Genomic DNA, 54530 nt, shown 5'->3' on the forward strand with positions numbered 1-54530 from the left:
GTAGCGGGTCGCCGCCTTCAGATCGACCTGAGCGAAGCCGAGCTGGCTCTTGCCCGTCCCGACAACGTCCTTGTACGCGATGCAGCTGTGCGACAGGTGCGTCGCCGCCAGCTCGTCCATGCCGTGCCCGTGCAGCCCAGCATCGAGGTCGAAGCTCATCACGATCGTGTCGTCGTAGGGCGCGACCGAAACGCCGAGCCGCGACAGGACGATCATGTCGTACTTCAGGTTGTGACCGATCTTGAGGACCGCCGGGTCCTCGAGCAGCGGCTTGAGCCTGGCCAACACGGTCTCGCGCGCGATCTGGAGCGGCTTCTCGGCGAACATGTCGGTGCCGCCGTGCGCGATCGGAATATAGCAGGCCTTGTTCGGCGCCAGCGCGATACTGACCCCGACCAGTTCGGCTCGGGTCGCATCGACGCCGGTGGTCTCGGTATCGATCGCCAGCCAGCCCTGGTGCCGCGCCTCGGCAATCCACCGATCGAGCCCGGCTTCGTCGACGACCGTCTCGTAGCCGTCGTGATTGCATGGCGGATCGTCCTGCAGCGGTACCGGCTCGGGGCTGTCGACCGGCGCTTCCGCCACCGACGACAGTCGCGCGAGCAGCGTGCGAAAGCCGTGATGCTCGAGGAAGGCGCGCAGCGGCGCGTCCGGGATGCCCTTGAGCTCCAGCTCGTCGAGCGGATCGGGCAACGGGACGTCGCAGGCGAGTTCGACCAGCTTGCGCGACAGCCGCGCCTTGTCGGCATGCTCGATCAGGTTGTCGCGCATCTTGGACGGCTTCATCGACGGCGCCGCCTCGAGCACCGCGTCGACCGTGCCATATTCCAGGATCAGCTTGGCCGCGGTCTTGGGCCCGATTCCCGGCACGCCGGGCACATTGTCGACGCTGTCGCCCATCAGCGCCAGCACCTCGCCCAGCTTGTCCGGGCCGACGCCGAATTTCTCGACCGTCGCCTCCGGCCCCAGCCGGCGATTGTTCATCGTATCGAGCATGTCGACGCTGGGATCGGTCATCAGCTGCATCAGGTCCTTGTCGGAACTGACGATGGTGACCTGCCATCCCTGGGCGAGCGCCGCCTTGGTATAGCTGGCGATCAGGTCGTCGGCTTCCCAGCCCAGCTCCTCGATGCAGGGCAGCGAGAAGGCGCGCGTCGCGTCGCGGATTACCGGGAACTGGGGCACCAGATCCTCGGGCGCGGGCGGACGATGCGCCTTGTACTGGTCGTACATCTCGTTGCGGAACGTATGCTCCGACTTGTCGAGGATGACCGCCATGTGCGTCGGCCCGTCGGCCTTGTTCAGCTCGTCGACCAGCTTCCACAACATGGTGGTATAGCCATAGACCGCCCCCACCGGCTCGCCATGCTTGTTGGTGAGCGGGGGCAGCCGGTGATAGGCGCGGAAGATATAGCCGGAGCCGTCGACAAGGTAGAGGTGAGGCATCGCCGCGGGATAGCCGAGCGGCGGGGCGGCACCAAGCCCCAACCGCGCAACGCCCGCGCTCAGGTCGCATCGTGGAAGATGATCCCCAGAACATGGCGACGGCCCGACCGTACGGTGCCGACGCCGTGGCGCATCGTCACGCGATAGTCGCCGCGCGTGCCTGACACCGGCCGGCGGTTCACCGCGAAGATCACCGCGTCGCCGCGCTCCAGCGGAACGACCTCCGCCCGCGACTGCATCCGCGGGCGCTGCTCGGTCAGGATGAAGTCGCCGCCGGTGAAGTCGCCGCCCGGCCGGGAGAGCAGCACGGCCATCTGCAACGGAAAGACATGCTCGCCATACAGGTCCTGGTGCAGGCAATTATGGTCGCCCGTCGCATAGCGAAGCAGCAGCGGCGTGGGGCGCGACTGGCCGGCCGCATGGCACTGGTCGAGAAACGCCGGGAGGCGATCGGGGAAGCGGCGGGCGATTCCCATGCGCTCGTGCCAGCGATTGGCGATCGGGACGAGCGCGGCATAGGCCTGCTCGCGCAACTCGGCCACGATACCGGGCAGCGGATAGGCGAAATAGCGATACTCGCCGCGACCGAAGCCATGTCGCGCCATCACCACCGTGCTGCGAAACCGATCGGGCGACTCGTACGCCGCCGCGATCTGCGCGCAGGTGTCCGGACCGAGCAGGCCGGGGAGCATCGCCCAGCCCTGGCGATCCAGGACGGGCGCGATCGCCGTTGGGTCAAAGGGTTCGAAGGTCATCGAACGCCCCTGCCCGCCGGCAAGGCGCCGGGCATCCCGGCGCTTGCGCTCGAACTAGCGGTGGTTGGCGACCAGCGCGGTGACGACCGCCTGCATCAGGCCCTGGCGTTCCGGAATCGGGCGCCGCGTATCGCCGATCATGACCGCGACCGAATAGGTACGGCCATCGGGTGCGACCAGCAGGCCGACATCATTATAGCCCGCCGTGCGTCCGCGCAGGTCTTGGCCGGTCCCGGTCTTGTGCCCGAACTGCCAGCCCGGCGGCACCGCGCCGCGCAGCCGCTGGCGGCCGGTGTGCGAGGACTGCATCACCGACATCAGCCACGCGGTCGACGATGGCGACAGCAGCTCGCCCTTCTGCAGCCGGGCAAGCGCAACCGCGATCGCACTCGGCGCCGCGCCGTCGACCGGATCGGCGACATAGGATTCGAAGGCGGCGAGGCGAACATTGGGCGACAGCTGCGACCGAGCGAGCGCGAAGGCGTTGCCGCGCGAATATTCGGGTTTCCACTCGAGGCCGGCGGTGCCTGCCTGCAACAGCCGTTCGCCGGGGCCGAAGCGGATCGCGCCCAACTGCTTGCGCTGGATGAACGACCGCACGGCCTGGGGCCCGCCGACCAGCCGCAAAAGCTTGTCGTTGCACGTATTGTCGCTCATCGTCATCGCGCGGCGGATGATCTCGCGCACGGTGGAGCGATAGCCGACATCCTTCTTCACCAGCGCGGCGATCGGCTGGTGGAAGACGGTGAAATCTGCCTCGGTGATGGTCAGCGGATCGTCGAGCCCGATATGCCCCTGGTCGACTGCGTCGAGCACGGTCATCGTCACCCACAGCTTGCTGACGCTCTGCTGCGGCATGCGGGTATTGCCGTTGGCCGATACCATCCAGCCGTCGTCGACGCCGACGACCGAGACGCCGGCCTTGCCCCCGAAATTGCGGACGAGCCGCTCCACCGTCTCGGAGAGCGCCTGCGGCGCCGGCGCATCGAAGCGGCTGACCTTGGCCGGGGCCGTCGCGGCGGCGCTGCCATGGGCGGGGATCACCAGGACGCCGTGGGCGCTCCCGGCCACCGCGCAGCCCATCAGCAATGCGGGGCCAAGCCCGCCGAGCGTCATCGCACGCTGGAGATCGGTGAAGCCGGGTTGATCGGCCCACCAGCGAAGCGCACGCCGGTGCAGGGGCAGCCCCCCGGTGCCCGGGTTCCGTCGCGAGGTCGCAAGTTGCGAAAAATTCGTCACGTTTACCGCCCTTTGCCCGTTTCGAGCATGCGAGCAACCTGCGGCATGAAAAAGGCACCTTGCGGGGATCGTGCGACGAACGATTCCATAGCTGCGACGAACCGTGTTATCTCATATCATCCGGAGCGCTCGCACCTGCCGGACACGGGCTAGCCGAGCCGGCGGAGCATCTCCTGCGCCGCCGCGGGCGCCCGGACCTTGCCGCCATGAATGAAGAAAATGAAGGTTTCGCGCGGTCGTTCCGCGGGCGTTTCGTCGATGGCATAGGGAAGGCGCGGCCCCTCGGGCTTTCCGCCCGATGCCCAAAGCCGCGCCGCGTCGGCCCATCGAGCGAGGTCGGGTTCGGGATAGCAGAGCGGATTGTCGTCCTCCCCGCTTTCGAGCCGGGCGTAAACGAAGTCGCCGGTGATGTCGGCGATCGCCGGATAGTTGGGCGAATCGGCGAACACGATCGCGACGCCGGCGGCGCGGCACATCGCGACGAAGGCGGGGTCGCGAAAACTGTCGTGGCGCACCTGAACCGCGTGGCGCAGCGCAACGCCGTCATGCTTTGCCGGCAGCAGCTTCAGAAACGCGCCGAAATCCTCGGCATCGAACTTCTTCGTCGCCATGAACTGCCACAGGATCGGGCCAAGCTTGTCGCCCAGCTCGACGAGTCCCTGCCCCACGAACCGTGCGACCGAGTCACCGGCCTCCGCCAGCACCTTTCGGTTGGTGCAGAAGCGCGATGCCTTCACGGTGAAGACGAACCCGTCGGGCGCGGTCTTCGCCCAGCCCTCGAACGTCGCCGGCTTGAAGGTCGAATAATAGGTGCCGTTGACCTCGATCGCGGTCAGCGCGCGCGACGCGAACTCCAGCTCCTTCTTCTGCGCCAGCCCCTCCGGATAGAAGGTTCCCCGCCAGGGTTCGAAGGTCCAGCCGCCGATGCCGACTCGTATGGGTGCGTTCATGGCGCCATGCTAATCCAGTTCGATATGGCGACGAAGCCCCTCGACAGCGTCAATGGTTCGCGATAGCCTGGATTAACTCGTACAAATAGACGGGGCAGGGAGAGGGCAGATGCGCTTCGGACGCAGGGACATGCTCGTCGCCGCAGTGGCAGGCGTCATCGGCGCGTCGGCCGCGACCGCGTCGCAGGGCGCGCCCGGACGATTGGGCCCGACGATCTGGGACTGGCAGGCGATGACCGCGCGGCAGACCGATGTCGGCGCGGTCCGCGACCTGGTGCGGCAGCCTACCGCGACGCTCGACGAGCTCGAGATGCACGTCACCACGCTGAACGCCGGCACCAGCTCGCATCCCCCGCATTCCCATCCCAACGAAGAGCTGGTGATCGTCCGCGAAGGCACGGTCGAGGTGCTGAACGGCGGCGCGTGGAAACGGCTGGGCCCGGGATCGGTCGTCTTCAACGCGTCGAACGCACCGCATGCGCTGCGAAACGTCGGATCCAGACCGGCGACCTATCATGTCATCAACTGGAAGACGCCGGCCACGCCGCGCAGCGCCGGCAAGGAGCCTTCATGACCGAGATCGATCGCCGCACGATCCTGGCCGGCGCAGGCCTCGCCGGGCTTGCCGCAAGCTTCGCGCACGACACGCTCGCGCAGTCTGCGAGCCAGGGCAATGCGGTGGGCGCGCAGGCGGCACCGACCGGACCGGCGCCGGAAGCAAGGCACCGCATCCGCTTCGCGGTGATCGGGCTGGACCATGCCCACATCTATTCGATGACCGACGCGATGATCCGCGGCGGCGGGACACTGGTGTCGTTCCATGCGACCGATCCCGGGCAGATCGAAACCTTCCGCCGCCGCTATCCCCAAGCAGCGCTGGCGCGCAGCGAGGCGGAGATCGTCGAGGACCGGTCGATCCAGATGGTTGCCGCGGCCCCGATCCCCGACCTTCGCGCGCCGCTGGGCATCCGGGTGATGCGCGCGGGCAAGGACTATCTGTCCGACAAGCCCGCGATCACCACGCTGAAGCAGCTGGCGGACGTCCGCCGCGCGGTGAAGGAAACCGGCCGCAAGTTCGCGATCATGTATTCCGAACGGCTGGAGGTGCGATCGGCGGTGATGGCCGGGCAGTTGGTCCAGCAGGGTGCGATCGGCAAGGTCGTCCAGACCGTGAACCTGGCGCCGCACCGTGTCAGCGCGCCGAGCCGGCCCGACTGGTTCTGGGACAAGGCGCGCTATGGCGGCATCCTGACCGACATCGGCAGTCACCAGGCCGATCAGTTCCTGTTCTACACCGGCAGCCGCCGCGCGAAGGTGATCGCGTCGCAGACCGGCAATCTCGCCTGGCCCGACCGGCCGAAGTTCGAGGATTTCGGTGACATGACGATCACCGGCGACGGCGGCACCGGCTATGTCCGCGTCGACTGGTACACACCCGACGGACTCGCCACCTGGGGCGACGGCCGCCTGTTCATCCTGGGGACCGAGGGGTTCATCGAGCTGCGCAAATATATCGACGTGGCTGGGCGCAGCGGCGGCAACCATCTGTTCATCACCGATCGAAAGGGCAGCCGATATATGGACTGTTCGCAGGTTCCCCTGCCCTTCGGCCCGCAATTCGTGACCGACATCGTCGAGCGCAGTTCGATCGCGCAGGACCAGGACCAGGCGCTGCTCGCGGCGGAACTGGTCCTGATCGCGCAGAAGAACGCCACGCGCCCGATCCTCGCCTGACATCGAAAGGGGCCCGATCATGCAGCTGACCCGACGCGGAGCGATGAAGACAGGCGTGGCGCTGGCCGCGCCGATGATCGTGCCCGCCAGCGTGTTCGGACGCAACGCGCCGTCGAACCGCATCACCGTCGGCGCGATCGGGGTGGGACGGATCAGCCGGATCCACGATATCAAGGAGACGATGAGGCATGACGATGCCCAGATCGTCGCGGTGTGCGATGTCGATGTCCGCCGGCTGGGCGCAGGGCAGCAGCTGGTCGACGATCGCTACGCGGCCAAGCTGGGCAAGGACTATTCGGGCACCCGCGGCTATACCGACTATCGCGAGCTGATCGCCGCGCCGGACATCGACGCGGTGCTGATCTCGACCCCCGACCACCAGCATGCGCCGCTGGCGATCCATGCGGTGCGCGCAGGCAAGCATGTCTATCTGCAGAAGCCCGCATCGCTGACCATCGCCGAGGGTCGGGCGATGGCCGATGCCGTCAAGGCGTCGGGCCGAATGCTGCAGATCGGATCGCAGCAGCGCGGATCGACGCCCTGGCCGCAATTCCGTCGGGCCTGCGAGCTCGTCCGCAACGGCCGGATCGGCGCGCTGAAGCATGTCGAGATCGGCCTGCCCGGCGATCCGTCGGGCCCGGACGCGCCGGCCATGCCGATCCCGCCGGGCCTGAACTATGATGCGTGGCTGGGGACGACGCCCGAGACCTATTATACCGAGATGCGGGTTCATCCCCAGTCCTCGTTCGAGGACCGTCCGGGCTGGCTGCGCGTCGAGCAGTTCGGATCGGGCATGATCACCGGCTGGGGGGCGCACCATATCGACACGGCCCATTGGGGCATGGACATGGAGCATTCCGGTCCGGTCGAGATCTGGGGAAAGGCCGAATTTCCCAAAAGCGGCCTGTGGAACGTGCACGGCCGGTTCGAGACCCACGCCCTCTACGCCAACGGCGTCACCATGACCGTCTCGGGCGCGCTGCCCAACGGCGTGAAGTTCATAGGCGACAAGGGATGGATCTTCGTGACGCGCAGCGGGGCCGTCACCGCCAGCGATCCCTCCGGTCCGCAGATCGACCCGCTCCAGGCGAGCGATCCGAAGATCCTGTCCAGCGTGATCGGAGCGAACGAGGTCCGGCTGCTCGACGCCCCCGAACAGCATCGCAACTGGCTGGATGCGGTCCGCACCGGCGCGCCGCTCAGCGCGCCGGCGGAGATTGGCCACCGCGCCTGCTCGACCTGCCTGCTCCACTGGATCGCGATGAAGACCGGGCGCCGGCTGCGCTGGGACCCGAAGGCCGAGCGATTCATCGGCGACGAGGAGGCCAACCGGATGCTGAGCCGCCCGCAACGCGCGAAATACGCGGTCTGACCCCCGACCGCACATCCTGGGACCCGTTCCGCGGCGTGGGCGGGTCCCGATTTTTATCCTCAGCTGCCGCCCTGCCCGTCCCGCCAGCAACGCACCGCCTCGTTCACCGCATCGCCCAGCGACGCGGTCAGGTTGCGTCCCTTCCAGGGCGACTTGCTCTCGCGCACGATCGGCGCGCTATAATGGATGTCGTAGCTGAGCCGGTCGAGATAGCTGCGTCCCTCGGTCTGGAATTGCGCACGCTCCGCGCCGTCGAGCGCGATCAGGACCGAATAGTTGATGAAGCTGTGGCTGCAATGCGCGTCGAGATAGAGCGTCTCGCCCTCCTCAAGCAGAAACCAGCGATTGGGTTCGTGATCGAGGGCCTTCATCAGTGCCACCTCCGGTGTCCGTGCATATCATCTGCGCCGGTAAGATCGACTGCGGCATCGACAAAAGAAAAGGGCGCCCGGATGCCGGACGCCCTTCCCTGTTCGATGCGATCGACGTCGATCAGAAGCGAACGCCGATGCCGCCCGCGACGTGGCGACGCTGCAGGTTGATGCCATAGCCCAGCTCGCCGAAGTCGGCGTAGTTGCCCTCGAAAAACGCATAGACGTTCTTGCTGACGCCGAATTCGACGCCGAGCGCCCCGCCGACGCCGCCCTTCGACTCTTCGCCCGAGAAGGAACCGCTCTGGGCCTTCATCGTGATCGAGTTGTAGCCGCCCTTGATGTAGACGACGGTGCGCGGCGAGACGATGAAGCCCAGGCGAGCGCCGGCGCTGAAGTTGCCCTTCACCCCGATGCAGTCGCCGCCTTCGCAGATTTCCACGTTCGAAACGTCGTAGTTCGCATAGGCGCCCAGCGTGATCGAGTTGCCGACCTGCGCGTCGAAGCCGACTTCGCCGCCGAACGACACGGCCTGGCCGATCTTGTAGATATCGCCGCTGCCGTCGGTGACGGTCGGCGTTTCCCAGCCGAGGCGGGCTTCGACGCGAACGCCATCGACGCCCTTGTCGATCGTTTCGGGTGCGTCCTGAGCGGCAGCCATGACGGGCACGCAGACAAGGGCCGCAACTGCGGCCATAAAGGTCTTCATTCTGATATTCCCCCTGTTGTCTCTTCGAAAAGAGGCCGATGACTCGGCGCGGCTGCCGCTAGCGCCAAGACCGGCGGCCGTCCATCAGCTTTTTTGATCCGTTATCGATACGCTGTTAGGCAGCGCGGATGACGCCATCGCTGATCATCATCGACGACTTCCTGTCGGACCCGCATGGCTTTCGCCGAAAGGCGCTGGCGCTCGATTACGATCCCTTGTTCAAGGGCGGCAATTATCCCGGTCTTGTCTCGACGGCGCCGCTTCCGGTGACTGGGCTCGACGATGAAGCGAGCAAGCGCGCGGGCTTCGCGCTGCAGGCCGCGCCCGGGACGACGCACCAGCATTGCCGCCTGACGCTGAAGGGCGACAAGGGTGCCAGCGGTGTCCATGTCGATCCGTGTGCCTATTCGGGCATACTCTACCTCAGTCTTCCCCAGCATTGCCGCGGCGGGACCGACTTCTTCCGCCACCGCCCGACCGGACTGGAACGGATCCCGCAGACCCCGGTCGAACTCGCGGCCAGCGGCTATTCCGACGTCAATCGGCTGATCGACGAGGTCGTCAACGGCGACACGCTGAAGCCGGCGCGTTGGGAAAAGACGATGACGGTCCCGATGCGGTTCAACCGGCTGATCCTGTTCAGCCCCTGGATGTTCCACAATTCCGCCGCCGGCTTCGGCGACCGGCCGGAGAACGGACGGCTGGTCCATCTGATGTTCTTTGCCGCCGCCCCGAGATAGGTTCGGCCGAGCGAGCGATTCAGACCTTCAGGCCCTGGAGCAGCTTCGGCACGTCGCCGCTCTCGCCTCGTGCCTCGGCCATGAAGGCGCGCTTGAGCGGCGGCAGGCGATCGACCGCCGACAGGCCGAGGCGGCGGACCTTCGACACGGTCCGCCCGGGAATTCCGAACAATCGGGTCAGGCCATCGGTCGCCGCCGCGACCATGAAGGTGTCGAGTCCGCGCCAGCGCTGATAGCGGGCCAGCAGTTGCGGGTCGCCCAGGTCCATGCCCAGCCGCTTGCCCTCCACCAGCACCTCGACCAGCGTCGCGACGTCGCGGAAACCGACATTGACCCCCTGGCCGGCGATCGGATGGATGCCATGGGCCGCGTCACCGACCAGCGCCAGCCGGTCGGAGGTGATCCAGGCGGCATGATGAAAGCCGAGCGGATGGCTGAAGCGCGAGCCCAGCCGGCTGAGCGGTCCGAGGAACCCGCCCATCCGCTTCTCCGCCTCGTGCAGATAGGCGCGGTCGGATAGCGCCAGCATGCCCGGCGCGTGCGACGCGTTGACCGTCCAGACGATCGCCGAGCGATGGCCATGCTCGTCGTCGAGCAGCGGCAGGATCGCGAACGGGCCGTCGGGATAGAAGATCTCGTAGGCGATATTCTCGTGGCTGCGCTCGTGATGGAGCGAGATCACCATCGCGGCGTGATCATAGCTCCAGCGCGCGACCTTGAGCCCCGCGGCCTCGCGGGTCGGGGAGTTGCGCCCCTCCGCAGCGATCAGCAGCGGCGCCGTCACCGTGGCGCCCGAATCGAGCAGCGCAGTGACGCCGTGCGGACCGCGATCGACCGACACGGCGCGCGTCTTCATCCGGACATCCGCCAGCGGGGCGGCCTGCGCCGCCTCGAGCAGCGCCCGGCGCAGCGCGCGGTTCTCGAACATGTGCCCCAGCGCGCCGTCGTCGGCGTCGGGTTCGAAATCGAGCTTGCCGGGCGCCAGCCCGTCGGACACGCGAATCCCCTTGATCGGGCACCCCAGCCCCGTCAGCCGGTCGGCGACTCCGATGGCCTCGAACATGCGATAGGGCGCGCTGGCGATCGCGGAAGCGCGGCCGTCGAACGACGCCGCCAGGATCGTTTCCGGATCCGCCGGATCGACGACGATCGATGAAAGGCCGTGCGCGTCGAGCGCGGTGGCAAGCGCGCTGCCGACCAGCCCGCCGCCGAGGATAAGGACGTCTGCCCGATCGGTTGCGCGTTCCATGACCTCAGCCCGTAGCGCGCGATGCCCGGCGTGCCAATGCACGGCTTGACGTCGGACTCCCGCCAAGCGATGATTTCCGCGCACCCCCTGAAATTTTTGCCGGAGGCTGGACGATGGCGTCCCGCGCACCTGCGCCGCACTGGCGCGACACGATGAAGGCTGGCGTTCGCCGCAGCGGCGCGCTGATCGGCGGTATCGCCCTGTTCCTGGGGGTGATGGCGCTGATTCTCGCGCTGATCAGCTATCATGCCCAGGATCCATCCCTGAACACCGCGGCGGCCGGTCCGGCGCGCAACCTGCTGGGCGGCGTCGGCGCCTGGGCAGCCGACATCCTCTTTTCGCTGTTCGGGGCGCCGGTCTGGCTGTTGATGCCGATCGGCCTGGTCGCGGTGAACCGGCTGCTGCAGGACCGGCCGCTGACCGGCATCGGCGCGATGCTGCGCCGGGGTGCGCTGGGCGCGCTGTTGTTCGCGATCAGCCTGGCATTCGTGCCGATCGACTCGACGCTGCCGGCCGGTCGGGCCGGACTGATCGGCCTGATGGTGGCCAAGGGGCTGCGCGCGCTTCTGTCCCTGACCGGCGACGCGATGATCGCAACCTGGGCCGGACGCGTGATCGCGGCGATCCTGGGCATATCCGGGCTGTGGATCTGGTGGCGTGCGCTCGATTTCCGCCTGCCCGATCCGCGCGGCTGGGCGATCCCGCAACTGCCCTTCAAGACACCGCGCCCGGCGCGCGAGATCGAGGACGAGGCGGACGAGGACGGCTTTGCCGCCCCGCTGCGCGGCAGTGACGACGAGCCGCGCCCTGCTCCGCGCAAGGTGGCAATGCCGGAGACGAGGCCCGGCCCGGTCATCGCCGATCGCGCGATCGCACCCAGACCCGCCAGTGCCAAGCCGCCGACCCAGACCAGCCTGGATTTCAAGGACAGCTATGCGCTGCCCCCGCTCGACCTGTTGAAGGCGGCGGCGCCGGGGAGCGGAAATGTCGTCGACAAGGCCGCACTCGAGCGCAACGCGCGCCTGCTCGAAAGCGTGCTCGACGATTTCAACGTGAAGGGGCAGATCGTCGAGGTTCGGCCCGGCCCGGTCGTCACCATGTACGAACTGGAACCGGCGAGCGGCATCAAGGCCAGCCGCGTCATCCAGCTGGCCGACGACATCGCGCGCAACATGTCCGCCATTTCCGCGCGCGTCGCGACGATTCCCGGCCGCACCGTCATCGGCATCGAACTGCCCAACGCAAAGCGCGAACCGGTCAACCTTCACGAACTGATCGGCAGCCAGAGCTTCGAGGACCAGGGCGCGACGCTGCCGCTGGTGCTGGGCAAGAACATCTCGGGCGATCCGATCATCGCCGACCTGGCACCGATGCCGCACCTGCTCGTCGCCGGCACGACCGGATCGGGCAAGTCGGTCGGGCTGAACTGCATGATCCTGTCGCTGCTCTACCGGCTGACGCCGGATCAGTGCCGGATGATCATGATCGACCCGAAGATGCTCGAACTCAGCATGTACAAGGGCATCCCGCACCTGCTGGCGGAGGTGGTGACCGATCCGCCCAAGGCGGTGCGCGCGCTGAAATGGGCGGTCGAGCAGATGGAGGACCGCTACCGGATGATGGCGTCGGTCAATGTCCGCAGCCTCGCCAGCTTCAACGACAAGGTCCGCCAGGCCAAGGCCAAGGGCCAGAAGCTGGGCCGCAAGGTCCAGGTCGGCTATGACGAGAATGGCCGCCCGATCCACGAGGAAGAGACGCTCGACCTGCAGCCGCTGCCGCAGATCGTCATCATCGTCGACGAGCTTGCCGACCTGATGATGACCGCGGGCAAGGAAGTCGAATTCCTGATCCAGCGGCTGGCGCAGAAGGCCCGTGCCGCGGGCATCCACCTGATCATGGCGACGCAGCGTCCGTCGGTCGACGTCATCACCGGCGTGATCAAGGCCAACCTGCCGACGCGGATCAGCTTCCACGTCACGTCGAAGATCGATTCGCGCACGATCCTGGGCGAACAGGGCGCCGAACAGCTGCTGGGCAAGGGCGACATGCTCTATATGCCCGGCGGCAAGCAGCTCGCCCGCGTCCACGGCCCGTTCGTCAGCGACGAGGAAGTCCAGGCGGTCTCCGACTTCTGGCGCAGCCAGGGCGAGCCCGATTACATCACCGCCGTTACCGAGGAACCCGAGGATGGCGGTTTCGCGCTGGAGGGCGGCCCGGACGGCGAGGATACGCCCGAGGAGCAATCCTATCGCCGCGCGGTCCAACTGGTCGCCGAGAGCCAGAAGGCATCGACCTCGTGGCTGCAGCGCCAGCTGCGCGTCGGCTACAACACCGCCGCCCGACTGATCGAGCGGATGGAGCGCGAAGGCCATGTGTCCAAGCCCGACCATGTCGGTCGGCGCGAGGTGCTGATGGATACCGACGGACGACCGCTCTAGGGATCGAATCGCGCGTCACAGGGGTTCACGGCGCATTCAAGCCGCGCCTGCCATGCGCGATCCTCACGCAATTCGGAGAAGACCGTGTACCGACTGCCGACGCTCCTGACTCTCGCGCTCGCGACGCCCGCCTTGGTGGCGGCAGCGCCGCAGCAGAATGATCTGGCGCAGGTCCAGACCCATCTTCAGGCGGTCTCCAGCATGACCGCCAGCTTCAGCCAGACCGATCGCGCCGGCAAGACGCTGAACGGAACGATGACGCTGAAGCGGCCGGGCAAGATCCGCTTTCAGTATGAAAAGGGCGTGCCTCAGCTGATCGTCGCCGATGGCAGCTCGCTCTATTTCATCGACTATCAGGTTCGCCAGGTCGAGCGCTGGCCGATCGGCAATTCGCCGCTGGCGGTCCTGCTCAACCCGAAGCGGGACATCACCCAGTTCGCCAAGCTGGTCCCGACCGGTGATTCGCGCGTGATCTCGGTCGAGGTGCGCGATCCCAAGCATCCCGAATATGGGCGGATCACGATGATCTTCCAGCGCAGCGCCGGATCGCCTGGCGGCTTGATGCTGCAGGGCTGGGTCGCCCTGGATTCGCAGAACAACCGCACCACGATCCGCCTGTCGGATCAGCGCTTCAATGCCGCGATTGCCGACGGAACGTTCCGCTGGAACGACCCGCGGAGGTCGAGCGGTCCGCGTCGCTGAATCCGTTCATCTAGCGTGCAGGTTGCCGCGCCTAGAAGCGGTGTTGCGGATGTGGGGCGTACCCGGGATTTTCCCCCCTGTTGCCCGGGATACCCACCTCCCGCCTGCGTGACGAACGCCAGGTCGGCCCTCGCTCCAATGCCCCCGGAGCGGGGGCCTTTCCGTTTTCGGGCCCTTGTCGATCGCGATGGCAAGGCGCGGGCTGGAATCGCCCGGTGAACGCGCTACATGCGACGCAATGACGACGACGATCGCTTCGTGGAACATCAATTCGGTGCGGTTCCGCATCGATATCGTCCAGCAATTCCTGCGCGAGGAATCGCCCGACATCCTGTGCCTGCAGGAAACCAAGGTGATCGACGGCGATTTTCCCGCCGCACCGTTCCGGGCGCTCGGCTACGACCATGTCATCATCCACGGCCAGCGGATGCATCACGGGGTCGCGATCATCAGCCGCGTGCCGATCGTGGAGGACGACCGGCTCGACTGGCAGGCCAATGGCGAAGCCCGCCATGTCGGCGTGCGGTTGCCCAATGGCGTCCGGCTCGAGAATGTCTATGTCCCCGCCGGCGGCGATGTCCCCGATCGCGAGGTGAACCCGAAATTCGGCCAGAAGCTCGATTTCATCCAGCGGATGACCGATTGGTCCGCCGCGCTCGACATGCCGACGATCCTGACCGGCGACTTCAACATCGCGCCGCTGGAATGCGACGTGTGGAGCCACAAGCAGCTGATCGACGTGGTCAGCCACACCCCGATCGAGATCGAGGCGCTGGCCCGGATGCAGGCGGCACATGGCTGGGTCGATCTCGGGCGCCGTTTCATTCCCGCGCCGGGACGCTGCTTCACGTGGTGGAGCTACCGGGCGAAGGATTGGGAAGCATCCGATCGCGGTCGCCGGCTGGATCACATGTGGGCGAGCCCGGCGATCGCCGACACCGCCCGCGCCCACCGCGTGTGCGAGCCGTGCCGCAGTTGGCTCAAGCCGTCCGATCACGTTCCGATCGTCACCGAGTTCGACTTTTGAGCGACCCGCGCGCTGCCGCCCGTGCCATCGATGCGCTGCGGCGTGGTTGGCCGGTCGCGATCGACGGGGTGGCGCTGCTTGCGGTCGAGACGGCGGATCGCGAGCGGCTGGCCGCTTTCGACCCTGACGCCAAGGCGCCATTGCTGTTGTCGGCCGGCCGCGCATGGACGCTGAAGCTTGCCAACCAGCGCGACGCCGCGGTGCCCGACAATCCGGTGCTGGTCGACCGGTCGCCCTGGCTCGACTTCGATACCGCGACCGCACTGGCCGATCCGCAGTTCGACCTCGCCACGCCGCTGAAGGGACCGTTCCGCGCGATCGCGCTCGACTGGCCCGACGTGGCAGGCGCCGCGCTGCGACTCGCGCGGATCGCCGGCGTGCTCCCCGCCTTTTTCGCCCGGCCCGCGCAAGGCGAGCCGGCAATCGCGCTCGCGGACATCGATGCGCACGAGGATGCGGACCGCCTGCGGATCGTCACCCGCGCCCGCCTGCCGGTCGCCGGAGCCGAGGACAGCGAGATCGTCGCCTTCCGCACCGACGAGATGCCGGGCGAGCATGTCGCCCTGATCATCGGCCAGCCCGACGGCAATGCCCCGCTGGTGCGGCTGCACAGCGAATGCCTGACCGGTGACATGCTGGGCAGCCTGAAATGCGATTGCGGCCCGCAGCTCCATGCCGCGGTGCACGCGATCGAGGCCAGCGGCTGGGGTATCCTGCTCTACCTGCGCCAGGAAGGCCGCGGCATCGGCCTGATCAACAAGCTGCGTGCCTATGCGCTGCAGGACCAGGGGTTCGATACGGTCGACGCCAATGTCCGGCTGGGCTTCGCCGTCGACGCGCGCAATTTCAAGGTGGCGGCGCGGATGCTGACGCTGCTGGGCCAGCCGGCGATCCGGCTGCTCACCAACAATCCCGACAAGGTCGCCGCGCTCGAGGCGGCGGGCATTTCGGTGACCGAGCGGGTGCCGCACAAGCTGCCGCCCAACCCGCACAATGCGCGCTATCTCGACACCAAGCGCGACCGGACTGGCCACCAGCTCTGAAGCAGTGCCGGGGCGCCCGGCGGTTCAGGCGATCAGTCGCGCGACCTCGTCGAAATCGCCGGCGATTTCAGTCACGCCCAGCGCGCGCAACCGATCGGCGTGGCCCATGGCGCAATGGCGGCCGGCGCACAGGCCGATGACATGCGCGCCCGAGGCGACTGCGCCGGTCACGCCGACGGGAGAATCCTCGAGGATCACGCTGTGCTCGATATCGATCCCGATCGCCCGGGCGGCGTGGAGGTAGATGTCCGGCGCAGGCTTTCCACGCGTCACATGCTCTCGGCCCGAGAAGATGCGGCCTTCGAACAGGTCGCCGATTCCCATGTGATCCAAGTGGGTCTGGATCCAGTGCGTGCTGCTAGATGACGCGATCGCCCGGGGCAGGTCGGCGGGAAGCGAGCGGACGAAGGCGATCGCGCCGGCAACCGACTCCAGTCCTTCCTCGAGGACGCGATTATTCTCGGTCTCGCGCTCGGCGTGAAAATCGTCGGGGACCGGCCGGCCGATCCACCGCTCGATCGCGGCGATGAAGTCGGCACCCGACAAGCCCATGAAATTCGAGATCGAATCCTCCGCGCTGGTCGGATGACCGATGCGCGTCAGATAGTCGGCGATCTGGATATTGCCGGCATATTCGCTTTCCAGCAGCACGCCGTCGAAGTCGAAGATGATCCCCTGATATTTCATCCGCGCGCCCCGAACAGCGCGCTGCCGACCCGGACATGGGTAGCGCCGAGCCAGATTGCCGCCTCGTAATCCCCCGACATGCCGATGCTGAGCCCCGCCAGGCCATTGTCGCGGGCCAGCTTTGCGAGCAGCGCGAACCAGGGTGCCGGCTCCAGATCCTGAGGGGGAACGCACATCAGCCCGGCAACCGGCAGGTCCGCCGCGCGCGCTTCGGCCAGCAGCGCCGGCAGATCGGTGATGGCGCAGCCGCCCTTCTGCTCCTCCTCGCCGATATTGACCTGGATGAAGCAATCGGGACGCTTGCCCGCCTTGTCCATCGCCCGCCCAAGCGCGGTGACCAGAGAACTGCGGTCGACCGAATGGATCGCGTCGAACAGCGCGACCGCTTCGTCGGCCTTGTTCGACTGGAGCTGTCCGACCAGGTGCAGGCGAAGATCGGGCGTTTGCTCGCGCAGCGCCGGCCATTTGCCGGCCGCCTCCTGTACGCGATTCTCGCCGAAGACGCGCTGGCCGGCGGCAATCAGCGGGCGGATCGCCTCGACAGGATGGGTCTTCGAGATCGCGATCAGTTCGATCGAGGCGGGATCGCGGCCCGCGGTCCTGGCGGCGCGGGCGATCTTCTCGCGCAGATCTGCGAGGCGGCTCTTGGCATCGTCGGATGGCATGGGCGAGGCTATAGGAGGGGGGATGCGCCGCCGCCACCCCTCCCTGCCCGCAATCTGGCTGATGACCGACCCGCGCATGGGGGACGCCCTGTGGCCGGCGCTCGAACGGCTTCCGCGCGGCAGCGGCGTGGTGTTTCGTCACTATGGCGTTCCCGGGCGGCGGGCATTGTACGATCGCGTGGCCAGGATTGCGCGCCGCCGCGGGCTGCTGCTGGTCGCCGCGGATCTGCCGGGTAGCCGTCATGTCCATAATGGAAGGCATCGCGGCGCCGGAGTTCGTACCGCCGCGGCGCACTCGCGGCGCGAGGCGATTCAGGCGATCCGCGCGGGCGCCGACCTGCTGTTCGTCTCGCCGGTCTTCGCGACCCGATCGCATCCCGGCGCGCAGACGCTGGGCCGGATTCGCTTCGGTCTGCTGGTACGCCACCTGCCGGTGCCCGTCATCGCGCTGGGCGGAATGACCGAAGCGCGCATGCGCGGGCTCCCCGGCGCAAGCGGCTGGGCAGCGATCGACGCGTGGTCTGGTTAGAAGCGGAAGGCCGTCCCGACATAGACCGCCTGGCTGTCGCGGCGGTTGTCGGTCAGGCTGGGGTCGATCCGCTCACGCTCGCTCTTGTAGCGCACGCCTGCAGTGACATCGAGGTTGCGGGTCAGCGAATAGCTGCCGCCGACATCGAGCGAATAACTGGGCTGATCGCCGGTGATCGCCGGAGCGTCGATCAGCGGACGATCGATGCTGGCGATCGCACTCTTGCTGCTGCGCTTGCCGGTATCGACCAGGCCGAGATCGTTGCGGTCGCGGCCGACCGGCTGGGTTACGGCAACCGGGTTGATCCGCGCGACATCGGTCGAGATCGCGAACTTCTTCCAGCCGACCGACGTGCCCAGATTATAGGCGATCGGCGCGACACTGACCGAAGGCGCGATCGCGGTAGCGCGATCGACCACGGCGTTGGTGCTGCTGGCGGTGGCTCGCACCGCGACCAGAACCGAACGGTTGCCGGTGCTGCGCGCATCGGACGGCGTGAAGCGGAAGCCGGTGTCGGGCATGCCGCTCTTCGACAGAACGGCAGCGAGCTTCGGATCCGCCGCCGCAGGCGTGAAGATGCCGATACGAATCGGATCGCGGTTGGCGGGTGCCGCCATCGCCCGATTCTCGCTCGCCTGGAGCGCAGGCGTAACGAGGATCGCGGCAGCGCCGAGCGCTCCCACACCAATCCCCGTCAAGACTCGTCCGACTCGCATGTTCATCCCCTGTCAGATGGCAACTTCTACCCCGGAGCGAAAGAGTGGTTCCAGTCCCCCTACCATTTTCCGAGTCAGGTGTTGCCGTGGGTCCACAGATTCCTGCCGCCTTGCTCCCGCCACATCAGCCTCTATAGATGCTCGCCTTGCCTCTTTCTGCCTTTAGGATGTTGTCGATGAACCGCCTGTTGCGCTGCGCGATCCTCGGGTCGCTCATCCTTCCCCTCGTTGCGTGCGGCGGCCGTGAGCGGCCCAAGACAGACATCGCCGCGTCCAAGGTGACCACGATCGGCGTGAACGCCTATCTGTGGCGCGCCTCGCTCGACACGATCAGCTTCATGCCGATTCTCCAGACCGATTCCAACGGCGGCGTCATCGTCACCGACTGGTACGTCAATCCCAACGTGCCGACCGAGCGGGTCAAGATCACCATCACGATCCTCGACCAGGATCTGCGCGCCGATGCGCTCCGCGTCGCATCGCTGCGCGAAGTGAACCGGAACGGCCAGTGGGTGTCGGCGCCGGTCCAGGCGGCGACGGTCCAGAAGCTCGAGGACATCATCCTCACCCGTGCGCGCGACCTGCGTCGCGCGGCGATCGTCGATTAACCCAGACAGGAAGCCTATCCTATGGCGTCGCGCTTCAACGCGCTGAAGGCGGACGCGGCGTGGCAGAAGGTGTGGGACGAGTCCCGCACCTTTTCCGCGCGTGACGATTCGCCCAAGCCCAAATCCTATGTGCTCGAGATGTTTCCCTATCCGTCGGGACGCATCCACATGGGCCATGTCCGCAACTATACCATGGGCGACGTGCTCGCCCGGTTCCGGCGGATGCAGGGCATGGAAGTGCTCCATCCGATGGGGTGGGACGCGTTCGGCATGCCGGCCGAGAATGCGGCGATGGAAAAGAAGGTCCATCCCGGTGCCTGGACGCGCGAGAATATCGCGACGATGAAGGCGCAGCTGAAGCGGCTGGGCTTCGCGCTGGACTGGACCCGCGAGCTCGCCACCTGCGAGCCCGATTATTACGGCCACGAACAGGCGCTGTTCCTCGACCTGCTCGACGCCGGGCTGGTCTATCGCAAGGAATCTGCGGTCAACTGGGATCCGGTCGACCTGACCGTGCTCGCCAACGAGCAGGTGATCGACGGGCGCGGTTGGCGCTCTGGCGCACTGATCGAGCGGCGCAAGCTGAGCCAGTGGTTCCTGAAGATCACCCAGTTCGCCGACGAACTGCTGGAAGGCGTCCAGGGGCTCGAACACTGGCCCGACAAGGTCAAGCTGATGCAGGAAAACTGGATCGGCAAGTCGGAGGGGCTCAAGTTCCGCTTCGCGCTGGACCCGAACGCCGGCGGCACCGACCAGGTCGAGGTGTTCACCACCCGTCCCGACACGATCTTCGGGTCGAGCTTCGTCGCGATCGCCGCCGATCACCCGATCGCCCAGCATCTGGCGGCCGGCAATCCCGAGATCGCGGCATTCGTCGAACAGTGCAAGCTGGGCGGGACCACTGCGGCCGAGCTTGAGACGCAGGAGAAGCTGGGCTGGGACACCGGCCTGTGCGCGACGCATCCCTTTGATTCAGAATGGAAATTGCCGGTCTATATCGCCAATTTCGTCCTGATGGATTATGGTACCGGCGCCGTGTTCGGCGTGCCGGCGCATGACCAGCGCGACTTCGAGTTCGCGACCAAATATGCGCTGCCGATCCGCCGCGTGGTCTCGGACGGCGACAGGGCCGATCCGGCATTCCACGAGGACGAGGCCTATACCGGCCCCGGCACGCTGGTGAATTCACACTTCCTCGACGGGATGGATGTCGCCGATGCCAAGCGCGCGGTGATCGTCCGCGCCGAAGAAGGCGGCTGGGGAACCGGCACGACCGTCTGGCGCCTGCGCGACTGGGGCGTCAGCCGCCAGCGTTACTGGGGCACGCCGATCCCGGTGATCCATTGCGACAGCTGCGGCGTGGTCCCCGCCCCGCGCGACAGCCTGCCGATCGTACTGCCCGAGGATGTCACCTTCGACGTCCCCGGCAATCCGCTCGACCGTCATCCGACCTGGCGCGACGTCGACTGCCCCGGCTGCGGGGGCCCAGGCCGTCGCGAGACCGATACGCTCGACACGTTCGTCGACAGTTCCTGGTATTTCATCCGCTTTGCCAGCCAGCCGGACGACAAGCCGTTCGACAAGAGCGTGGCAGAGCAATGGCTGCCGGTCGGGCAATATATCGGCGGGGTCGAGCACGCGATCCTGCATCTGCTCTACGCCCGCTTCTGGACGCGGGCGCTGCGCCACATGGGCAAGCTGGACGTGGCGGAACCGTTCGCGGGCCTGTTCACCCAGGGCATGGTCACGCACGAGACCTATTATCGCGGCGAGGGTACTGAACGCGTCTGGTACAATCCCGAGGATCTGGACATCGCCGGCAACGGCGCGACGCTGAAGACAGATGGTGCCCCCGTCGACATCGGCCGCATCGAGAAGATGTCCAAGTCGAAGAAGAACACGGTCGATCCGACCGGCATCGTCGACCAGTATGGCGCCGACGCCGTGCGCTGGTTCATGCTGTCGGACTCGCCGCCAGAGCGCGACCTGGAATGGACCGAGAATGGCATCGAGGGCGCCTGGCGCTTCGTCCAGCGGCTGTGGCGGCTGTTCGATCAGCTCGCGGAACAGAAGGATGCTGACGGCGCCGATGTCGCGCTCGACAAGAAGCTGCACCGGACGATCGCCGGCGTCGCCGAAGATGTCGAGGCACTTGCCTTCAACAAGGCGGTGGCGAAGCTTTACGAGCTGACGGCAGCGATCGAGAAGGCGTCGCCTTCCGCATCGCGCACGAATGCGATCCGCGCCCTGGCACGAATCGTCGCGCCGATGGTTCCCCATCTTGCCGAGGAAGCCTGGGCGCTGATGGGGAATGACGGCCTGATCGCCGACGCCCCCTGGCCCGAGGTCGATCCGGCATTGCTGGTCGACGACGAGGTCACGATTGCCGTGCAAGTGAATGGCAAGCTGCGCGATACGCTGGTACTGCCAAAGGGTGCCGCAAAGGACGTCGCCGAAGCCGCAGCGCTGGCATCGGAGAATGTCCAGCGCGCCCTCGAAGGAAAGGCGCCCAGGAAAGTGATCGTCGTCCCCGATCGGCTGGTGAACATCGTCGCATGATCCGCGCCGCCGCCCTGCTCGCTGTCTCCGCTGTCGCCCTGTCGGGATGCGGCCTTCGTCCGCTTTATGGCGGCGGGGTCGCGGGGCCGGTGCAATCGACGCTCGCGGCGGTCCAGGTCGGACCGATCGAGGGTGAATCGGGCTGGTTCGTCTCGAACGCGCTGCGCGACCGATTGCGGGCCGGCGACGATGCCGCGCCGCGCTACCGCCTCGACGTGCGCCTGGACGACCAGATCGCCGGCCTGGGTGTGCGTCGCGACGATTCGGTGTCGCGCGAGCGCCGGACGCTGCGCGCGCGCTATCAGCTGGTCGACCTGTCCAATGGTCAGGTGGTGCTTGATGCCACGGCCGGGTCGGATGCGGGCATCGACGTGGTCGGATCCGAATATGCCACGATCGCGGCCGAGCGATCCGCCCTCGAGCGGCTGTCTCAGATCGTTGCCGACCAGATCGTGGCCCGCGTCGCCCGGTACGCGCAAAGCGGCAAGTGAAGGCTACCGCGCCGCAGATCCGCGCGGCGATGGATGCGCCGAAGCCGGAGACGCGCCTCTACCTGCTCCACGGGCCAGATGAAGCGGGCGCAGCCGAGCTGGCCGCGCGCCTGGGACGGGCAATGGGCTCCGACGTCGAGCGGATCGACATCGACGCGAAGGAGCTGCGCAGCTCGCCCGGGCGGCTGGCGGACGAGGCGGCGTCGATGTCGCTCTTCGGCGGCGCCCGGCTGATCCGCGTCACCGCCGCGGACGAATTCACCGTCGAGGCATTCTCGCTGCTGCTGAGCGCCGAGCGCGCCGGTAATCCGGTCGTTGCGATCGGGCCGGGGCTGAAGACCAGCGGCAAGCTGGTCAAGCTGGCGATCGCCAGTTCCGCGGCGATGGCGCACGCCTGCTATGTTCCGGAAGGCGCCGGTGCCGTGCAGCTGGTCCAGCTGATCGGCCGCGAACAGGGACTGCGCATCCCGACCGATGTCGCGCAGCGGCTGGCCCAGGCATCGAACGCCGACCGCGCGGTCCTCAGCCGTGAGATCGAGAAGCTGGCCCTGTATCTCGACGCCGCACCCGATCGCCCGCGCGATGCCGATGCGCGGGCGCTGGACGAGATCGGCGCGGATATCGGCGAGGACGGCATGTTCGGCGCGATCGAGGCGATCGTCGATGGGCGCACGGCGGATATCGGCTCCGAACTGACCGCCGCAAGCGAGGGCATGGGATCGACGATACCGCTGCTGCGCAGCCTTGCCCGGCGGCTCGTGACCCTGTCGGAACTGCGCGCCGAGGTCGAAGCGGGATCGAGCATCGACGATGTGATCGAGAAGCACCGCATCTTCTTCAAGGAGCGTGGTTCGACCGCGCGCGCATTGCGCCGCTGGAATGCCTCACAGCTGGCCCGTGCGATCGATCGTACCCGGCAAGCCGAACGCTCGATGATGAGCGCAGCGAGCGCCGGCGAGGTCCTCGCCGAGGCCGAATGCGTGGCCCTGACCCGAGCGGCAGCGCGTTTCCGCAACTGACCCCCTGCCCCGTCCGTCGCAAGCCCTGCGGCGCGATCAGATCCGCTCGCCGCTGAGCCTCTGGCAGACCATGTCGAGCTGATCGAGCGTCGAATAGTTGAGGACCAGCGTGCCGCCCTTGGCGCCGTGCTTGATGCGGATGTTCAGCCCCAGCACGTCGCCAAGCTGACCCTCAAGCGCGCTGATATCGGGATCGCGATATGCGGCCTCGCCCTTGCGCTTCGGCTTGGCATCGCGCGCCAGCTTCTCCGCCTCGCGCACCGTCAGCCCCTTGTCCGCGATCAGTCGCGCCAGCTTTTCGGCATCGGGAACCCCGATCAACGCGCGAGCATGGCCCATCTCGATCTCGCCATCGACCAGCAGCTGGCGCACACCCTCCGGAAGGTCGAGCAATCGCATCAGGTTCGCGACATGACTGCGCGACTTGTGGACGATCTTTCCCAGCGCCTCCTGGGTGTGACCGAACTCCTTGATCAGCCGGGCATAGCCATCGGCTTCTTCGATCGCGTTCAGGTCCTGCCGCTGGATATTCTCGATCAGTGCGATCTCGAGCGTTTCCGAATCGCTCAGGTCACGGACGATCACGGGAACCTCGTGCAGTCGCGCGCGCTGGGCCGCGCGCCATCGGCGCTCGCCTGCGACGATCTGATAGCTGTGCCCGTGGGGACGCACGAAGATCGGCTGGATCATCCCCTTGGAGGCGATCGACTTGGCAAGCTCCTCGAGCGCGTCTTCGTCGAAATGGCGGCGCGGCTGAAGCGGGTCCGGCGCCAGCGAGCTGACGGGAAGCATGCGAATTCCCGAACCCGGCTCGGACGATCCATCGATCGCCTCTTCGCGGGCGCTGTCGCCCAGCAATGCGGACAGACCCCTGCCCAATCCCGAACGGGGCTTGCGCGCGGCCGGAGCGGCGGTCGGATCTTCCTTGGTCATGCGGCCTTCTTCAGCTTGGGCAGGCGGTCGATCACCTCGCGCGCCAGCGCGATATAGGCTTCCGATCCGGAGCAGCGATGGTCGTAGATCAATGCCGGAAGGCCGTGGCTTGGCGCCTCGGACAGCCGGACGTTGCGCGGGATGACGGTATCGAACACGACCTTGCCAAGCACGGCGCGGACATCGTCCGACACCTGGTCGGACAGCCGGTTGCGGCGATCGTACATGGTCAGCAAGACGCCCAGGATCGACAGGCCGGGATTGAATCGACTGCGGATCCGCTCGACGGTGTTCAGCAGCTGGCTGAGCCCCTCCAGAGCGAAAAACTCGCATTGCAGCGGGACGAGCAGCGCATGCGCAGCGACCATCGCATTGATCGTGAGCAGCCCCAGGGACGGCGGACAGTCGATCAGGATCACGTCCCATGAGCCCGCGCCCCGTGCGATCGCCGTATCGAGACGGTGGGTCCTCGCGTCGAACTCGATCAGCTCGATCTCGGCTCCCGACAGATCCTGGGTGGCAGCGACGATATCTAGGTTCGGCACCTTGGTCGGCCGAGCCACCTGATCCAGCGTCGCGCCGTCGGTCAGCAACAGGTCGTAGCTCGACTGCTCACGGTCCGAACGGCCGATGCCAAGGCCGGTCGACGCGTTTCCCTGGGGGTCGAGATCGATCAGGAGCACGCGCTTGCCGATCGCAGCCAGCGCCGTCCCGACATTGATGGCGGACGTGGTCTTTCCCACACCACCTTTTTGATTGGCGATGGCGATAGCGATCATCTTGGACGAACTCCTCGTGCGACGACGATTCCGGAGTCGTCGGCCGTCAGGCTGCGTTCCACGTGAAACACACCCTGCCATTTTCGCCGCGCATCATCCACCTCGGATTGGACGTTGCGACCTTTTGGCAGGATCCAGACTGTGGATAAGTCTGTGCAATGAACTGTGGAGAGAAGGAGTTTCGACAGCTCCGCCACGGCGCGAGCGGACACGACGGAAGCCGCAACTGGCGGCTTGTAGCTCTCGATCCGGCTCTGGACGACGTCGACCTGCTGCCCCAGGTCCAGCACCGCTGCCGTCTCTCGCAGGAATTCCACGCGCTTGATTCTCGGCTCGACGAGCACGACCGGCCTGTCCGTCAGGATTGCGATCACCATCCCTGGCAGCCCGGCACCCGCCCCGATATCGATCCAGCTCCCCTCGCCCGCTTCCGCCGCCAAGGGGATGAGCTGAGCCGAGTCCAGCAGGTGCCGCTCCCAGACGTATGGAATAGTGGACGCAGAGATGAGGTTCTGCTGCGCCGAGCCCTGCACGAGGAGGTCCGCGAATTGGGCCAGTCGTGTTTCACGTGAAACGCCGAAGCGGTCGATGATCCACTGGCGGGCTGACTCCTCGGTCATGCCGCAACCCTGCGTCGGGCATGGAGCAGGATGGCCGACAAGGCCGCTGGTGTGATCCCACGAATGCGGGACGCGGCACCGAGCGTCTCGGGCTTCGCCGCACCAAGCCGCTCCACCATTTCATTCGAAAGGCCGGGGATAGCGGCGTAGGCGAGATCGCGATCCAGCCGAACGGCATCATTTGCGCGTAGTTGGGCGACCTCGGCATCCTGACGCTCCAGATAGGGCGCATAGCGCTGATCCTCGACATACTCGGCGAGCAGCGCATCATCGGTTACCGGCAAGTCTCCCGCGACCACATGTCGCAACTCGACGCCCGGAAAGCGAAGCCACTCCCGCGCCTGCCGTCGAGCACCATCCTGCGCAACGGGCGCACCGCGGTCCCGCATTACACTGGCGGTCACGGACGAGGAGAAATGATGGTCGAGTTCGTCCCGCATCTGCCTGCGTGTCGCAAGACGCTCGCGGCGCTCGCTCCCAAGGCATCCAAGCGCCTCCGCAATCGGCCCTAGCCGCGTCTCCGCATTGTCCGCACGCAGGCGCAGGCGATACTCGGCGCGCGCCGTCAGCATGCGATAGGGCTCGGTCACCCCCTGAAGCACGAGGTCGTCGACCATGACCCCCAGATAGCTTGTCGCCCGGTCCAGGATCAGCGGCTCGATCCCGATCGCATGCGCCGCGGCATTGATGCCGGCGACCAGCCCCTGCCCCGCCGCTTCCTCATATCCGGTCGTGCCATTGATCTGCCCTGCGCAGAACAGCCCCTCGATCTGCGGCAGCCCCAATGTCGCATCCAGCGTGCGCGGGTCGATATGGTCATATTCAACGGCATAGCCGGGCGTGACGATCTCCGTCCGCTCGAGGCCGGCGATCGATTGGACCATCGCCACCTGGACGTCCACCGGCAGCGATGTCGACATCCCGTTGGGATAGATCAGGCTGGTGTCGAGTCCTTCGGGTTCGAGGAAAATCTGGTGCCCGTCGCGATCCCCGAAACGATGAATCTTGTCCTCGATCGAGGGACAGTAACGGGGCCCCTGTGCACCGATCGCTCCGGTGAACAGCGGCGACCGATCGAGCCCCGATCGGATCGCGTCATGTGTTGCTTCACCGGTCCGCGTTACCCCGCAATGAAGCTGCGGCAGCACCCGACAGGTCGAGAGCGGCGACATCGTCCAGAAATCGGAATCGGAGGGCTGCTCCTCGATACGCGCCCAATCGATCGTGCGTCCGTCGAGACGAGGCGGGGTACCCGTCTTGAGACGCGCCATTGGGAGATCCAGCGCGCGCAACTGCCGCGCCATGCGATGCGACGACGACTCGCCGATGCGACCGCCATCGAGCCGTTCCTCACCGCGGTAGATACGACCACCGAGAAACGTGCCGGTTGCCAGCACGACGGATCGCCCCTTGATCATGCTGCCATCGGCAAGTTCGACACCGGCAATCTCAGACCCGTCAAGGATCAGCGCCGCCGCTTCCCCTTCAACACGGTCCAGCCCAGGCTGAGCGGCGATTATGTGCTGGATCGCTGCGGCATAGGCCCGACGGTCGGCCTGGACGCGCGGTCCTTGGACCGCCGTGCCCTTGCTGCGGTTGAGCATCCGATAATGGATCGCCGCCACATCGGCAGCACGGGCAATCAAGCCGTCGAACGCATCGACTTCACGAACCAGATGCCCCTTCCCCAGCCCACCAATTGCCGGGTTGCAGGACATGGCGCCAATCTTGTCGAGGTCGAAGCTGATCAACGCCGTTCGCGCACCGCGGCGCGCGGCCGCGGCTGCAGCCTCGGTCCCAGCATGGCCGCCGCCGATTACGATCACATCGAAGTGCATGGCATTCAACTAGTGGAGTCGAGCAGCCTCGTCAAAACTGTTCCACGTGAAACACGTCAACCCGGGAAGATATGATGTTCCACGTGAAACATCTCACTTGCCGATACAGAAGCGTGCGAACAACGTATCAAGCATCGCCTCCACCCCTGCCCTGCCCGTGATCGCATCGAGAGCGCGCAGCCCGGTGCGCAACCCTTCTGCAACCAGCAGCAGGTCCTGCTCCCCAGCGGCGACATGCAGCGCTGTAGCCGCAGCCTGCGCCAGCTCCCGCTGCCGCCGGTTGAGCGCCAGCTGATCCCCCGCCGGCAGCAGCTCCTGCGCCCGATCACTCATCTCTCGCCACAGCAGGTCGATCCCGACCCCCGTCGCCGCGGAGACGCCGAGACGCCCTGCAGGAATCGCGGACCGTCCGTCGCTGTCGATACGCGGGTGCACGGCAATGACCGCATCATGTTGCGGCGCAACATCATCGCCGAGCCACAGCAGCATGTCCGCCTGCGCGATTGCGTCCTCTGCTCGCGCGACACCGATGCGCTCGACCGTGTCGGCGGTCTCGGTCAGTCCCGCCGTGTCGGTCAATAGCCAGGCGATGCCATTGCGCACCACGGGCGCCTCGATCCGGTCCCGCGTCGTCCCCGCGACCGGCGACACGATCGCGGCGTCTCGCTCCGCCAGTGCATTCAGCAGGGTGGATTTTCCGGCATTGGGTGGGCCAGCCAGAACGACGCGGATGCCGTCCCTCAACCGTTCGACCGAGGGTCGCCGGGTGACGGCCTCGATCTTCTCGCCCAACCGCGCCGTGGCCGAGCGGATCGCCGGAACCGGGTCGGCGCTTCCGGCGACGTCGTCCTCGTCTGAATGGTCCAGCAGTGCCTCGATACCGGCAGCGATCCCCAGCGCCTCGCGCGTCCACCCCTCGACCTCGCGGCGGACCGCCCCTTCGGCCGATCGCAAGGCGGTCCGGCGCTGTGCCTCGGTTTCCGCCATCAGCAGGTCGCCCAGGCCCTCGGCCTCGCTGAGGTCGATCCTACCATGGGTCAGGGCGCGGCGGGTGAACTCGCCGGGCTCCGCCCCGCGCAGGCCAGACAGGCTGGCGAGCGCCGTCTCCACCGCATGGACGACCGCTCGCCCGCCGTGAAGATGAAGTTCGGCCAGATCCTCCCCCGTCGCCGAGTTCGGGCCCGGGAACAGCAGCACGAGCGCACGGTCCAGCAACTCGCCTTGGTGACGCAGCGCCCGCACCGCCGCGCGGCGCGGCTCGGGCAGCGTACCCGCCAGCGCTCGAACCGCGTCGAACGCGCCCTGCCCGCTGATCCTCATCACGGCGATCGCCGCCGGCGGCTGACCGGTCGAGACCGCGAAGATCGTATCCATCAGCTTTTCTTGGTCGCGGTCTCGAACAGGCTGCGCCACATGTTCATGCCCGCCTCGCCCATCGGCGACCAGGCACGCGTCATCGTCTCCAGCAATTCAGGCGTCACGCCCTTCTCCATCGCGTCGGTGACCATCTGGATATAGCGATCATGAACCGGCGTCAGGTCAGGCAGGCCGATTGCGCGGCGGGCTTCCTCGGGCGTGCAATCGACTTCGACATTGATCTTCATGCTTCTTCTCCGCAGCGCCCATGCTAGACGATTGCCATGGCTTATGCGCGCGACTGGGGCGTGGTGACAACGCCCATCGGCTCGATCCGGATCGAGGGCGATGATCGCTATCTCGATCGCATCGCCATCCTGACTCAGGCAGAGCCTGGACGCCGGCCCGACCGCCCCGCACTGCTTGCCGCTGCCGAACAGCTGGAAGCGTTCTTTGCAGGCGCGCTGCGTGACTTCGACCTGGCGCTGAAGCCCGCTGCAACGCCCCGTGGACGCGAATTGCGCCAGGGGCTGGTCGATGTGCCGTTCGGCTCGACACTAAGCTATGGTGGGCTGGCGCGGGCATTGAACTCCAGCCCGCGCGCGATCGGCCAGTTCTGCTCACGCAACCCCTTTCCGATCGTCGTGCCGTGCCACCGGATCCTCGCGACCGGCGCCATCGGCCATTACAGCGCCGGTTCCGGCATTCCCACCAAGCAATGGCTGCTCGATCATGAGCGACGCCTTGGAGCCCCCCGATGACCCAAGTGACCGTGAACACCCTCGACGGCGAAGCGCGCTTCGACGCCTATATCGCCAGGCCGGACCAGACGCCGCGTGCGGCGATCATCGTCATCCAGGAGATCTTCGGCGTGAACGAAGGGATCCGGCGCAAGTGCGACAAGCTGGCGACCGAAGGCTATCTCGCCATCGCCCCCGACCTGTTCTGGCGCCTGGAGCCGGGTATCGAGCTGGACCCCGATGTGCCGGACCAGCTCCAGCAGGCCTTTGGCCTGATGAAGCGCTTCGACCAGGATCTCGGCATCCAGGACCTCGAGGCGACGATCCGCGCGGCCCGGCAGCAGCTTTCCGATGCCGGCGTGCCCGACGGCAAGGTCGGCGCGGTCGGCTACTGCCTTGGCGGACGGCTCGCCTATATGACCGCGGCGCGCACCGACGTGAACGCCAGCGTCGGCTATTATGCGGTCGGCATCGATGGCCTGCTGGGCGAGCAGCACGCCATCGCCCACCCGCTGCTGCTGCACATCGCCAAGGACGATCATTTCGTCGATGCCGATGCCCAGCGTCGCATGCACGAGGGGCTGGACAATCATCCCAAGGTCACGCTGATCGACTATCCCGGCGTCGACCACGGCTTCGCGACCGAGATGGGCGATCGCCGCAATGACATCGCCGCCGAACAGGCGGATCGGAACACTACGGACTTCTTCGCCAGGCATCTCGGCTGAACGCCGCCGCCGCACGGGGCGCCGGGATCAGCCGAACAGGCTGATAATCCCCGGCGTCTCGGCGGTGCCGACCGCGCCCTCATAGATCATCCGCAGCGCGACGAGCAGGATCACGCCCAGGCCGAGATAGGCGATCCAGCGGTGCCGATCGATGATCCGCGCAATCAGGTTCGCCGCCACCCCCATCAGCGCGACCGACAGCAACAGGCCGACGATCAGGATGCCGGGATGGTCGCGCGCCGCGCCCGCGACCGCCAGGACATTGTCCAGGCTCATCGAGACATCTGCGACTGCGACCGATGCAGCGGCCGCGGCAAAGCTGCGCGGCGGTGCGATGCCCGAGCGCGCCGCATCGGCACCCCCGCCGAGCGATCCACACCGCAGTTCGCGCCAGAATTTCCAGCTGACCCATAACAGCAGCAGCCCCCCGGCGAATACCAGCCCGACAAAGCCCATCACCCAGCTGACGATCAGGGCAAAGGCGATGCGCAGCACCAGCGCTGCCGCAATGCCGATCAGGATGACCTGCCGGCGCTGCTCGGGCGGCAGGCCCGCGGCGAGTGCGCCCACCACGATCGCATTGTCCCCGGCCAGGATCAGGTCGATCATCAGCACCTGCCCGAACGCCGCCAGTGCCTCCGGATCGGTCAGGTTCGAGAAATCGGCGACAATATGCTGCCAGATGTCCGCGAAGGCGCCGGTCCCCTGCGAAGCGGATGCGGCGGCGGCGAGAATCTCGATCATCGGTCAGGGCCGCTCTTGGCATCGCACGGGCGCCGGCACCGCGCGGTTCCCCAGAACGCGAAAGGCGGCACGGGGTTTCCCGCGCCGCCCTTCGATATCGTGCAATGCGAAGTCACGCGAAGATCGCGCAGCTTCAGCCATCGTGTCGACTACTGGTTCATCGAGTCGAAGAAGTCTTCGTTGGTCTTCGAATCCTTCATCTTGTCGAGCAGGAACTCCATCGCGTCGATCGTGCCCATCTGCATCAGGATACGGCGCAGGACCCACATCTTGGACAGCTTGGCCTTGTCGACCAGCAACTCTTCCTTGCGCGTGCCCGACTTGCCGACATCCAGCGCCGGGAAGATGCGCTTGTCCGCGACCTTGCGGTCGAGGACGATTTCCGAGTTGCCGGTGCCCTTGAACTCTTCGAAGATGACTTCATCCATGCGGCTGCCGGTATCGATCAGCGCCGTGGCGATGATCGACAGCGAGCCGCCTTCCTCGATGTTGCGCGCCGCGCCGAAGAAGCGCTTCGGACGCTGCAGCGCGTTGGCATCGACACCGCCGGTCAGCACCTTGCCCGAGCTGGGCACGACGGTGTTGTAGGCGCGGCCCAGGCGGGTGATCGAGTCGAGCAGGATCACCACGTCCTTCTTGTGTTCGACCAGGCGCTTGGCCTTCTCGATCACCATTTCGGCGACCTGGACGTGGCGCGTCGCCGGCTCGTCGAAGGTCGAGGAGACGACCTCGCCGCGCACCGAGCGCTGCATGTCGGTCACTTCCTCGGGCCGCTCGTCGATCAGCAGGACGAGCAGGAACACTTCGGGATGGTTGTCGGTGATCGCCTTGGCGATGTTCTGGAGCATCACCGTCTTGCCGACGCGGGGCGGCGCGACGATCAGCGTACGCTGGCCCTTGCCCTGCGGCGAGACGATGTCGATCACCCGCGCCGACTTGTCCTTGACCGTCGGATCCGCAGGATCGAGCGTCAGCTTCTGCTCGGGATAGAGCGGGGTGAGGTTGTCGAAATTGACGCGGTGGCGGACCGCATCGGGATCGTCGAAATTGACCGACACCAGCCGGGTCAGCGCGAAATAGCGCTCGCCGTCCTTGGGCGCGCGGATCTCGCCTTCGACCGTATCGCCGGTGCGCAGACCAAATTTGCGGACCTGGTTGGGCGAGACATAAATGTCATCGGGGCCGGCGAGGTAATTGGCCTGGGCGCTGCGCAGGAAACCGAAGCCGTCCTGAAGCACTTCGATCGTGCCCTCGCCCATGATCTGTTCGCCGTTTTCGGCCTGGGCCTTCAGGATGGCGAACATGATGTCCTGCTTGCGAAGCGTCGAGGCGCCTTCGACGCCGAGCTCCTCCGCCATGCTGACCAGCTCTGCCGGGGGGGTTTTCTTCAAGTCTCTGAGATGCATGGGAGAATCCGAATGCAATGAATGTGGGGAGAGCGTCGGTCGGCTGACAAGCGGACAATCGAGGCTGAAAGGAAGGAGTCGCCCCCGGAAAGGGACGACAGCGGGCATTTAGGAGGGGGACCCGTTCAAGTCAACCGGGATCAGAACGGCTTTACGACCGCCAGCACCACGATCACGACGACTGCCAGCGCGGGCAGTTCGCCGAGCAGCCTGAGCGTGCGGGTCGACGCCCGTGTCTCGCCGCGCGCAAGCTTGCGGGTATAGCCCACCGCCCAGCCATGATAGCCCGACAGCAGCAGCACGAAGGTCAGCTTGGCATGGAGCCAGCCCAGCCCCGGCTGTCCGTCGATCAGCCCGACATTCAGCGCAAGCGCGATGCCCAGCAGCCAGACGATGATCAGCGACGGCGTCAGGATCATCCGACGCAGCAGCGCCTCGCGCCTTTCCCAGGCCAGCGCCTCGGGCGTACCCAGCGCATCCTGGTGATGGACCAGATAGCGCGGCAGCAGGAACAGCCCCGCCATCCAGAAGATGACGAAGATGACGTGCGCCGCCTTCACCCACAGATAGGCCTGGCCCAGAAATCCGGTCATCGTGTCCCTCTCAACCGGGTCAACAGCTGCTCGACATGCGCGATCGGCGTGTCCTGCTGGATTCCGTGGCCCAGGTTGAACACATGCGGCCGTTCGGGGAAAGCCGCAAGGATGCGATCGATCGCGCTGTCCAGCGTCGCGCCGCCCGCGATCAGCGCGAGCGGATCCAGATTGCCCTGAACCGGCAGCCCCTGCGGCAGTTCGGCATTCGCCCACGCCGGATCGACCGTCTCGTCCAGCCCGATCGCATCCGCGCCGGTTTCGCGCGCATAGGCGACCAGCTTGCCGCCGGCACCCTTTGGAAAGCCGATCACCTTCACTGTTGTACGATCGTGCAACGCGGCGATGATCCGCCGGGTCGGAGCGATCACCCAGCGTTCGAACTGTGCCGGAGACAGGCTGCCGGACCAGCTGTCAAACAGTTGTACCGCCTCGACGCCGGCATCGATCTGGCCGATCAGATAGTCGATCGTCGCATCGGCGATCCGGTCGACCAGCGCCTGCATCAGCTCGGGATCGGCATAGGCGAGGCGCCGCGCCTCGGCCTGCTCGCGGCTTCCCTGGCCGGCGATCATGTAGGTGGCGACCGTCCAGGGGCTGCCTGCGAAGCCGAGAAAGGTGACCTTGGGATCGAGTGCCGCGGCCACGCGGCGGACGGTGGCGTAGATCGGCTCGAACTTCGAGCGATCAGGCACGAGTCCGTCGAGCACCGAGCGGGCGGCGACCTTGGGTGCCAGGCGCGGGCCCTCCCCGGTCTCGAACCAGAGGTCCTGACCCAGCGCCATCGGCACGATCAGGATGTCGGAGAACAGGATCGCCCCGTCCATTCCGAACCTGCGGATGGGCTGGAGCGTGATTTCGGCCGCTGCCTCGTCATCCATCGCAAGGGCGAGGAATCCCCCCTTCTCGGCCCTTAGAGCGCGATATTCGGGCAGGTAACGGCCGGCCTGGCGCATCAGCCAGACGGGCGGGACGGTTTGACGGACGCCATTCAGCGTTTCGAGCAGGGTTTTCGCGTCGGAAAAGCGAGTCAGCGGAAATTCCAATAACAATAAGATGAGAATCCAAGAGTTGTTGGAGTCTGTTGGTGCGTGGAACCCGGGGCTTATGCGTCCATCCGGATTCTGCCAACAGCTTGACTCGCATTGGCCCAAGGACTCGCCGGGATTCGGGCACGCCATCCCCGTTTTCCACAGCCTGTGGGCGGGAATGGCAGTCTGGGGACGGGGTTGTGGATATCCGATCATGGAATCGCCGATTCCGGGACGCTTGGCCCGTGCCTCGGGTTGCGGTAGCGCCTGTCCCCATGTTTTCCACAGACCTGTCCAGCTGATGCGGTTGCACCTCCATCTCCTGTCGGATTCGACCGGCGAAACGCTCGAGAACATCGCCAAGGCGGCGCTTGCCCAATATGATGATGTCGACATGCAGCGGCATTTCTGGCCGATGGTGCGCAGCGAGGCGCATCTCGAGCGGATCCTTGCCGAGATCTCCCAGAATCCGGGGCTGGTGCTCTACACGCTGGTGAATCCGGAGATCCGCCGCACGCTGGAAAGCCGCTGTCGCGCCATGGGCCTGCCCGCGGTGGCGCCGCTCGATCCGGTGAACCATGCGCTGTCCAGCCTGCTGGGCCAGGAGGCCAAGGCGCGCCCGGGGCGCCAGCACACGCTCGACGCTGCCTATTTCGCGCGGGTCGATGCAATCCAGTTCACCATCGCCCATGACGACGGCATCGGGGCCGAGGACTGGGAGGATTCCGACATCGTCCTGGCCGGCGTCTCGCGCTCGTCGAAGACGCCGACCTCGATCTATCTTGCCAATCGCGGCTACAAGACCTCGAACATCCCGATCGTGGTCGAATCCCCGCCCCCGCCCGAATTGTTCACGCTGAAGCATCCGCTGGTGGTCGGGCTGACGACCAGCGCCGACCGGCTGGTGCAGATCCGCCGCAACCGGCTGCTTTCGCTGAACCAGCAGCCCGAGACCGCCTATGTCGACCAGGAGTCGGTTGCGCGCGAGATCGCCTTTGCCCGACGGATGTTTGCCGACAATGGCTGGCCGGTGATCGACGTGACCCGGCGATCGATCGAGGAAACCGCGGCTGCGATCATCCAGCTGTGCAACGAACGGACCTTGTCGAAAGGGCGCGACGAATGAAGCTGATCCTCGCATCGCAGAGCGCCTCGCGACGCTCGATGCTCGATGCGGCGGGCGTGCCCTATGAGGCCGTGTCGCCCCAGGTCGACGAGGAGTCCGCCAAGGCGGCGCTCAGGGCGCAGGGCATCTCGCCACGCGACCTGGCCGATGCGCTTGCCGAGCTCAAGGCGCTGAAACTGTCGCAACTGGACCCGACCGCGCTGGTGCTTGGCGGGGATTCGCTCGTCGCGCTGGCGGACGGTACGCTGCTGGACAAGCCGGTGGACCGGGCCGATGCCGCAGCCCATCTGCGTGCCATGTCGGGCACTTCGGTCGATCTCTATTCGGCGGCGGTGATCGCCGAGGGCGGCCGGCCGGTCTGGCGCCATGTCGACCGCGCCCGGCTGATGGTCCGGCGCCTGTCCGAGGCATTCATCGAGTCCTATCTCGACCAGGAATGGCCGGCGATCGCCGGATGCGTCGGCTGCTTCCGCATCGAAGGGCCCGGCGTCCAGATTTTCGCCGCGACCCAGGGCAGCCATTTCACCATCCTCGGCATGCCGCTGCTGCCGATCCTCGACTATCTGCGCACCCGCGGAGTGATGACGTCATGACAGCCTATGCCGAGGTGATCGGCGACCCGATCGCCCAGTCGAAAAGCCCGATGATCCATGGCTTCTGGCTGAAGGCGCTGGGGATCGAGGCCGAGTATCGCGCCGAGCACGTCACCCCGGATCGGCTGGGCGACTATTTCGCGTCGCGGCGCGACGATCCCGCCTGGCGCGGCTGCAACATCACCATCCCGCACAAGCAGGAGGCGCTGGCATTCGTCGAGGATCGCGGCGGCGTGCGCGAATCGATCGGCGCGATCAACACCGTGGTGCGGGCCGACGACGGCGCGCTGGTCGGGACGAACACCGATGCCGGCGGCTTCTATGCTCCCATTGCCGGGCTGGACCTTGCGGGGGGGCACGCCGTGGTGATCGGTGCGGGCGGAGCCGCGCGCGCGATCCTCTTCGCGCTGTCGAAACTCGACATCGGGCGCGTGACGATCCTCAACCGCAACGTGCTGAAGGCAGCGGCGCTGCTGTCCGGCTTCGGGATCAAGGGCGATGCCGTGCCGCTGGGGGCGCCGCTGCCGCCGACCGCCGCACTGCTCGTCAACAGCTCCTCGCTCGGCATGGTCGGCCAGCCGCCGCTGGAGATCGACCTGTCGCCGCTGCCCGAGGACGCCGTCGTCTATGACATCGTCTATGCGCCGCTCGAGACCGATCTGCTCCGCCAGGCGGCCGAGCGCGAGCTCGACACGGTCGACGGGCTCGACATGCTGATCGGACAGGCGGCGCTGGCGTTCGAACTGTTCTTCGGTGCCGAGCCGCCGCGCGACCGCGACGAGGAATTGCGCGCGCTGCTGACCGCATGATCAAGATCGGCCTCACCGGTTCAATCGGCATGGGCAAGTCGACCGTCGCCGCGATGTTCGCCGAACAGGGCGTGCCGGTGTTCGACGCCGATGCCGAGGTGCACCGGCTGCAGGGGCCGGGCGGGCGGCTGTTGGCGCCGATCGAGGCCGAATTTCCCGGAACGACGGGCCCGGACGGCGTGGACCGCACCGCGCTTCGCGAGCGGGTCGTGTCCGACCCGGATGCCTTTCGCCGTCTCGAGGCGATCGTCCATCCTGCGGTTGCCGAGGCGCGCGCGCTTTTCCTCGGACGGCACCGCGCTGCACCGATGGTCGTGCTCGACGTACCGTTGCTGTTCGAGGCGGGCGGCTGGGCCGGGGTCGACCGGATCGTGGTGGTGTCGGCGCCAGGACCCATCCAGCGCGAGCGGGTGCTGGCGCGCCCGGGAATGACCGAGGCGCGGTTCGAAGCGATTCTCGCGCGCCAGATGCCGGATGCCGACAAGCGCGCCCGTGCCGATGTCGTGATCCCGACCGGGGGAAGCCATCAGGAGACGCGCGACGCCGTGCGGACGCTGATCGCTTGCCTCTCGGACGAGACGGGAGGATAAGGGACTCAACATGCGCGAGATCGTATTCGATACGGAAACGACAGGGCTGAGCTTCTCGGGCGGCGACCGACTCGTCGAGATCGGCTGTGTCGAACTGGTCAACCGAGTGGCCACCGGCCGTCATTTCCATGCCTATATCAACCCGCAGCGTCCGATGCCGGTCGAGGCTTTCCGGGTCCACGGCCTGTCCGAGGTCTTCCTGTCGGACAAGCCGCTGTTCCACGACGTGGTCGAGGACATGCTCGAGTTCATCGGCGACAGCCCGATGGTCGCGCACAATGCGAATTTCGACTTCGGCTTCGTCAATGGCGAGCTGGGCCGGTGCGGCCGGCCGATCATCTCGCTGGACCGGATGGTCGACACGCTGACGCTCGCGCGCACCCGTCACCCGGGCGCCAAGCACACGCTCGACGCGCTGTGCTCGCGCTATGGCATCGACCTGTCGCAACGCTCGCTTCACGGCGCGCTGCTCGACGCGCAGCTGCTGGCGCAGGTCTATGTCGAGCTGACCGGCGGTCGTCAGATCACGATGGGTCTCGCGGTCGATGTGCCCGTCATGCGCGAGACGGCGTCCGAGGCGCCGAGCCGCATCCATGTGCGTCCGGCGCGGCATTTCGCGCCGTCGCCCGAGGAACTTGATCGGCACGCAGCGTTTCTTAACAAGTTGGAGGAGCCGCTCTGGGGCAAGGCCATTCAAGGCTGAGCCCCGTCCCTGGGGGCCCTCATCTAGTGCGGAGGTAACACAATGGAAATCCGAGTCTCTGGCCATCAGGTCGACACCGGAGAAGCGCTCAAGCAGCTGGTCGATGACCGGCTTCAGGGAATTGCCAACAAATATTTCTCCCGAGCGCTTTCGGCTCAAGTCACCTTCGGCAAGGGACCCCATGACAACGGCTTCACCTGCGACATCGTCGCCCATGTCATGCAGGGGTTGGTGCTTAAATCCTCGAATTCCGGGATGGAGGCCAATGGCGCGTTCGATGGTGCCGCCGACAAGATCGAAAAGCAGCTTCGCCGCTACACCCGCCGTCTGAAGGACCGCCATGCCAGCCAGGCGATCGCCGTCCAGGAAAATGGCGGCTACGACAATGCCGGCTACACGCTGTTCCAGGAAAGCGTGGACGAGGACGAGGCGCACGACGCCCCGCTGATCGTGGCGGAAACCCGCGTCGATGTGCCCGATGCCACCGTTTCGGACGCAGTCATGATGCTCGACCTGCGCAACACCGCCGCCCTGCTGTTCCGAAACAGCGGGACAGGCGCCTTCAACATGGTCTATCGTCGCGGCGATGGTACGATCGGGTGGGTGGAACCTAATCGCGCCGGATGAATTATAGGGGCGCTCGGGGGAGCCCTGTCCGGAACACATGATGACCGATTTGAGTGACCTGCTCGTGCCGGAGGCGATTGCCTCCGCGCTGCCTGCCGCCAACAAGAAGGCGCTGTTCCAGCACCTCGGCGCGGTGGCCACGCGCGCCTATGGCCTGGATGCCCGACTGGTGGCGGACAGGCTGGCGGCACGGGAGAAACTCGGGTCGACCGGCTTCGGCGGCGGGATCGCGATCCCGCACGCCAGGCTGGACGAGCTGCGATCGGTGGTTGCGATCGTCGCGCTCCTGCCCCAGCCGATCGACTTCGCCGCGGTGGACGAACTTCCGGTCGACCTCGTGTTCACCCTGTTGTCCCCCACCGGCGCGGGCGCCGATCACCTCAAGGCGCTTGCCCGGGTCTCGCGTCAGCTGCGCGATCGAAGCTTCGCCGCCAAGCTGCGCGGTGCGGGCTCGGAAGATGCGATCTACGCCCTGCTCGTCGGCGTGGAGGCTCGTGACGCTGCCTGACGATCCCGTCGGCGAGGCAGCGCATTTCCGGGCGCTCGAATCGCTCTACGACTCCGCCCCGATCAACCGGCTGTTCGACTCCACGCTGCAGATTCCCGAGGCGGGAATCGCGCGGATCCGATTCATGCTCGACGAGCGACACTATCACGCGGCCGGCGCGGTCCACGGCACCAGCTATTTCAAGATGCTGGACGATGCCGCTTTCTATGCGGCCAACAGCCTGGTCACCGATCGCTTCCTGCTGACCACCGCCTTCAACCTGCTGTTCACCAAGCCTCTGACCGCCGGGCCGGTCGTCGCCGAGGGGCGTTGGGTCAGCGGACAGCGGCGCGTGTTCGTCGCGGAGGCGCGGCTGATCGACGCGTCGGGCGAGGAAGCGGCCCGGGGAACCGGCACCTTCATGCGTTCGCGCATCGCGCTCGCCGGCCTGCCCGGCTATCGGCGGGACTGATGGCACGCCTTACCAGCGCGATCCTGGTCAATGCGCTGGTGCGCCAGGCCGGCCGGCGCGGCGGATCGGCGATGGTCCTGGCCCATGGCGACGACACCGCCGGCGCGATCCTGTTCGTGACGCTGGAAAAAGGCCGGAATCCAAAACTTTACGAGATAGGGACTGGTCCGGACGGGACCCCCGCGCTGCTGCCCGCCGGCCCGCGCGACCTGACCGATGAACGCGAGGCGACCGCGTACTGGCAGCGCCGGCGCGAACGCGATTTCGACCTGTGGGTTCTGGAACTGGATATCGCAGCGGCGGAACGCTTCATCGCCGAAACGATCTCCCTTCATTGACTTTCAGGTGCACTGCGGCGAAAGCGCCCGCACAGCATAACAGCGTTGTGCCGGGCGAGGTGTGAAATCGCACGGTGACGCAGTCGGGGGGAAGCCCGGCGGTCCAAGGGAAACATGGGGACCGGCCGCGCACCACCGCACATAAACGAACCTAGATGAATTTCGTGACACGCGCTGCGGTTCTCGCAGCTGTGACATTCTGCGTTGGCGCTTTCGCCAATGCCTCCACGCTCGAACTGAGCAGCGCGCCGCAGGACGCGCAGGTTCATGACATCAATGCGCAGGAACACCATGTTGTTCCGATGCCCCCGGCGCCCGAACCGACGCTGGCGCGGGCAGGCGAGATCGTCCAGCCGCTGCCCGAAGCAGATTCTGCCGCCCTTCAATTCGCCAGTCTCTCCGATGCCGTCGCCGCCCAGGGCCATCCCGACAATGAGGATGCGGACAGCGAACTCCATTGCCTGGCCGTCGGTGTCTATTACGAGGCCAAGAGCGAACCCCTTGCCGGCCAGCTCGCCGTTGCCGAGGTGATCCTCAACCGTTCCAATTCCGGCCGCTTTGCCTCGTCGACCTGCGGCGTCCTGACCCAGCCGGGTCAGTTCTCGTTCGTCCGCGGCGGCAAGATCCCGACGCCGCCGGCCAATGCGCAGTGGCGCAAGGCGATGGCCGTTGCCCAGGTCGCCCGCAAGGACCTGTGGGAAAGCCCCGCCGAGAATGCGCTGTATTTTCATGCCCGCTATGTGTCGCCGGGCTGGAAGCGCCCGCGCGTCGCCACCGTCGGCAACCACGTCTTCTATCGCTGATCGCGCCGGGGGGCGCTCCGGTCCGGCGTCCCTGCCGGACCGGATCCTGCCGCCTGCTTGGACTGCCGGTGTGGAACTCGACGCTTTCGTGCGTTCGTGAAATGTTCTAAAAGGCCGGGCATGGCTTCGCTCTCTTCCGTCCCCGCTTCCCCCATCGCATCGCTCCAGGCGGCGGATGTGGCGCGCGGGGTGTGCCGCATGTTGTTGCGGCATGATTGCGTCGCGATCGCCGAAGTGCCGCTGGCCGATGGACGGCGCGCGGACCTGATGGGCCTCGACGCGCACGGCAACATCATCATCGTCGAGATCAAGGTGTCGCGCGCCGACCTGCTGGGCGACGCCAAGTGGAACGACTATCTCGCGCATTGCGACCGCTTCTTCTGGGCGGTGCCCGAGGGCTTCGACCTTTCGCCCTTCGCGCAGGAGGCGTTCCTGCCCTCGCGCGCCGGTCTGATCGTCGCCGACCGCTACGACGCGGCGGTGGTGCGCGAGGCGAGCACGGTGCCGCTGGCCGCGGCGACGCGCAAGAAATGCACGCTCGCCTTCGCCCGCCGCTCCGCACGGCGGGTGATCAATCTGCTCGATCCCGATTGCGATCCGGGCGGCTGGTAGGCCGCGTCAGTTGCGCGGTCCCATCGCCGCGCTGTTCGCCCCGCCCCTGGGCGCATCTTCCAGCAGCTTGCGAACGGTCGGCGAACGGCGATCATTCTTCGCATAGTCGCGGGCGCTGAGTCCGGCGATGATGTCGGCCTTGTCGGGATCGGCGCCCGCGTCGAGCAGCGCGCGGATCATGTCGACATTGCGCATCTGGACCGCACGGATCAGCGGGGTCTCGCCGCTCGAATTGGCCAGGTTCACATTGGCCTTGTAGCGAACCAGGATCGTGACGCCCTCGCCGAAATTCTGCGACACCGCGATCATCAGCGGGGTGTTGCCCTGGCGGTCCTGCGCATTGGGATTGGCGTTCTTCTGCAGCATGAACCGCAGATAGAGGCTCTCCCCCTTGCGGGCGAGGATATGGAGCGCGGTCTCGCCGGTGGTGCGGTCCTTGGCATTGACGATCGCCGAGCCGGGCTCGTTCGCCATCTTGGTATATTTGCCCGTATCGTCCTTCCGGACTGCGTCGAGGAAGGTGTAGCTGTCGGACATCTGCTGCGCGAGCGCGGGCGTGGCGCCGATGAACAGCGCCGAGCAAGCGACGGCGATGCGGATGGCTCGAAACGACATGGCGAGATAACCCTCTAGAAAGCGCCCGGAACGCGGCACCGCACCTTGCAAGCACGGCGCGATCAGATCAAGGCTGGCAGCATGATGAAGCGCGTATCGACGATATTGGCACTGGCGCTCGCCGCCGTTACGCTCGGCGCCTGCAACGGCGGCACCGCCGCGCAGGCCGACAAGCCGCCGCTGGCCGGCGCCCGGATCGGCGGCCCGTTCACCCTGACCGACCAGGACGGCAAGACGGTACGCGACACCGACTTTGCCGGAAAATATCGGCTGGTCTATTTCGGCTATACCTATTGCCCCGATGTCTGCCCGACCGATGTCCAGAAGATAGGCCGCGCGCTGCGGACGCTGGAGAAACAGGATCCGTCCTATGCCGCGCAGATCCAGCCGATCTTCATCACGATCGATCCCGATCGCGACAAGCCGGCGCAGGTGAAGCAGTTCGTCACCGCCTTCCACCCGCGCATCGTCGGCCTGACCGGCACGCCGGAGCAGATCGCTGCGATTGCGAAATCCTATGGCGCCTATTTCAAGAAGATGGCGCCGAGCGAGCCGGGCGGCGCCTATCTGATGGATCATTCCGCCACCATCTATCTGATGGACAAGGAAGGCAAACCGCTGGCGCTGATCACGCGTGAGATGACGGAGCCGGAAATGATAGCCGAGATCCGGAAATGGGCGAAGTAACCCCCCGTTTTTGGGAGGACATCCCGCTCGAGCAGCTCGATCGTGCCCAGTGGGAGGCACTGTGCGACGGGTGCGGCAAATGCTGCATCCACAAGCTCGAGGACGAGGATACCGGCGAACTGCTCGCGACCAACGTCGCCTGCCGCCTGCTCGATCGCCGCGAAGGCCGCTGCAAGGATTATCGCAACCGCCGCGCCTATGTGCCCGAATGCGTCCGGCTGACGATGGCGAACGTGCGGGAGATCGAGTGGCTTCCCTCGACCTGCGCCTATCGCCTGCGGGCCGCAGGCGAGCAGCTGCCCGACTGGCATTATCTGGTGTGCGGCGACACGGAGGCGGTGCACCGCGCCGGCGAATCCACCCGCGGCTGGACGATCTCGGAGGATGACGCGGGCGATTTCGAATTCCATGTGGTGGACCGCAAATTGTGACCGGATCCGCCGGGATCGAGGTCGTCCGCAATGCCCGGTCGAAGGGCATGCGGCTGGCGGTCGATCCCCGCAACGGGCGGGTGCGGCTGACGATCCCGCCACGCGTATCGGAACGAAAGGCGCTCGCCTGGGCCGAGGCGCAGCGCGGCTGGATCGACCAGCAATGCGCCCGGCTGCCCCAGGGACGCCCGTTCGTCCCCGGCGCGCGGGTGCCGCTGGAGGATGACGAGGTCGAGATCGTGTGGCCGTCCACGGTCGGACGAATGCCCAGGCTGATCGGCGACAGGCTGGTTTGCGGCGGCCCGCGCGAAGGGCTGGAACGGCGCGTCGAACGCTGGTTCCGTGCCGAGGCGCTGCGCATCCTGAGCGAAGAGACCGCCGAATATGCCGCCCGCGCCGGCGTGACGGTCACCCGCGTGGCGGTGGGTGACCCGCGCGGTCGCTGGGGCAGCTGCGCCGCCTCGGGCGAGATCCGCTACAGCTGGCGTCTGATCCTGGCGCCCAGCTTCGTGCGCCGCGCGACGGTTGCGCACGAGGTCGCGCACCGGGTCCATATGGACCACAGCGCCGCCTTTCACCGCTTTACCGAGGCATTGTTCGAGGCTGATCCGACGCCCGCGCGCCTGTGGCTGCGCAAGCATGGCGCCGGGCTGCACTGGATCGGCCGGGACTGACGCGCCCCGGCGCGGACTCCATCAATAGCCCGGACGGCGTGCCGGCTCGCCATAGGGCTGGTCGCGCGGGTCGCGATAGCGGTCGTCCTGGCGCTGCGGCTGCGGCTGGGTGACCGGAGGCCGCGGCACGTCGCGCTGTGCCGGCGGCGGCATCTGCTGGTCGCGCGGATCTCGCTGGTCTCGCGGGTCGCGGGAATCGCGCGGGTCGCGGCTCGGCTGGGACGGGTCGTCGCGGCCGGTCACGCGGTCATACCAGTCCTTGTCCAGCTCGTCGCCCCGGCCGCCCGCCGCTGGGTCCTGTGCCGAGGCGCCGGGATCGATCGGATTGCCGTCGGGATCGACGAACACGCTGTTGTCGGGACCGGAGAAATATTCGCTTTCATTGTCGCCCTGCCATTCGGGCAGCGTGACATTGGTGTCGAACGCCTCGACCGGCCGTCCGGCAACCGCCTTGCGCATATAGGCGGAGAAGGCCCTGGCGGGTGCGGTGCCGCCCTGCAGGCCGCCGACCGGCTTGGCATCGTCCCTGCCCATCCACACGCCGGTGGTGAGCCCCGACGAGAAGCCGAGGAACCAGCCGTCCTTGTTCGAGCTGGTGGTGCCGGTCTTGCCTGCCACAGGCCGGCCGATCTGCGCTGCCTTGCCGGTGCCTGTATTCACTGCGGTCTGCAGCAGGTCGATCATCTGCGCGGCGACATGCGATCCGACCAGGACGCGGCTGGTATCGACCTCATGCTGATAGATGACCTGGCCGTTCGCGGTGACGCGGGTGATGCCATAGGGGGTAACCGCGACACCGCGCTGGCTGACCGAGGCGAAGGCGCGGGTCATGTCGATCAGGCGGACGTTCGACGTGCCCAGGACCATCGCCGGCTGGGTATTGATCGGCGTGGTCACCCCGAAGCGGCGCGCCATGTCGGCGACCGTGCTGTAGCCGACTTCCTGGCCCAGCTTCGCCGCGACCGTGTTGATCGAATAGGCGAAGGCGGAGCGCAGCGACATCTCGCCGTTGAACCGGCCCGAGCTGTTGCGCGGGCTCCACCCGGCGATCGTGACCGGCTCGTCCACGACCAGGTCCTCGGGCCGGTGTCCCGCCTCGAGCGCCGCCAGATAGACGAACAGCTTGAACGCCGATCCCGGCTGGCGCACCGCCTGGGTCGCACGGTTGTAGATCGAGGCGACATAGTCCTTGCCGCCGACCATCGCCCGCACCGCCCCGTCGCGGTCGAGGCTGACCAGCGCACCCTGCGCCGCGCCCGGCGCATTGGCGCGGATCGCATCGTCGGCCGCGCGCTGCATGTTCAGGTCCAGCGTCGTCCACACCTCGAGCGGGGCTTCGCTCTCGTCGATCAGCACTTCGAGCTGCGGCAGCGCCCAGTCGGTGAAATAGCGGATGCTGTTCTGCTTGGGCTCGGGCGCCATCTTGACCGACTTGGGATCGGCCGCGGCCGCCTGTGCCGGCGTCAGCTTGCCCGTTTCCTGCATGACCTGCAGCACCACGGCCGCGCGGTCGACCGCGGCATCGGCATCGGCGGTGGGCGAATAATGCGACGGCGCCTTGACCAGCCCGGCGATGATCGCCGCTTCGGACAGGGTCAGCTGCGTCGCGGGATGGCCGAAGAAGCGGCGCGACGCGGCATCGATGCCATAGGCGCCGCCGCCGAAATAGACCTTGTTGAGATAGAGCTCGAGGATCTGGTCCTTCGAGAATTTGCGCTCCATCGCCAGCGCCAGGACGGCTTCGCGAACCTTGCGGCCGACATCATATTTGTTCGACAGGAAGATCGTGCGCGCCACCTGCTGGGTGATCGTCGACGCGCCCTGGAGGCGCCGGTCGGTGCCGCGATTGCTGATCGCGAAGCGCAGCGCGCGCGCCAGGCCTTTCGGATCGACTCCGAAATGCGATTCGAACCGGCGATCCTCGACCGCGATGATCGCGTCCTTCATCACCTGGGGGATCTTGTCGCTCTCGATCCACTCGCCATAGCTGGGCCCGAGCGAGACGAGCACCGTACCGTCCACGGCATGGACGCGGATCATCTGGCCGTTGGGCGATCGCTTCAGGTCGCCATAGCTGGGCAGCGAGCTTCGCGTCGTGAAGACGGCGATCAGCAGCGCGATGAGCCCGAGCAGGCCGAGCGCGAAGGCCCCTCCCATACTCCACAGAGCAAAGCGTTTCCATTGTGCCGTGCTCGGCCAGCGCTTGGGCATGAAGCTCTTTTTCGTCGCCATTGGTGCGGGTGGATTACGCTCTCGGCCGTCCGCTCACAAGCAGCGACGGATCAGGATGGGCTCGACCCGTGCCGAAGCACGGCCCGCTCGTCCTGCCCGACTGCCGCAGGCGAGGTTAGCGCAGGGTGAACGAACGATCTTGCGCGGCGATATCGGGCGCACGCGAACGACCGACCGGGTATCTGGCCGGCGGTCGATCGGAACCAATGCTGGGAAGAAGCGCGCCTGTCGGCACGCCGCCCTATTCCTTCCAGGCCCACCACAGCTGGGCGGGGGGAACGTTCCACCATTCGACGGCGGAATCGATCTTCGGGATATGCGGCTCGAAGAAATTCCGGACCTTGGGATTGAACTGATAGACCAGGAAGGCGCCGCCGGGACGCAACGCCCGTGCCGTCTCTCGCGCGATGGAATCGCCGACGCCGGGGGGCAGGGTCGAGAAGGGCAGGCCCGACAGGACATAGTCGGCATGGTCGAACCCCTGGGTCTTCAGGATCTCGACGACATCCTCCGCCGAGCCCTGGACCAGGACGAAGCGCGAATCATGGAACGACTGTTTCAGATGCTGGACGAAGTCGGGGTTGGGATCGATCGCGATATAGGTCGCATCCGGCTTCAGCCGGTCGAGCACCGCCTGGCAGAAGGTGCCGACGCCGGGACCATATTCGACGAAGACGTCGGTCTTGGCCCAATCGACCGGGTCGAGCATGCGCCGGATCGTCCGCGCCGAAGACGGGACGATGGAGGCCACCATCGCCGGGTGCTTCAGGAAGTTCTTGAGGAACAGGCCACGCGAAGAGGCACTGGACGCGGAACGGCGCTTTGAGCGGCCGAGCGAACGGGACGTCGAATTCATGACTTTTCCATTGCATGGAGTTGCGCCGCCAGTCGAGAGGGAACGGGCTCGATCTGCGATGGTTGCGCCAAGCTGCGAACGCTTTAGGCCGTATGGACATGAATATGCGACCAGCGCGGTTCGATACGACCTTCATCCTGCTTTTCGCGGTGATGCTCGTCATCGCAATGGGAAATACCGCGCTGCAGACCGTCCTTCCCGCCCTGGGACGGCGATTGGGGGCACCCGATGCGGTGGTCGCGGCGGTATTTTCGGTCTCGGCGCTGCTGTGGGTGATCGCAGCGCCCTTCTGGGCGGCGCGATCGGACCGGCATGGCCGGCGGGCGATGGTCCTGGTCGGAATCGGTGGCTTCACCCTTTCGCTGTTCCTGTGCGGCCTGTTCCTGATGGCCGGCATCAATGGCTGGCTGGCCCCGCTCGCCACCTTCCTCGCCTTCATCCTCGGCCGGGTGATCTATGGCAGCTTCGGTTCGGCCGCGCCGCCGGCGGTGCAGGCGCTGGTTGCGGGCCGCACCAGCCGTGAGGAGCGCACCAAGGCACTGACCCTGCTCGCCTCGGCCTTCGGGCTGGGCACGATCATCGGCCCGGCGGTGGCGCCCTATCTCGTGATCGGCGATCTCTGGCCGGGCGGCCCCGAGGTCGGGCTTGCGGGGCCTGCCTTCGCCTTTGCGATGGTCGGCGCAGCCATCTGGATTGCGGTGCTGCGCTACCTGCCGCGCGAGGAAACGGCCTCGCACGGTGCCGCCACCGCCTATCCGACGATCGGCGGCCAGAGCAGCGGCGCAAGCGTGACGGCGGCGACGGCCGAGGGAGCGGTGGTCAAGATCGGCTATTTCGACCCGCGCATCCGCATCTGGATCGTGATCGGGCTGGTCATGGGTCATGCCCAGGCAATGACCAGCCAGGCAGTCGGCTTCCTGGTGATCGACCGGCTCGCGGTCGATCCGGTCGCGGCGCTCGAACCGACCGGGCTGGTGCTGATGATGGGCGCCGGATCGGCGCTGCTGGCGCAATGGGGCCTGATCCCGCTGCTGGACCTCAAGCCACGCGCGCTCGCGCTGTGGGGCATGGCGATCGCCGCGGTCGGATGCATCGCGACCGGGACCGCGGAGTCGCTGTACGGCATCGCGCTCGGCTATGCGCTCGCCTCGCTCGGCTTCGGCTTCGTCCGGCCCGGCTATACGGCCGGGTCCTCGCTGGCCGTGGGCCCCGAGGCGCAGGGCGCCGTCGCCGGCAAGGTCACCTCGATCAACGGGGCCGCCTTCGTTCTCGGCCCCTCGATCGGGGTCGGGATGTACGAACTCTGGCGGCCCCTGCCCTATCTCGCCGCCGCGATCGGGCTGGTCGCGGTGACGGTCTATGCCTGGATCAGTCTGACCCCTTCGGACCGCGACCCTGAAGCATTCCCGGAGCGATGAAGCCGATCGGCTGCATCGACGCGGCATTGGCCTTCATCCGGTCCTTGATCGACGCATAATCGGCTTCCATCTCGGGCGTGACGGTGGCGCGGGAGTCGCGCAGCGCCTCTTCGAAATGGTCCATCGTCACCTCGGTGCTGGTCAGCGACTGGCGCAGCGCCGCCAGGCCTGCCCGACGCACCACGTCACCCAGATCGGCACCCGTATAGCGCTCGGTCCGCGCCGCCACCTCGCCAAGGTCGACATCGCTCGCCAGCGGCATCTTCGCCGTCTGGATCGTCAGGATCCGGCGGCGACCCTCGGCATCGGGGACGCCGACATAGATCCATTCGTCGAACCGGCCGGGGCGAAGCAAGGCCGGGTCGATCAGGTTCGGCCGGTTGGTCGCGCCGATGACCACCACCGACTGAAGTTCCTCCAGCCCGTCCATCTCGGCCAGGATCGTGTTGACCACGCGCTCGGTCGCCTGCGGCTCGCCCAGCCCGCCGCCGCGCGCGGGCACGAGGCTGTCGAGCTCGTCGATGAAGATCACGCACGGCGCGACCTGGCGGGCGCGGGAGAACAGCTTGGCGATCTGCTGCTCGCTCTCGCCATACCATTTGCTCAGCAGGTCGGACGATTTGGTCGCGATGAAGTTCGCCTCCGCCTCGCGCGCGACCGCCTTGGCCAGCAGCGTCTTGCCGGTGCCCGGCGGGCCATAGAGCAGGAAGCCCTTGGCCGGACGGATGCCCAGCCGGCGGAACGCATCCGGGTCCTTCATCGGCAGCTCGACGCTTTCCTTCAGGCGCATCTGCGCATCGTCGAGTCCGCCGACATCCTCCCAGCGCACCGTCGGCGCCTGCACCATCACCTCGCGCATCGCCGAAGGCTGGACCCGGCGCATCGCCTCGATGAAGTCCTCGCGCGTGACCGACAGCGTGTCGAGCACCTCGGGCGGGATCGTGCCCTCGGACAGGTTCAGCCTGGGCATGATCCGCCGCACCGCCTCGATCGCCGCCTCGCGGGTCAGCGCGGCGAGATCGGCGCCGACAAAGCCATAGGTCGTCCCGGCCAGCTCGTTCAGGTCGACATCCTCGTCCAGCGGCATGCCGCGGGTATGGATGCCCAGGATCTCGCGCCTGCCACGATCGTCGGGAACGCCGACCACGATCTCGCGGTCGAACCGGCCCGGACGGCGCAGCGCCTCGTCGATCGCCTCCGGCCTGTTGGTCGCGGCGATGACGACGACATTGGCGCGCGCCTCCAGCCCGTCCATCAGCGTCAGCAGCTGGGCGACCAGCCGCTTTTCCGCTTCGCCCGACACCTGGCCGCGTTTCGGCGCGATCGAATCGATCTCGTCGATGAACACGATCGACGGCGCATCCTTGTTCGCCTGCTCGAACACGTCGCGCAGCCGCTTCTCGGATTCGCCATAGGCCGATCCCATGATCTCGGGACCGTTGATCAGGTGGAAATTGGCATCGCTCTCGTTCGCCACCGCACGGGCCAGCCGGGTCTTGCCGGTGCCGGGCGGGCCATGGAGGAGGACGCCCTTGGGCGGATCGACGCCCAGCCGCTGGAACAGCTCGGGATAGCGCAGCGGCAGCTCGACCATCTCGCGCAGCTGGTCGATCGTCGGCCCCATGCCGCCGATATCGTCATAGGTGACGTCGGCACGGCGATGGGTCTGCAGCTCCTCATATTCGGGACGCAGCTCGACCTCGGTATTCTCGTCGATATGGACGATGCCCTTGGGACTGGCGGTGATCACCGTCAGCCGGATTTCCTGCAGCGCATAGGCCGGCGCGCGCAGATATTGCGCGACATTGGGCGGCATGTCCGCGACGCGCTGCTGCCCGGCGGTGGCGACGGTGTCGCCCTGGCACAGCGGCCGGCCGAAGAAGGTGCGCTTCAGCGCGTTGCCCGATCCCTGCAGCCGCAGATTGGCCTGGGCCGGGGCGAAGACGATGCGGGTCGCGGGCTTGGACTCGGCGCGGCGCACCTCGACGAAGTCGCCCGAGCCGACGCCGGCATTGGCGCGCTGCAGGCCGTCGATGCGCAGCAGCTCGAGGCCCTCGTCCTCGGCATAGGGGAAGACCGCCCGCGCGGGGGTCGTGCGCTTGCCGACGATCTCGATGACGTCGCCTTCGTTCAGCGCCAGCGCGGCCATCATGCTGCGCGGCACATGCGCCAGGCCACGGCCGCTGTCTTCCGGTCGCGAATTCGCGACCTGCAGCTTGCGTGTGCCGGCTCTCTCGTCATCGGCCATATCGTATCGTCTCCCTTGGACAAGGAAGTCGCAAGATAGGGTCCGGGTTCCGAGAGTGCCACGATCACCGGAAGGATCGCAGGCAAAAAAATGGCCGCCCCGAAGGGCGGCCTTTGGAAAGTTTTAGGAGAGGATGCCTGAAAGGCCTGCTCTATATGTGCTGCGGCGCAGCATTGTGCAAGTGCGAAAAGAATTGGGTGCGATTGCATGACTTGCAATCGTAACATTGCTCCCGGATAGTGGCGTTGCACGGAAAGAGCGGCCTCGGGCACTCGACCCCTTGCAGATGTTTTGATGCAGTGCACAATGGAATGCGCCATGCGACGCTTGCCGCCCCTGACCGCCATCGAAGCCTTCGTCCAGGTCGCACGCCTGGGATCGATCAAGGCAGCCGCGGAGGAACTCGCCTTGTCCTCGCCCGCGCTCAGCCGCCGGGTCCAGGCGCTCGAGCGGTTCATCGGCAAGCCGCTGTTCGAACGGCGCCACCAGGCGCTCAAGCTCAATGACGATGGCGACCGGCTGCTGGCGATGATCGCGCCGGCGCTCGATTCGATGACCGACGCGGTCGAGACGATGACGAGCGGCACCGAATTGCTGCGCCTTCGCCTGGGCATCCTGCCGCTGTTCGCGACCCAGCGGTTGATGCCGCATCTGCCCGACCTCAAACGGCGCCATCCGGAGCTGCACCTGGACGTCGATACCGGCGGCCACGGCGTCGCTCGGCTGGGCGACGGGCTCGACGCGGCGATCGTGCTGGCGCGCGATGTCGATCCCGGGCTGTATGCCAAGCGGCTCGACCGCAACCGGGTGCATGTCATCGGCGCGCGGACGCTCGTCGAGGGGCCGAATCCGGTGACGCGTCCCGAACAGCTGACGGGCCTCACCGCACTGGTGCACCGCGATATGGCGGACACCTTTACCCAGTGGCGCGTCGCGGCGGGACTGCCCGACCTGGAGCCGGCGGCGGTCGATCATTTCGATTCGGGGACGCTGATGCTGGAGGCGGCGGCGCAGGGCCTGGGCGTCGCGTTCATGCTCGAATCGCATTTCGAGGCGGCACGGGACGAGCGGCTGGTCCAGCTGTTCGACCTGACGGTCGAGAGTCACTATAGCTACTGGTTCGTCTGTCGCCCGCGCGCACTGGCGATGCGGCCGGTACGGATCTTCCACGACTGGCTGATCACCGCGCTCGGCGCGATCGACTGAACCGGAAAAAGGGCCCCTCCTCGTGTCGAGGAAGGGCCTTTTCAACTCAGGCGGCAGTCGCCTTCAGGATCTTGCCGGGGGTGCGCGGCGGCTCACCCTTGGGCAGCGCGTCGACATGCTCCATGCCCTGCGTCACTTCGCCCCACACCGTGTACTGGCGGTCGAGGAAGGTCGCGTCGTCAAGGCAGATGAAGAACTGCGAATTGGCGCTGTTCGGGTCCATCGTGCGCGCCATCGAGCAGACGCCGCGGACGTGCGGCTCGCTGCTGAATTCTGCCGGCAGGTTCGGTTCCTTCGAGCCGCTGGTGCCAGTGCCGGTCGGATCGCCGCCCTGCGCCATGAAGCCGTCGATCACGCGGTGGAACACGACATTATCGTAGAAACCCGAATTGGCGAGGCTGGCGATGCGCTCGACATGCTTGGGCGCCAGGTCGGGCCGCAGCTTGATCACGACGTCGCCGCCGCTGTCGAGGGTGAGCGTAAGGGTCGAGAAGTCGGACATGAAGATCTCCTGGAAGTCGGCTCGCAGGTAGGCGCGATGTCCCCGACTTGCAAATCCCCCCCTTGCGCGTAAGGCCCCAGCATACAGGTGCAGCGGACCCGGGAGGTCGACGATGAGCGAGACCGATACCGACATCCAGGATGCGCCGGGCGTTGCCGAAAGCGAGCTTGACGAGGACGATCGGCTGAAGCCGGAATTCGTCCGTGCCGTGCTCGATGCGGTGCAGAATGGCGACGACGAGGCGGCGCGTGCGCTGGTCGAACCGCTGCATCCCGCCGACATCGCCGATCTGTTCGAACTCGCCTCGCACGAGGAGCGGCGCGACCTGGCGCGCGCGGTGACCGACCTTCTCGACGGCGACGTGTTCGCCGAGATGAACGATTATGTCCGCGAGGACCTGATCGACGCGCTCGAGCCGCACCAGGTCGCGGACATCGCCGCCGAACTCGATACCGACGACGCCGTCGCGATCATCGAGGACATGGAGGAAGAGGATCAGCGCGCGGTGCTGCGCGCGCTCGATCCCGACGACCGCGCCGCGATCGAGGAGGCGCTGTCCTATCCCGAGGAATCCGCCGGCCGCCTGATGCAGCGCGAGCTGATCGCGGTGCCCGAGCATTGGACGGTCGGGCACGTCCTCGACTATCTGCGCGGCAACGAGGATCTGACCACCGACTTCTGGGAGATCTTCGTGGTCGATCCGGCGCACAAGCCGATCGGCACGTGCGAATTGTCGTGGATCCTGCGGACGCCGCGCGGCGTCTCGCTCAGCGATGTCATGAAGCGCGAGCAGACGCTGATTCCGGTCGAGATGGACCAGGAGGAAGTCGCGCTGCGCTTCCAGAAATATGCACTGATCTCGGCGGCGGTGGTCGATGCCAGCGGTCGGCTGGTCGGCATGATCACCGTCGACGACGTGGTCCACATCATCTCCGAGGAAGCGGGCGAGGACGCGCTGCTGCTGTCCGGTGCCGGCGACGGCGACATCAACGAGCCGGTGCTGGATTCGTACAAGGCGCGCGTCCGCTGGCTGATCGCGAATCTGGGGACGGCGCTGGTCGCGGCGACGATCATCAGCATGTTCGAGGGGACGATCTCGCGCATGGTGACGCTCGCCGCGCTGATGCCGATCGTTGCGGGGGTCGGCGGCAATGCCGGGACGCAGACGATGGCGGTGACGGTGCGCGCGCTGGCGACCAATCAGCTCACCGATTCGAACAGCATGCGCACCATCCGGCGCGAGATCCTGGTCGCCCTGCTCAACGGATCGACCATCGCCGTCGTGCTGGGCTGCGCGGTCGCGCTCGTCTTCCAGAACCCGGCGCTGGGCGGGGTGATCGCTGCGGCGATGATGACCAACATCCTGATCGCGGGCCTGGCGGGGGTCATCGTGCCGCTGACGATGGATCGCTTCAATGCCGACCCGGCGGTCGCCTCGTCGATCTTCGTGACGATGACGACCGACTCGATGGGCTTCCTCGTCTTTCTCGGACTCGCGACCGCTGCCGGCCTGACCGCTTGATCGCGGGCGTCCGCGCACCCAGATCGGGACCATGCCGCTCAGCATCACCAAGGTCGCCTTTGGCTGCGACAGCGTGGACACGCTTGCCGCCCGGATCGCTGCGCGCGCTGCGGTCGCCGACCGGTTCGAGATGACGACCCGCTATCTGCCCAAGCGCCATGTCGAGATCGAGGGCGGATCGCTCTACTGGATCGTCAAGCATCAGCTGGCGGCGCGCTCGCCGATCCTCGGATTCGGCGAGGCGGAGGGCGGGCGCACCTCGATCATCCTCGAATCGAAGCTGATCCTGGTCCAGGCGCGGCCCAAGCGCGCGCATCAGGGCTGGCGCTATCTCGAGGGTGTAGACGCGCCCGCAGACCTTGGCAGCGGCGCAGGCGGCATCAGCGACCTGCCGCCGCACCTGGCCGGCGAACTCGCCTCGATGGGCCTGATCTAGCCCGGCCTATCTGGCGAGCGCCGGATAGGCGGCGCGGAACGCGGCCACCTTCGGCTTGTCCCAGCGAACGATATAGGGATGCGACGGATTCCGCCGCGCGAAATCCTGGTGATAGGCCTCGGCCGGGTAGAAGGTGCCGGTCTGGATCTTCGTCGCGATCGGCTTCGCAAAGGCATGGGCCGCGTTCAACTGGCCGATATAGGCGCCCGCAACGCGGCGCTGCGGCTCGTTCTGCGGGAAGATCGCCGAGCGATAGCTGGGGCCGACATCGGGCGTCTGGCGGTTCAGCTCGGTCGGGTCGTGCGCGACAGAGAAGAAGATGCGCAGCAGGGTGGCGTAGCTGACCTGCGCCGGATCATAGGTGATGCGGATCGATTCGGCATGGCCGGTGCGCTCGGTCGAGACGCGGTCATAGGTCGCGTCGGCGCGGCTGCCGCCGGCATAGCCGGTGGTGACCGAGCGCACGCCCTTCACCTGTTCGAACACCGCTTCCATGCCCCAGAAGCAGCCGCCGGCGAACACCGCGCTCTGCAGCCCTTTCACCCCGCCGACATCGACCTTCGACTTCGGGATGGCGACCGCGCCGTCGGCGCGCGCCATGCTGGCGGGAACGAGCAGCGCCAGCCCTGCTGCGGCCAGGAGGGAGAAACCACGGGTCATGGGCGCAATCCTCATCATCTTCGCGAGACTTTACCAACCCTTAGGTCGGAAGCCTTCGCGAAGATG

Annotated in this window: 59 protein-coding genes (1 of these 59 running past the window's edge); 33 read left to right on the forward strand and 26 right to left on the reverse strand. The window is 66.7% G+C overall.

Features of this window, described 5'->3' with window-relative positions; translation table 11 throughout:
* From polA to TPR58_RS15415, 4 genes are all read right to left on the reverse strand, one after another.
* A protein-coding gene (gene polA, locus TPR58_RS15400) for a DNA polymerase I (RefSeq protein ID WP_346247712.1) crosses the window boundary here: on the reverse strand, positions 1-1446 show its 5' portion. Its footprint begins 1311 nt before the window's first position; the window shows 1446 of its 2757 coding nt (coding positions 1-1446); its start codon is at positions 1444-1446; its stop codon lies beyond the left edge, outside the window.
* Between the two features lie 59 nt (positions 1447-1505).
* Positions 1506-2201 (reverse strand): 2OG-Fe(II) oxygenase, encoded by a 696-nt coding sequence (locus TPR58_RS15405; protein ID WP_346247594.1) that lies wholly within the window; start codon positions 2199-2201, stop codon positions 1506-1508.
* Between the two features lie 54 nt (positions 2202-2255).
* Complete coding sequence (locus TPR58_RS15410) at positions 2256-3317, reverse strand: serine hydrolase (protein ID WP_428835728.1); 1062 nt, start codon at positions 3315-3317, stop codon at positions 2256-2258.
* 272 nt (positions 3318-3589) lie between these two features.
* The gene (locus TPR58_RS15415; RefSeq protein WP_346247596.1) at positions 3590-4390 is read right to left on the reverse strand and encodes a DUF72 domain-containing protein; all 801 of its coding nucleotides are present in this window, start codon (positions 4388-4390) and stop codon (positions 3590-3592) included.
* Between the two features lie 109 nt (positions 4391-4499).
* Here TPR58_RS15415 and TPR58_RS15420 point away from each other — a divergent pair, with 109 nt between their 5' ends.
* Genes TPR58_RS15420 through TPR58_RS15430 form a run of 3 tightly spaced genes read left to right on the forward strand, consistent with a single transcriptional unit; the run spans position 4500 to position 7496 of the window.
* Entirely contained in the window at positions 4500-4964 is a 465-nt protein-coding gene (locus TPR58_RS15420; RefSeq protein ID WP_346247597.1) for a cupin domain-containing protein, read from the forward strand.
* Positions 4961-6124 (forward strand): Gfo/Idh/MocA family protein, encoded by a 1164-nt coding sequence (locus TPR58_RS15425; RefSeq protein WP_346247598.1) that lies wholly within the window; start codon positions 4961-4963, stop codon positions 6122-6124. Before TPR58_RS15420 ends, TPR58_RS15425 begins: the two co-directional genes overlap by 4 nt.
* 19 nt (positions 6125-6143) lie before the next feature.
* Positions 6144-7496, forward strand: coding sequence for a Gfo/Idh/MocA family protein (locus TPR58_RS15430; protein WP_346247599.1), 1353 nt, complete (start codon positions 6144-6146; stop codon positions 7494-7496).
* Between the two features lie 59 nt (positions 7497-7555).
* On the opposite strand, the gene TPR58_RS15435 is transcribed toward TPR58_RS15430, so the two are convergent.
* Together TPR58_RS15435 and TPR58_RS15440 are read right to left on the reverse strand one after the other, a co-directional pair.
* On the reverse strand, positions 7556-7867 hold the full coding sequence (locus TPR58_RS15435; RefSeq protein WP_346247600.1) for a hypothetical protein: 312 nt from the start codon (positions 7865-7867) through the stop codon (positions 7556-7558).
* A 121-nt stretch (positions 7868-7988) separates the two neighbouring features.
* A complete protein-coding gene (locus TPR58_RS15440) occupies positions 7989-8576 on the reverse strand; it encodes an outer membrane beta-barrel protein (protein WP_346247601.1) in 588 nt (195 codons plus the stop codon).
* Between the two features lie 128 nt (positions 8577-8704).
* Here TPR58_RS15440 and TPR58_RS15445 point away from each other — a divergent pair, with 128 nt between their 5' ends.
* Positions 8705-9316, forward strand: a complete 612-nt coding sequence (locus TPR58_RS15445; protein WP_346247602.1) for a DUF6445 family protein — start codon at positions 8705-8707, stop codon at positions 9314-9316.
* Positions 9317-9335: 19 nt separating this feature from the next.
* Here the strand turns inward: TPR58_RS15445 and TPR58_RS15450 are convergent, their stop codons facing one another.
* Positions 9336-10565, reverse strand: coding sequence for a UbiH/UbiF/VisC/COQ6 family ubiquinone biosynthesis hydroxylase (locus tag TPR58_RS15450; protein ID WP_346247603.1), 1230 nt, complete (start codon positions 10563-10565; stop codon positions 9336-9338).
* A 113-nt stretch (positions 10566-10678) separates the two neighbouring features.
* Here TPR58_RS15450 and TPR58_RS15455 point away from each other — a divergent pair, with 113 nt between their 5' ends.
* The 4 genes from TPR58_RS15455 (at position 10679) to ribA (ending at position 15775) form a co-directional block, all read left to right on the forward strand.
* Complete coding sequence (locus tag TPR58_RS15455) at positions 10679-13003, forward strand: DNA translocase FtsK (RefSeq protein WP_346247604.1); 2325 nt, start codon at positions 10679-10681, stop codon at positions 13001-13003.
* Positions 13004-13096: 93 nt separating this feature from the next.
* On the forward strand, positions 13097-13705 hold the full coding sequence (locus TPR58_RS15460; RefSeq protein ID WP_428835729.1) for a LolA family protein: 609 nt from the start codon (positions 13097-13099) through the stop codon (positions 13703-13705).
* A 238-nt stretch (positions 13706-13943) separates the two neighbouring features.
* The gene (locus TPR58_RS15465) at positions 13944-14732 is read left to right on the forward strand and encodes an exodeoxyribonuclease III (protein ID WP_346247605.1); all 789 of its coding nucleotides are present in this window, start codon (positions 13944-13946) and stop codon (positions 14730-14732) included.
* Positions 14729-15775, forward strand: a complete 1047-nt coding sequence (gene ribA, locus TPR58_RS15470; protein ID WP_346247606.1) for a GTP cyclohydrolase II — start codon at positions 14729-14731, stop codon at positions 15773-15775. Before TPR58_RS15465 ends, ribA begins: the two co-directional genes overlap by 4 nt.
* Positions 15776-15799: 24 nt before the next feature.
* Here ribA and TPR58_RS15475 read toward each other — a convergent pair whose 3' ends face one another.
* Together TPR58_RS15475 and TPR58_RS15480 are read right to left on the reverse strand one after the other, a co-directional pair.
* Positions 15800-16462, reverse strand: coding sequence for an HAD family hydrolase (locus TPR58_RS15475; protein WP_346247607.1), 663 nt, complete (start codon positions 16460-16462; stop codon positions 15800-15802).
* Entirely contained in the window at positions 16459-17127 is a 669-nt protein-coding gene (locus tag TPR58_RS15480) for a YggS family pyridoxal phosphate-dependent enzyme (protein WP_346247608.1), read from the reverse strand. Before TPR58_RS15480 ends, TPR58_RS15475 begins: the two co-directional genes overlap by 4 nt.
* A 22-nt stretch (positions 17128-17149) precedes the next feature.
* On the opposite strand from TPR58_RS15480, the gene TPR58_RS15485 reads away from it, so the two are divergent.
* Positions 17150-17656, forward strand: a complete 507-nt coding sequence (locus TPR58_RS15485; RefSeq protein WP_346247609.1) for a thiamine phosphate synthase — start codon at positions 17150-17152, stop codon at positions 17654-17656.
* On the opposite strand, the gene TPR58_RS15490 is transcribed toward TPR58_RS15485, so the two are convergent.
* Entirely contained in the window at positions 17653-18354 is a 702-nt protein-coding gene (locus tag TPR58_RS15490; RefSeq protein ID WP_346247610.1) for a hypothetical protein, read from the reverse strand. The two genes, TPR58_RS15485 and TPR58_RS15490, sit on opposite strands and share 4 nt — an antisense overlap.
* Positions 18355-18548: 194 nt before the next feature.
* Here TPR58_RS15490 and TPR58_RS15495 point away from each other — a divergent pair, with 194 nt between their 5' ends.
* From TPR58_RS15495 to holA, 4 genes are read left to right on the forward strand one after another with little or no spacing between them, the layout of a single operon-like run.
* Positions 18549-18980: a DUF3576 domain-containing protein gene (locus TPR58_RS15495; RefSeq protein WP_346247611.1), complete on the forward strand. Its 432-nt coding sequence runs from the start codon at positions 18549-18551 to the stop codon at positions 18978-18980.
* A 21-nt stretch (positions 18981-19001) separates the two neighbouring features.
* Positions 19002-21539, forward strand: coding sequence for a leucine--tRNA ligase (leuS, locus tag TPR58_RS15500; protein WP_346247612.1), 2538 nt, complete (start codon positions 19002-19004; stop codon positions 21537-21539).
* Positions 21536-22030 carry an LPS assembly lipoprotein LptE gene (gene lptE / locus TPR58_RS15505; RefSeq protein WP_346247613.1) on the forward strand — a complete coding sequence of 165 codons (495 nt, stop codon included), beginning with the start codon at positions 21536-21538 and terminating at the stop codon, positions 22028-22030. Before leuS ends, lptE begins: the two co-directional genes overlap by 4 nt.
* Entirely contained in the window at positions 22027-23049 is a 1023-nt protein-coding gene (gene holA, locus TPR58_RS15510; protein WP_346247614.1) for a DNA polymerase III subunit delta, read from the forward strand. The genes lptE and holA overlap by 4 nt, the downstream gene beginning before the upstream one ends.
* Before the next feature lie 36 nt (positions 23050-23085).
* Here holA and TPR58_RS15515 read toward each other — a convergent pair whose 3' ends face one another.
* From TPR58_RS15515 to TPR58_RS15540, 6 genes are all read right to left on the reverse strand, one after another.
* Positions 23086-23982 (reverse strand): ParB/RepB/Spo0J family partition protein, encoded by an 897-nt coding sequence (locus tag TPR58_RS15515; RefSeq protein ID WP_346247615.1) that lies wholly within the window; start codon positions 23980-23982, stop codon positions 23086-23088.
* Positions 23979-24761, reverse strand: coding sequence for a ParA family protein (locus tag TPR58_RS15520; protein WP_346247617.1), 783 nt, complete (start codon positions 24759-24761; stop codon positions 23979-23981). Before TPR58_RS15520 ends, TPR58_RS15515 begins: the two co-directional genes overlap by 4 nt.
* Positions 24758-25381 (reverse strand): 16S rRNA (guanine(527)-N(7))-methyltransferase RsmG, encoded by a 624-nt coding sequence (gene rsmG, locus TPR58_RS15525; protein WP_346247618.1) that lies wholly within the window; start codon positions 25379-25381, stop codon positions 24758-24760. The genes TPR58_RS15520 and rsmG overlap by 4 nt, the downstream gene beginning before the upstream one ends.
* The gene (gene mnmG, locus TPR58_RS15530) at positions 25378-27219 is read right to left on the reverse strand and encodes a tRNA uridine-5-carboxymethylaminomethyl(34) synthesis enzyme MnmG (protein ID WP_346247620.1); all 1842 of its coding nucleotides are present in this window, start codon (positions 27217-27219) and stop codon (positions 25378-25380) included. Before mnmG ends, rsmG begins: the two co-directional genes overlap by 4 nt.
* Positions 27220-27312: 93 nt before the next feature.
* Positions 27313-28593 (reverse strand): tRNA uridine-5-carboxymethylaminomethyl(34) synthesis GTPase MnmE, encoded by a 1281-nt coding sequence (gene mnmE, locus TPR58_RS15535; protein ID WP_346247621.1) that lies wholly within the window; start codon positions 28591-28593, stop codon positions 27313-27315.
* Positions 28593-28823, reverse strand: coding sequence for a DUF6489 family protein (locus TPR58_RS15540; RefSeq protein WP_346247622.1), 231 nt, complete (start codon positions 28821-28823; stop codon positions 28593-28595). Before TPR58_RS15540 ends, mnmE begins: the two co-directional genes overlap by 1 nt.
* 36 nt (positions 28824-28859) lie before the next feature.
* On the opposite strand from TPR58_RS15540, the gene TPR58_RS15545 reads away from it, so the two are divergent.
* A complete protein-coding gene (locus TPR58_RS15545) occupies positions 28860-29336 on the forward strand; it encodes a methylated-DNA--[protein]-cysteine S-methyltransferase (protein WP_346247623.1) in 477 nt (158 codons plus the stop codon).
* Positions 29333-30043: a dienelactone hydrolase family protein gene (locus tag TPR58_RS15550; protein ID WP_346247624.1), complete on the forward strand. Its 711-nt coding sequence runs from the start codon at positions 29333-29335 to the stop codon at positions 30041-30043. Before TPR58_RS15545 ends, TPR58_RS15550 begins: the two co-directional genes overlap by 4 nt.
* Before the next feature lie 27 nt (positions 30044-30070).
* Here the strand turns inward: TPR58_RS15550 and TPR58_RS15555 are convergent, their stop codons facing one another.
* The 4 genes from TPR58_RS15555 to hemE form a co-directional block, all read right to left on the reverse strand.
* Entirely contained in the window at positions 30071-30787 is a 717-nt protein-coding gene (locus TPR58_RS15555) for a YjbE family putative metal transport protein (protein WP_346247625.1), read from the reverse strand.
* 149 nt (positions 30788-30936) lie between these two features.
* Positions 30937-32193 carry a transcription termination factor Rho gene (rho, locus tag TPR58_RS15560; protein WP_346247626.1) on the reverse strand — a complete coding sequence of 419 codons (1257 nt, stop codon included), beginning with the start codon at positions 32191-32193 and terminating at the stop codon, positions 30937-30939.
* A 140-nt stretch (positions 32194-32333) separates the two neighbouring features.
* Entirely contained in the window at positions 32334-32786 is a 453-nt protein-coding gene (locus TPR58_RS15565; protein WP_346247627.1) for a CopD family protein, read from the reverse strand.
* Positions 32783-33832 (reverse strand): uroporphyrinogen decarboxylase, encoded by a 1050-nt coding sequence (gene hemE, locus TPR58_RS15570; protein WP_428835730.1) that lies wholly within the window; start codon positions 33830-33832, stop codon positions 32783-32785. The genes TPR58_RS15565 and hemE overlap by 4 nt, the downstream gene beginning before the upstream one ends.
* A gap of 286 nt (positions 33833-34118) precedes the next feature.
* Here hemE and TPR58_RS15575 point away from each other — a divergent pair, with 286 nt between their 5' ends.
* The 11 genes from TPR58_RS15575 (at position 34119) to TPR58_RS15625 (ending at position 40977) form a co-directional block, all read left to right on the forward strand.
* Positions 34119-34943, forward strand: a complete 825-nt coding sequence (locus tag TPR58_RS15575; RefSeq protein ID WP_346247628.1) for a pyruvate, water dikinase regulatory protein — start codon at positions 34119-34121, stop codon at positions 34941-34943.
* Positions 34940-35536 carry a Maf family protein gene (locus TPR58_RS15580; RefSeq protein ID WP_346247629.1) on the forward strand — a complete coding sequence of 199 codons (597 nt, stop codon included), beginning with the start codon at positions 34940-34942 and terminating at the stop codon, positions 35534-35536. The genes TPR58_RS15575 and TPR58_RS15580 overlap by 4 nt, the downstream gene beginning before the upstream one ends.
* Positions 35533-36345, forward strand: coding sequence for a shikimate dehydrogenase (aroE, locus tag TPR58_RS15585; RefSeq protein ID WP_346247630.1), 813 nt, complete (start codon positions 35533-35535; stop codon positions 36343-36345). The genes TPR58_RS15580 and aroE overlap by 4 nt, the downstream gene beginning before the upstream one ends.
* Positions 36342-36935, forward strand: a complete 594-nt coding sequence (gene coaE / locus TPR58_RS15590) for a dephospho-CoA kinase (RefSeq protein ID WP_346247631.1) — start codon at positions 36342-36344, stop codon at positions 36933-36935. Before aroE ends, coaE begins: the two co-directional genes overlap by 4 nt.
* Positions 36936-36945: 10 nt before the next feature.
* A complete protein-coding gene (dnaQ, locus tag TPR58_RS15595) occupies positions 36946-37638 on the forward strand; it encodes a DNA polymerase III subunit epsilon (RefSeq protein ID WP_346247632.1) in 693 nt (230 codons plus the stop codon).
* A 42-nt stretch (positions 37639-37680) separates the two neighbouring features.
* On the forward strand, positions 37681-38265 hold the full coding sequence (gene hpf / locus TPR58_RS15600; protein ID WP_346247633.1) for a ribosome hibernation-promoting factor, HPF/YfiA family: 585 nt from the start codon (positions 37681-37683) through the stop codon (positions 38263-38265).
* A 40-nt stretch (positions 38266-38305) separates the two neighbouring features.
* On the forward strand, positions 38306-38773 hold the full coding sequence (locus TPR58_RS15605) for a PTS sugar transporter subunit IIA (RefSeq protein ID WP_346247634.1): 468 nt from the start codon (positions 38306-38308) through the stop codon (positions 38771-38773).
* A complete protein-coding gene (locus tag TPR58_RS15610) occupies positions 38760-39224 on the forward strand; it encodes a PaaI family thioesterase (protein ID WP_428835722.1) in 465 nt (154 codons plus the stop codon). The genes TPR58_RS15605 and TPR58_RS15610 overlap by 14 nt, the downstream gene beginning before the upstream one ends.
* A complete protein-coding gene (locus TPR58_RS15615) occupies positions 39224-39562 on the forward strand; it encodes a DUF1491 family protein (protein ID WP_346247636.1) in 339 nt (112 codons plus the stop codon). Before TPR58_RS15610 ends, TPR58_RS15615 begins: the two co-directional genes overlap by 1 nt.
* A gap of 155 nt (positions 39563-39717) precedes the next feature.
* Positions 39718-40365 (forward strand): cell wall hydrolase, encoded by a 648-nt coding sequence (locus TPR58_RS15620; protein ID WP_346247637.1) that lies wholly within the window; start codon positions 39718-39720, stop codon positions 40363-40365.
* 120 nt (positions 40366-40485) lie between these two features.
* The gene (locus TPR58_RS15625; RefSeq protein ID WP_346247638.1) at positions 40486-40977 is read left to right on the forward strand and encodes an MmcB family DNA repair protein; all 492 of its coding nucleotides are present in this window, start codon (positions 40486-40488) and stop codon (positions 40975-40977) included.
* Between the two features lie 6 nt (positions 40978-40983).
* Here TPR58_RS15625 and TPR58_RS15630 read toward each other — a convergent pair whose 3' ends face one another.
* Positions 40984-41592, reverse strand: coding sequence for an ankyrin repeat domain-containing protein (locus TPR58_RS15630; RefSeq protein WP_346247639.1), 609 nt, complete (start codon positions 41590-41592; stop codon positions 40984-40986).
* Between the two features lie 81 nt (positions 41593-41673).
* Between TPR58_RS15630 and TPR58_RS15635 the strand changes: the two genes are divergently transcribed.
* The 3 genes from TPR58_RS15635 to TPR58_RS15645 are packed head-to-tail and all read left to right on the forward strand — an operon-like array spanning position 41674 to position 43384.
* The gene (locus TPR58_RS15635; protein WP_428835723.1) at positions 41674-42279 is read left to right on the forward strand and encodes an SCO family protein; all 606 of its coding nucleotides are present in this window, start codon (positions 41674-41676) and stop codon (positions 42277-42279) included.
* Positions 42267-42710 carry a YcgN family cysteine cluster protein gene (locus tag TPR58_RS15640; protein ID WP_346247640.1) on the forward strand — a complete coding sequence of 148 codons (444 nt, stop codon included), beginning with the start codon at positions 42267-42269 and terminating at the stop codon, positions 42708-42710. The genes TPR58_RS15635 and TPR58_RS15640 overlap by 13 nt, the downstream gene beginning before the upstream one ends.
* A 47-nt stretch (positions 42711-42757) precedes the next feature.
* Positions 42758-43384, forward strand: coding sequence for a M48 family metallopeptidase (locus TPR58_RS15645; protein WP_346247716.1), 627 nt, complete (start codon positions 42758-42760; stop codon positions 43382-43384).
* Between the two features lie 21 nt (positions 43385-43405).
* Here the strand turns inward: TPR58_RS15645 and TPR58_RS15650 are convergent, their stop codons facing one another.
* Positions 43406-45541 (reverse strand): transglycosylase domain-containing protein, encoded by a 2136-nt coding sequence (locus TPR58_RS15650; RefSeq protein ID WP_346247641.1) that lies wholly within the window; start codon positions 45539-45541, stop codon positions 43406-43408.
* Between the two features lie 316 nt (positions 45542-45857).
* Positions 45858-46472: a class I SAM-dependent methyltransferase gene (locus tag TPR58_RS15655; protein ID WP_428835724.1), complete on the reverse strand. Its 615-nt coding sequence runs from the start codon at positions 46470-46472 to the stop codon at positions 45858-45860.
* Positions 46473-46570: 98 nt separating this feature from the next.
* On the opposite strand from TPR58_RS15655, the gene TPR58_RS15660 reads away from it, so the two are divergent.
* Positions 46571-47890: an MFS transporter gene (locus TPR58_RS15660; RefSeq protein WP_346247642.1), complete on the forward strand. Its 1320-nt coding sequence runs from the start codon at positions 46571-46573 to the stop codon at positions 47888-47890.
* Here TPR58_RS15660 and TPR58_RS15665 read toward each other — a convergent pair.
* A complete protein-coding gene (locus TPR58_RS15665; RefSeq protein ID WP_346247643.1) occupies positions 47841-50138 on the reverse strand; it encodes a CDC48 family AAA ATPase in 2298 nt (765 codons plus the stop codon). The genes TPR58_RS15660 and TPR58_RS15665 overlap by 50 nt on opposite strands.
* A 318-nt stretch (positions 50139-50456) precedes the next feature.
* On the opposite strand from TPR58_RS15665, the gene TPR58_RS15670 reads away from it, so the two are divergent.
* Complete coding sequence (locus TPR58_RS15670; protein WP_346247644.1) at positions 50457-51344, forward strand: LysR substrate-binding domain-containing protein; 888 nt, start codon at positions 50457-50459, stop codon at positions 51342-51344.
* Positions 51345-51390: 46 nt separating this feature from the next.
* Here the strand turns inward: TPR58_RS15670 and TPR58_RS15675 are convergent, their stop codons facing one another.
* A complete protein-coding gene (locus TPR58_RS15675) occupies positions 51391-51846 on the reverse strand; it encodes a peptidylprolyl isomerase (protein ID WP_346247645.1) in 456 nt (151 codons plus the stop codon).
* Between the two features lie 112 nt (positions 51847-51958).
* Between TPR58_RS15675 and mgtE the strand changes: the two genes are divergently transcribed.
* Both mgtE and TPR58_RS15685 read left to right on the forward strand, forming a co-directional pair.
* Positions 51959-53368: a magnesium transporter gene (gene mgtE / locus TPR58_RS15680; protein WP_346247646.1), complete on the forward strand. Its 1410-nt coding sequence runs from the start codon at positions 51959-51961 to the stop codon at positions 53366-53368.
* A 31-nt stretch (positions 53369-53399) separates the two neighbouring features.
* Entirely contained in the window at positions 53400-53804 is a 405-nt protein-coding gene (locus tag TPR58_RS15685) for a DUF1489 family protein (protein WP_346247647.1), read from the forward strand.
* 6 nt (positions 53805-53810) lie between these two features.
* On the opposite strand, the gene msrA is transcribed toward TPR58_RS15685, so the two are convergent.
* Positions 53811-54464 (reverse strand): peptide-methionine (S)-S-oxide reductase MsrA, encoded by a 654-nt coding sequence (gene msrA, locus TPR58_RS15690; protein ID WP_428835725.1) that lies wholly within the window; start codon positions 54462-54464, stop codon positions 53811-53813.
* Positions 54465-54530: the final 66 nt, after the last annotated feature.

The organism is Sphingomonas rustica (genome assembly GCF_039652585.1).
Taxonomy (GTDB): Bacteria; Pseudomonadota; Alphaproteobacteria; order Sphingomonadales; family Sphingomonadaceae; genus Sphingomonas; species Sphingomonas rustica.

Bases quoted from the DNA above. Each gene is read 5' to 3' on its own strand.
- TPR58_RS15425 (WP_346247598.1), top strand. From the start codon at position 4,961: ATGACCGAGATCGATCGCCGCACGATCCTGGCCGGCGCAGGCCTCGCC.
- TPR58_RS15405 (WP_346247594.1), bottom strand. From the start codon at position 2,201: ATGACCTTCGAACCCTTTGACCCAACGGCGATCGCGCCCGTCCTGGAT.
- TPR58_RS15655 (WP_428835724.1), bottom strand. From the start codon at position 46,472: ATGAATTCGACGTCCCGTTCGCTCGGCCGCTCAAAGCGCCGTTCCGCG.
- TPR58_RS15435 (WP_346247600.1), bottom strand. From the start codon at position 7,867: ATGAAGGCCCTCGATCACGAACCCAATCGCTGGTTTCTGCTTGAGGAG.
- TPR58_RS15520 (WP_346247617.1), bottom strand. From the start codon at position 24,761: ATGATCGCTATCGCCATCGCCAATCAAAAAGGTGGTGTGGGAAAGACC.
- TPR58_RS15550 (WP_346247624.1), top strand. From the start codon at position 29,333: ATGACCCAAGTGACCGTGAACACCCTCGACGGCGAAGCGCGCTTCGAC.
- TPR58_RS15430 (WP_346247599.1), top strand. From the start codon at position 6,144: ATGCAGCTGACCCGACGCGGAGCGATGAAGACAGGCGTGGCGCTGGCC.
- TPR58_RS15650 (WP_346247641.1), bottom strand. From the start codon at position 45,541: ATGGGAGGGGCCTTCGCGCTCGGCCTGCTCGGGCTCATCGCGCTGCTG.
- TPR58_RS15685 (WP_346247647.1), top strand. From the start codon at position 53,400: ATGCCGCTCAGCATCACCAAGGTCGCCTTTGGCTGCGACAGCGTGGAC.
- TPR58_RS15670 (WP_346247644.1), top strand. From the start codon at position 50,457: ATGCGACGCTTGCCGCCCCTGACCGCCATCGAAGCCTTCGTCCAGGTC.
- TPR58_RS15455 (WP_346247604.1), top strand. From the start codon at position 10,679: ATGGCGTCCCGCGCACCTGCGCCGCACTGGCGCGACACGATGAAGGCT.
- TPR58_RS15620 (WP_346247637.1), top strand. From the start codon at position 39,718: ATGAATTTCGTGACACGCGCTGCGGTTCTCGCAGCTGTGACATTCTGC.
- aroE (WP_346247630.1), top strand. From the start codon at position 35,533: ATGACAGCCTATGCCGAGGTGATCGGCGACCCGATCGCCCAGTCGAAA.
- TPR58_RS15415 (WP_346247596.1), bottom strand. From the start codon at position 4,390: ATGAACGCACCCATACGAGTCGGCATCGGCGGCTGGACCTTCGAACCC.
- TPR58_RS15575 (WP_346247628.1), top strand. From the start codon at position 34,119: ATGCGGTTGCACCTCCATCTCCTGTCGGATTCGACCGGCGAAACGCTC.
- TPR58_RS15625 (WP_346247638.1), top strand. From the start codon at position 40,486: ATGGCTTCGCTCTCTTCCGTCCCCGCTTCCCCCATCGCATCGCTCCAG.
- TPR58_RS15635 (WP_428835723.1), top strand. From the start codon at position 41,674: ATGATGAAGCGCGTATCGACGATATTGGCACTGGCGCTCGCCGCCGTT.
- TPR58_RS15465 (WP_346247605.1), top strand. From the start codon at position 13,944: ATGACGACGACGATCGCTTCGTGGAACATCAATTCGGTGCGGTTCCGC.
- TPR58_RS15420 (WP_346247597.1), top strand. From the start codon at position 4,500: ATGCGCTTCGGACGCAGGGACATGCTCGTCGCCGCAGTGGCAGGCGTC.
- rsmG (WP_346247618.1), bottom strand. From the start codon at position 25,381: ATGACCGAGGAGTCAGCCCGCCAGTGGATCATCGACCGCTTCGGCGTT.
- lptE (WP_346247613.1), top strand. From the start codon at position 21,536: ATGATCCGCGCCGCCGCCCTGCTCGCTGTCTCCGCTGTCGCCCTGTCG.
- TPR58_RS15450 (WP_346247603.1), bottom strand. From the start codon at position 10,565: ATGGAACGCGCAACCGATCGGGCAGACGTCCTTATCCTCGGCGGCGGG.
- mgtE (WP_346247646.1), top strand. From the start codon at position 51,959: ATGAGCGAGACCGATACCGACATCCAGGATGCGCCGGGCGTTGCCGAA.
- TPR58_RS15545 (WP_346247623.1), top strand. From the start codon at position 28,860: ATGGCTTATGCGCGCGACTGGGGCGTGGTGACAACGCCCATCGGCTCG.
- TPR58_RS15675 (WP_346247645.1), bottom strand. From the start codon at position 51,846: ATGTCCGACTTCTCGACCCTTACGCTCACCCTCGACAGCGGCGGCGAC.
- TPR58_RS15475 (WP_346247607.1), bottom strand. From the start codon at position 16,462: ATGAAATATCAGGGGATCATCTTCGACTTCGACGGCGTGCTGCTGGAA.
- TPR58_RS15445 (WP_346247602.1), top strand. From the start codon at position 8,705: ATGACGCCATCGCTGATCATCATCGACGACTTCCTGTCGGACCCGCAT.
- TPR58_RS15605 (WP_346247634.1), top strand. From the start codon at position 38,306: ATGACCGATTTGAGTGACCTGCTCGTGCCGGAGGCGATTGCCTCCGCG.
- dnaQ (WP_346247632.1), top strand. From the start codon at position 36,946: ATGCGCGAGATCGTATTCGATACGGAAACGACAGGGCTGAGCTTCTCG.
- rho (WP_346247626.1), bottom strand. From the start codon at position 32,193: ATGCATCTCAGAGACTTGAAGAAAACCCCCCCGGCAGAGCTGGTCAGC.
- TPR58_RS15640 (WP_346247640.1), top strand. From the start codon at position 42,267: ATGGGCGAAGTAACCCCCCGTTTTTGGGAGGACATCCCGCTCGAGCAG.
- TPR58_RS15515 (WP_346247615.1), bottom strand. From the start codon at position 23,982: ATGACCAAGGAAGATCCGACCGCCGCTCCGGCCGCGCGCAAGCCCCGT.
- TPR58_RS15485 (WP_346247609.1), top strand. From the start codon at position 17,150: ATGCGCCGCCGCCACCCCTCCCTGCCCGCAATCTGGCTGATGACCGAC.
- hpf (WP_346247633.1), top strand. From the start codon at position 37,681: ATGGAAATCCGAGTCTCTGGCCATCAGGTCGACACCGGAGAAGCGCTC.
- TPR58_RS15480 (WP_346247608.1), bottom strand. From the start codon at position 17,127: ATGCCATCCGACGATGCCAAGAGCCGCCTCGCAGATCTGCGCGAGAAG.
- TPR58_RS15410 (WP_428835728.1), bottom strand. From the start codon at position 3,317: ATGACGCTCGGCGGGCTTGGCCCCGCATTGCTGATGGGCTGCGCGGTG.
- TPR58_RS15580 (WP_346247629.1), top strand. From the start codon at position 34,940: ATGAAGCTGATCCTCGCATCGCAGAGCGCCTCGCGACGCTCGATGCTC.
- TPR58_RS15540 (WP_346247622.1), bottom strand. From the start codon at position 28,823: ATGAAGATCAATGTCGAAGTCGATTGCACGCCCGAGGAAGCCCGCCGC.
- coaE (WP_346247631.1), top strand. From the start codon at position 36,342: ATGATCAAGATCGGCCTCACCGGTTCAATCGGCATGGGCAAGTCGACC.
- TPR58_RS15565 (WP_346247627.1), bottom strand. From the start codon at position 32,786: ATGACCGGATTTCTGGGCCAGGCCTATCTGTGGGTGAAGGCGGCGCAC.
- TPR58_RS15665 (WP_346247643.1), bottom strand. From the start codon at position 50,138: ATGGCCGATGACGAGAGAGCCGGCACACGCAAGCTGCAGGTCGCGAAT.
- TPR58_RS15615 (WP_346247636.1), top strand. From the start codon at position 39,224: ATGGCACGCCTTACCAGCGCGATCCTGGTCAATGCGCTGGTGCGCCAG.
- TPR58_RS15645 (WP_346247716.1), top strand. From the start codon at position 42,758: ATGCGGCTGGCGGTCGATCCCCGCAACGGGCGGGTGCGGCTGACGATC.
- mnmG (WP_346247620.1), bottom strand. From the start codon at position 27,219: ATGCACTTCGATGTGATCGTAATCGGCGGCGGCCATGCTGGGACCGAG.
- TPR58_RS15630 (WP_346247639.1), bottom strand. From the start codon at position 41,592: ATGTCGTTTCGAGCCATCCGCATCGCCGTCGCTTGCTCGGCGCTGTTC.
- TPR58_RS15555 (WP_346247625.1), bottom strand. From the start codon at position 30,787: ATGATCGAGATTCTCGCCGCCGCCGCATCCGCTTCGCAGGGGACCGGC.
- TPR58_RS15495 (WP_346247611.1), top strand. From the start codon at position 18,549: ATGAACCGCCTGTTGCGCTGCGCGATCCTCGGGTCGCTCATCCTTCCC.
- TPR58_RS15660 (WP_346247642.1), top strand. From the start codon at position 46,571: ATGAATATGCGACCAGCGCGGTTCGATACGACCTTCATCCTGCTTTTC.
- msrA (WP_428835725.1), bottom strand. From the start codon at position 54,464: ATGACCCGTGGTTTCTCCCTCCTGGCCGCAGCAGGGCTGGCGCTGCTC.
- leuS (WP_346247612.1), top strand. From the start codon at position 19,002: ATGGCGTCGCGCTTCAACGCGCTGAAGGCGGACGCGGCGTGGCAGAAG.
- mnmE (WP_346247621.1), bottom strand. From the start codon at position 28,593: ATGGATACGATCTTCGCGGTCTCGACCGGTCAGCCGCCGGCGGCGATC.
- TPR58_RS15440 (WP_346247601.1), bottom strand. From the start codon at position 8,576: ATGAAGACCTTTATGGCCGCAGTTGCGGCCCTTGTCTGCGTGCCCGTC.